Raw genomic sequence first — 57671 nt, forward strand, 5'->3', positions numbered from 1 at the left:
CAGCGCAGCGACGGCACCATGGTGCCACCCGGGGAGTTTATCCCCATCGCCGAAGAGACCAGCCTGATCCTCGAGATCGGCTACTGGGTGATGAAGACCGCCTGTGCCCAATACAGCTTCTGGCTCAACCGTGGCCTGCAGATCCCCCATCTGTCGGTCAACGTCAGCGCTCGCCAGTTCCACACCCAGGGCTTCGTACAACAGGTGGAGTACATCTTGCGCGACACCGGTGTGCCCCCCTCCCGCCTGCTGCTGGAGGTGACCGAATCGGTAGTATTGGAGAATCGGCAGGAGAGTATTGCCAGAATGCGCCAGCTCAAGGAGCTCGGCATCCTCATCTCCATCGATGACTTCGGTACCGGCTACTCGTCGCTGGCCTATCTGCGGGATCTGCCCGCCGATGAGGTGAAGCTGGACAGAAGCTTCATTCAGACCCTGGTACACAGCGAACAGGACAGAGCCATCGTCAAGGCGATACTCGATCTGGCCCAGGTCTTTCGTTTTACCGTCACCGCCGAAGGGGTGGAAGAGGAGGCGCAGCTGGCCATCCTCAAAGCACTGGGATGCCAGCATTATCAAGGGTTTCTCACCAGTCGGCCGCTCACCGTCAAGGGGCTGGAGCAGCTGCTTGGCAGCCGAGCGCCGGACTAAAGGTGTAGGATCAATAGGGGTTTATGTAATAAAATAACGGCCTGCTCGAATCGTTGGAGTTGTTTATGTCTGTCATTAATCGGATCCCTGCCGTTGAAATCAGCCAGCCAGCCGGAGCTCACGGCACCGTTGGCCGGATCCATTCCGTCGAAACCTGCGGCACTGTCGATGGCCCGGGAATACGCTTTATCGTATTCATGCAAGGCTGCCTGATGCGCTGCAAGTACTGCCACAACCGCGATACCTGGGATACCGAAGGTGGCCGCGAAGTGACCGTACCGGAGTTGATGAGTGACATCACCAGCTATCGCCACTTCATGAATGCCTCCGGTGGTGGCGTGACAGCGTCCGGCGGTGAAGCCATGCTGCAACCGGCTTTCATTACCGAACTCTTTACCGCCTGCAAAGAGAAAGGGATCCACACCTGTCTCGACACCAACGGCTTCGTCCGTCATCTCGACGAACAGGTGGACAAGCTGCTCGACCAGACCGATCTGGTGCTGCTCGACATCAAACAGATCAATGACGAGAAACACATTCCGCTGACCCACGTCAGCAACAGATACACCCTGGAGTTTGCCCGCTATCTGGCAGCCAAAGGCAAGACCATGTGGATCCGCTACGTGGTGGTACCGACCTGGAGCGACGACGACGAGAGCGCCGAAGGGCTGGGCCAGTTTATCGCCGAGCTGGGCGATAGCGTGGAGAAGGTGGAGCTGCTCCCCTACCATGAGCTCGGCAAACACAAGTGGGACGTACTGGGCGACCCGTACGAGCTGAGCGGGATCAAGCCCCCCAGCAAGGAGACCATGGAACGGGTCAAGGGCATCCTCGGCAAGTACCACAACAACGTCAAATATTGATGGTAAAAGCAGGCTGATTCGTCAGCCTGCTCTGCTATGGGGCGGTCGGGAAGGCCGCCCGGACTCTACTGCATGAATGGACGACAAGATGAGTGAAGGACAACTCGCCGCCCTCCTGATCTGGCTGGTACTGCTGGCCTTCAGCCTGCGCCGCTCTCTGTGGCAAACCCTCCATGACAACCCCCTCTATCAGCACCTGTTGCTGGGTAGTGCCATCGCGCTGGTGCCGCTCTGGTATCTAAGGGCCGGTCTGCATGAGGGGCTGGAGGTCCATTTTCTCGGGCTCACCTCCCTCACCCTGCTGCTCGGCTGGCGGCTGGCGTTGCTCGCCCCCTGCCTGACCCTGCTGGTGCTCGGTTACTTCGGCGTCACCAATCTGGCCGATTTTGGCTGGCAAGCGCTGGTTGGCATCGCCCTGCCGGTGGCCACCAGCTGGCTGCTGTTTCTGGCCAGCTGGGCCTGGCTGCCGCGCCATCTCTTTGTCTATATCTTCGTGGCCGCCTTTCTCGGCGGCGCCATCACCATCTCGGTCAAGGTGGCCGCCAGCGCATTGCTGATGGGGCTGAGCGACAGCTACCCCTGGCACACCATCACGGCGGATTACCTCTCCATCTGGCCACTGCTGCTGTTTCCCGAAGCCCTGCTCAACGGCATGGCGATGACGGTGCTGGCCATCTACCGCCCCCACTGGGTCAATACCTTCTTCGACCGCACCTATCTGGGCAAGTAACGCTCTCTTTCCTGATCTGCGCCCATAAAAAAGGAGAGGCCATCGCCTCTCCTTTTGGTATTCAACATGTTGCCAAATCCCGGCTTAGTGCAGCTTCAGGGTCGGGCGCAGTACCCGGTTGATGCGACCCACCAGCATGATGAGGCCGGTCTTGACGTAGCCGTGCAGGGCGATCTGGTGCATCCGGTAGAGGGAGATGTAGACCAGACGGGCAATGTAGCCCTCCACCATCATGGAGCCGCGCATCAGGTTGCCCATCAGGCTACCCACGGTGGAGAAGCGGCTGAGGGAGACCAGCGAACCGTGGTCGTGGTAGAGGTAGGGCTTCATCTCGCCGCCGTTCATCTTGGCCAGGATGTTCTTGAACGCCTGGCTGGCCATCTGGTGGGCAGACTGGGCGCGCGGCGGCACGAACTTGCCATCCGGCTGCGGGCAGGCGGCGCAGTCACCGATGACGAAGATGTTCTCGTCACGGGTAGTCTGCAGGGTCTCTTTCACCACCAGCTGGTTGATGCGGTTGGTCTCAAGACCGGCGATATCCTTCATGAAGTCAGGTGCCTTGATACCGGCCGCCCACACCATCAGATCCGCTTCAATCAGCTCGCCATCCTTGGTGTGCAGACCGTCGCTGGTCGCTTCGGTGATCATGGTGGCGGTACGCACGTCCACACCCAGCTTGACCAGCTCCTGATGGGCGGCGCCACTGATGCGCTCCGGCAGAGCCGGCAGAATGCGCGGGCCCGCTTCCACCAGGGTCACCTTCAGGCTGTCGGTGGTGAGGTTCTTGAAGCCGTAGGCGTAGAGCTGCTCGACCGCGTTGTAGAGCTCGGCAGAGAGCTCGACGCCGGTGGCGCCGCCGCCGACGATGGCAATCTTCACCTTATCGCCCGGCTTATATTCGGTGGCGAACTGCAGGAAGCGGTTCATCATGCTGTTGTGGAAACGGTGCGCCTGGGAGGGGCTATCGAGGAAAATACAGTTATCCTTGATGCCCTTGGTGTTGAAGTCGTTGGAGACAGAACCGATGGCCATCACCAGATAGTCGTAGGGCAGCTCGCGCTCGTTGACCACGATGTCGCCATTGTCGTCGTGGATCGGGGCCAGCACGATGCGTTTATCGTCACGCTTGATGTCGGTCAGGGTGCCGAGCTGGAAGTCGAAACCGTGGTTCTTGGCGTGAGATTGGTAGCTCAGGGCATCGATGCCCGCATCCATGGAGCCGGTGGCTACTTCGTGCAGCAGGGGTTTCCACAGGTGGGTGCGGTTGCGATCGACCAGAGTGATCTTGGCCTTGTTCTTCTTGCCAAGCTTGCGACCCAGACTGGTGGCCAGCTCCAGGCCACCGGCGCCGCCGCCTACAACGACAATATTCATCATGATGATTTTCCTCGGTTCCTCAAAACGAAAGGGAGCCATTGGCTCCCTAAAACGAAATCGGTCGACGTGATGGATCAGGCTTCTTTGAAGGCCTTCATCCGCTGCAGATGATGCGAGATATTTTTGAACTTATGAGTCTCGCGCTCATCCCACACGATGTCGTAATAGTTCTTCAATTCACGTTCAGTGTCCCGATTATCGCGCACTTCATCCTGAACGGAAAGGATACACAGGCAGTTTCCTGAATTTTTCTTACGAAATTCAGTTACACACTTGGTACCGATATCGTCATATTCTTCCGGCCGGTCGATCTTGCCCTGCATGTTCTCTTCCGGATGGAGGTTGGGGTTGAAGATCACTTGGCGAATGCCGCACAGAAAGCCGATCCGCTCGCTCCAATAGCCACCAAGACCCACGCCGCAGATCAGCGGTTTGGGATCGGTACTCATATCGAGCTGTTTTTTCACTTCCTTGAGCAGATGGCTCATATCATGACGGGGGTGAACCGTGCTGTAGTGCACGAAACGCACATCATCATCAATAAACTGCAACTGCAGCACTTTCTCGTGATTGCCTGGGCTGGTGGCATCAAAGCCATGCAGATAGATGATCATGGATAAGACCTCAGGATCTGTGTCGGTTTTATCGAAACTACCCCAGCGGCGGCCCCGTGCGCCACCAAAACATCCAACTTTCTTGCTTTGGATCACGCCCCCGCCCCCGATTGCGCCCTGCAGCCCGCGAGCGCCGTCACATGCAGAGGGGCGCATTGCGAGCAACGTTATGGTGCCCGGCTATCAAAGTGAGATCGCAAGACCAATAATGATAAACCCCTTACCAATCTGAGATGCCCTCACCTCCTTCCCCTGCCAGCAGCCGGACACTTATCTGGCCGGTATGTGACTCATCCCGCAAAAACAAGGCGTTATCACCAAACGTTTTCTCTCGTGAGCGGCGTTGTGCATGTTTTGTGCACTGACCCGTGCTGCACCGGATCCCTCTCACTACTGCCGAGGGATCTGGCACCTCTGTCAATACACGAGATCAATGACCGGGAAAGCTGCGGCTTTCACTATCTTGCCTGTAGCAGTTGCGCGGGCTTCAAGGAGTGATCTGTTCATGAACGAGACCAATCCCCCCTCCCCCCGACCGGGTGCGCGCAAGCGCCCGGTGGATGAAGTGGAGCGCATGCTCCCCATGGGCCAACTCTTTACCCTGGGCCTGCAACATGTGCTGGTGATGTACGCCGGCGCCGTGGCGGTGCCACTGGTGATTGGCGGCAGTCTGGGGCTGCCCAAGGATCAAATCTCCTACCTTATCAGTTCGGATCTCTTCTGCTGCGGCATCGTCACCCTGCTGCAATGTGTCGGGATTGGCCGTTTTGCCGGGATCCGGCTGCCGGTCATCATGTCGGTCACCTTTGCCGCCGTGATGCCCATGCTGGCCATCGGAGCCAACCCGGATCTGGGGCTGACGGGCATCTTCGGCGCCACCATCGCCGCCGGTATCATCTCGACCCTGCTGGTGCCGCTGATAGGTCGGCTGATGCCACTCTTCCCCACCGTCGTCACCGGGGTGGTTATCACCTCCATCGGGATCAGCATCATGCAGGTGGGGATCGACTGGATGGCGGGGGGCAAGGGCAATCCGGAATATGGCAGCCTGCGCTATATCGGCACCAGCTTTCTGGTGCTCGTCTTTATCCTGCTGGTGACCCGCTTCACCAAGGGCTTTTTCAGCAATATCTCGGTGCTGCTCGGGATCATCTTCGGTTTCGTGGTGGCCATCGCCATGGGCGAAGTGAGCCTCGATGGCCTCGGCGAGGCAGCCTGGTTTGCCCCCATAGTGCCCTTCGCCTTCGGCTGGCCCACCTTCGATCCCATCTCCATCGCCACTCTGACGGTGATCATGCTCATCACCTTTATCGAATCCATGGGGATGTTTCTGGCCCTTGGCGACATCGTCGGCCATCCGGCCAGGCGCGGTGATATCGTGCGCGGGCTGCGGGTGGATGGCATCGGCACCATTATTGGTGGGATATTCAACAGCTTCCCCCACACCTCCTTCTCCCAGAATATCGGTCTGGTGAGCGTGACCGGGGTATCGAGTCGCTGGGTCTGCGTGATGTCGGGGGGGATCCTGCTCGCCTTTGGCCTCATCCCCAAGATGTCGGTGCTGGTCGCCTCCATACCGCCCTTCGTGCTGGGGGGCGCCGGTATCGTGATGTTCGGTATGGTGCTGGCCACCGGCATTCGCATCCTGGCGCGCACCGATTACAACAGCAACCGTCACAACCTCTATATCGTCGCCATCAGTCTCGGAATTGGCATGATCCCGACGGTCTCCGGGAATTTTTTCCAACAGCTTCCGGCGCAGCTACAACCGCTTTTTCATAGCGGTATTCTGTTGGCCACCATCAGTTCGGTACTGCTCAACCTCTTCTTCAACGGCTATCAGCCTGACCTGACTCACCAGACCCGTCCTCTATTCGTTGGTCCCATCAAACCGCAACAAAAGCAGGCATAACAAACAGGCCCCCGGACAGCGAGACTGTCCGGGGGCCTGTTGTTCATATCACCGCTGACCCAATCAGGCAGGCAACTGCGCGAAGCGCTCTACCGCCCGCGCTACTTGTGTCAGACTCCCCTGCCAGAAGGCGGCCTCACGGATATCTTGCCCCAGATGCTTGGCTACCAGCTCTTCGGCGCTCATGCGGCCGGTATCGCGCAGCAAGGCGCGATACGCCTCGGCAATGCCCTCTTCCCCCGCCGCCTTGCGGCTCATCAACTGCTGATAGACCCCGAGGCTGAACAGATAACCAAACAGATAGGGATAGTTGTAAAAACCCAGCCCCGCGATGGAGAAGTGCGCCTTGGCCGCCCAGAACATGGGGTGATAGCGGGTCAGGCTCCCCTCATACCAGCGTCCCCACGCTTCGTCAGTCAGTACCTTGAGCCGCTCTGCCGACACATAACCCTGCGCTCGCTCGGCCACCAAGGCCTGCTCGAAATCGAAGCGAGCCGGGATATTGACCAGGAAGGTGGCCACGCCGTCGGCCTCGGCCCAGGCGATGGCCAGCTGCTCTTCCGGGCTTTGCGCCTGCTCGAACAGGGCGCTGCGCACCAGGGTTTCGGCGAAGATGGAGGCGGTCTCCGCCAGCGTCATGGGGTAGCTGCGCTGGCTCATCGGCAGATCCCGGATCACCCAGTTGTGCCAGGCGTGGCCCAGCTCATGGGCCAGAGTGATGACGTTGTCCATGGTGCCGGCATAGGTGACGAAGACCCGCGGTTCGACCGGTTCGGCAAACTTGGTGCAGTAGGCGCCGGTGCGGCGATTTGGCGTGGGCGCCGCATCAATCCACCCCTTCTCGGCCATCATGCGGGCAAACGCCCCCATCTCGTGATCGAAACGGCTAAAAGCATCGGCAATCAACTCGATCGCCTCCTCGAACGGGATCTCGCGGCTGCTGACGGCCGGAGGCGGCGCAAAGAGATCCTCCGGCCCCAGATCGTCGAGACCAAGGCGCTCGGCCATCAGCTCCAGCGCCCGCTGGCCCAACCCACGGGCTCGCCAGGTTTCGCTCATCAGGGCATCGAGGGTGGCGCGTTCGATATGACTTTGATGGCAGGAGAGATCCAGCGCATCGAGCACACGGGTTTTGCCGCGCTGACGGGCCAGCTCCAGCCGCCAGCCGTTGAGGGCATTGAGTATGGCGGCAACCGTCTCCTGCTCCCCTTCCCAACCGGCGCTGATGGCATCAAAGGCTTCTAAACGCAGCGCACGTATCGGGCTGGAGAGCAGATTGCTCGCCTCGGCCAGCCCCATCTCGCGGCCATCAATGGTTAACCGGATCTTGCCCACCAGATCGTTATAGAGGTTGCCCCAGGCGTGCAGACCATCGGTGCCCAGGCCAATCACCAGCTGCTCCGCCGCCACCGGCAAGCGCTGATCCTGCAAACGACGCTCGTGGCGCAGGCGGTACGCCTCCTCGCCGAGCAGCGGATCACTCATCAACGCGGCAAATTCATCTTCCGGCAGCGCCAGCATCAGATCTTCCACCGGCGCCAGCGTCTTGAACAGATCGGCATTGAGGGCGCGGGCACGGGACGCCAGCTGTTTGGCCTGCGGATCCCGCGCATCCTGACTGCCGCAGCACGCGGCCAGAATGGCGACGTTCCAGCCGATATGGCGAATATCACGGGCGCGCAGCCGCACTTCCCGCAAGAAATCCTGTAGCGCAGCGTCATCGCTACGCACCCCGTCCAGACCTGCCATATAGCTGGCCAGCTCCTCCAGCGCGTGGCGGGCTGCGCGCATGTCCGCTTCCAGCTCTGGGCTGTCGAGGCCCGGGTAGATATGGTCGTTATTCCACTGTTGTTGATACATAGCTTCTCGCAAAGGCCTTTATCGGGAGGCGCAACAGACCTGCGGGCAGCAAGTCAGAGACCGGGCAACCCGAAGGCCAAAAAATGAAGAGAGGAAAAAAGAGACAATGGCCCGCAAGCTCGCTTACCCCTTGGCCGGGGCAAGGCGGCTCACCAGCGTCATCACCGCAACCAGCAACAGGCCCGCCACCACACCGGCCACGGCGTTGAGCAGGGTCGGTGTCACCGCCGCCAGTACGGCCCCCACGGTGGGCAGGGTGGCAACAACGGCAGCAGCGCCTTCAATCAGGTGATGGGCAAAGGGCCAGCCGTGCACCAGAATGCCGCCGCCCACCATAAACATGGCGATGGTACCGACCAGTGCCAGCAGGTGCATCAAACGGGGGGCCGTCACCAGCAGCCCCTGTCCCACCGCGCGGCGCAGGGCGCTGCCATCAGGCTTTTGCAGCAGATGCAGACCGATGTCATCGAGTTTGACGATCAACCCCACCAGCCCGTAGACCCCTACCGTCATCAGCACGGCAATACCCGCCACCACCGAGAGCTGCAGGGCGAGGCTTGCCCCCTGCACCGTGCCAAGGGCGATGACGATGATCTCGGCAGAAAGAATGAAATCGGTGCGGATCGCCCCCTTCACCTTCTGCTGTTCAAACGCGACCAGATCATCGGGGATAGGAGCTGTGTGTGCCTCACCCTCACTCGCCTCATGGGGCAGGAATTTGTGCGCCAGCTTCTCGGCCCCCTCAAAGCAGAGGTAGGCGCCACCCAGCATCAAGAGCGGCGTGATAAGCCAGGGCACCAGCGCACTGATGGCGATGGCGGCAGGCACCAGAATAAGCTTGTTGCGAAATGAGCCCTTGGCCACCGCCCACACCACCGGCAACTCCCGCTCGGCCCGTACCCCAGAGACCTGCTCCGCGTTGAGGGCGAGATCATCCCCCAGCACCCCGGCGGTCTTCTTGGCCGCCATCTTGGTCATCAGCGCCACGTCATCAAGCACGCTCGCGATATCATCGAGCAGGGCCAACAAACTGGTTCCGGCCATATCAAAGATCCCTTATATCAGTGAGAAACGTCTTCCCGAAAAATGTCTCGCGCTTGTTCACCACGACCTTGGTCATCAGCGCCACGTCATCAAGCACGCTGGCGATATCGTCGAGCAGGGCCAACAAACTGGTTCCGGCCATATCAAAGATTCCTTATATCAGTGAGAACAACCCCGGGAGAGAGGTGTACGTCCCGATAACCACCAAGGTCAACAGGACCACCTCATGGCGATCGCAGGCCATCATCGGCCGAGCCAAAAATCCGGCGATCGCCATAGGGGGGTTACGTCTTGCGGGCAAAAGATGGCACAGTGTAACGAGAAGCCGCCGTTTCGGCAGCTCCCCTGAGCCATTTGTTCCTGGTTCCCTCTGAATCACCTCAAGGAGTTCCCATGCAACCCTGGCAACCTCTGCTCGCTCTCTGGTTTGGCGACGAAGCCGATGACGTCCTGCGGGCCACACGGCAAGCCCCGCTCTGGTGGGGGAAAAGCAGCGAAACGGATGCCCTGCTGGCCAGCCGCTTTGGCAAGCTGGCAGAGGCGGCAGCCAACGGGGAGCTGGCCGACTGGGCCGATCTGCACCACGGCAGGCTGGCGCTGATCCTGCTGCTCGACCAGCTGCCCCGCAATATCCATCGCGGCACGCCTGCGGCCTTTGCCCAGGATCCGCTGGCAAGGGATCTCTGCCTGAAAGGGCTGTCCATCGGGGCTGACAAATCCCTCTCGCCACTGGAGCGGGTCTTCTTCTATCTGCCGCTGGAGCATGCCGAATCCCGCGAACAACAGGCCAGAAGTGTGGCGCTGTTCGAGGCACTGGCTGCCGAGCAGGCTGGCACACCGGCGCAGGCGATCTTTGCCGGATTTGCCGACTTTGCCCGCCGTCATCAGGTGATCATCGAACGCTTTGGCCGCTTCCCCCACCGCAACGACATTCTGGGTCGCACCAGCACACCGGAAGAAGCGACATTTTTGCAGCAACCGGGCTCAGGCTTCTAAGCAAGCCATATAAAAAATCCCCGCCAGCTGGCGGGGATAGCAGATGGATAACAACTGTCGGCGTTACTGAATGCGATAGCGGGATATCTGCTGGTGGATGCTCTCGGTGGTGACATTAAGCTCCTCGGCGGCGGCTGAGGTCTCTTCCGCTGTGCTGCTGGTTTGCTGCACGACCTGAGCAATCTGCTCTACCTGATGAGCGATCGACTCGGCGGCCGAACTCTGCTCGCGGATGGCATTGGTGATCTCGCCCACCTGATCCATCACCCGGTGCGACGCACTGCGGATCTCGGCAATAATGGCACCACTCTCTGTCGCCATGGTGACCCCCTGGCTCACCTTCTCCTCCACCAGATGCATGCGGGAGACCGTATTGTTCGACTCCTGCTGGATCGCCTCTACCGTGGCGGAGATCTCCTGGGTGGATTGGGCTGTGCGCTCAGCCAGTTTGCGCACTTCATCTGCCACCACCGCAAAGCCACGGCCGGACTCTCCGGCCCTCGCCGCCTCAATGGCCGCGTTCAAGGCCAGCAAGTTGGTCTGCCCCGCCACATCACGGATCACGTTGACCACACCGCCAATGCGCGAAATGCCCTCACCCAGCGCAATGACCTCGGCCGAGGCCTGCCGAATGGAGTCGGCGATCTCGTTGATGGCATGAACGGTGCGCTCGATGGTCCGGCCCCCCTCGGTCGCCAGTTGCCCCGACTCGTTGGTGATGCGGCTCGTCTCCTGAGTGCGCTGGGAGATATCTGTGATGCTGACCGTCATCTCTTCCACACCGGCGGCTATCAGACTGGTGGCATCATTGGCCTGATTAGCCGAGCTGGCCAGGTGTTGCGCTGCCTGAGAGAGGGATTCGGCAGTGCTCTTGATCTGCAAGCTGCCGACGGAAAATTCGGTAAATGTCTGTTGCAGCGTATCTAGCAGCCGGTTGACCGCATTGAGGGTCAGGCCAATCTCATCCTGCTGTTTCACGTCTGCTCTCAGGGTAAAGTTGAGGTCACGCTGGATCCGGGTCAGGGTATCCATGGCGGTGCGAAGGGGATTGGCCACCTGATTGAACAACCAGACAAACAGCCCCATCGTCAGCACGGTGGCACCACCGGCGATCAACAACAGGGTTTGCAGGCTGTTGTCGTAGTTCTCCTGACCCTGCTTCTTGAGCGCCAGTCCCAAATCCATATTGAAGTTGACGTGAAGCTCGATTGCCTTGGCAAATTGCTTGAACAGTCCGTATGCCTCTCCCGCCAGCATGTCTCTGGCTTCATCATTCTTGTTTTGGCTGGAGAGCTGCAGAACCTTGTCTATCTCCTGATAATATTGCGCGACTATGCGTTGATCATCGTCAGTCAGGCGCCGATCTTCATCATTGGAGAGCATCTCTGCCTTATATTTGTCGAGCAGCGAATTGATCTGTCCCCGTATCTCGGTGATACCCGTTTCAATCTGCTGCATCTTGCTTGAGTCGGTATTGAGCACATGTGTTTGCACCAGCGAGTGCAATTCATAGAAATCGGCCTGTACTTCCTTAATCAGCGAAATACTGGGCACCGTATTGTCCGTCACATAGCTCAAATCACGGTTGCCTGCCCCAAGGCGATTGATACTGAACCAACTGAGAAAAATGAGCGTCAGCATCACCAGCAGCGCTATCAGTTGCAGTCGACGAGCAATATTCATAACCGTACACTCCAGATGGAAACTATCTAGCAGTGTAGACGAGCCATAAACAATAACGGCCCGCATTGGCGGGCCGTTGTTGTTTATTTTTCATGGCTTTGTGATCAGGCTTTGGCTGGCTCACTCTCGCCCAGCGCGACGGTTTCACCCAGACTGTCTTCGGTCTTGGCGACCACGCTGGCGGCGATGGCGTTGCCCAGCACGTTGGTGGCTGAACGGCCCATGTCGAGGAAGTGGTCGATCCCCAGCAGCAGCAAGATGCCCGCTTCCGGAATATGGAACTGGTTCAGGGTAGCGGCAATCACCACCAGAGAGGCGCGCGGTACCCCGGCCATCCCCTTGGAGGTGACCATCAGCAGCAGCAGCATGGTGATCTGCTGGGCCATGGAGAGCTCGATACCATACGCCTGGGCGATGAACATCACCGCGAAGGTGCAGTACATCATGGAGCCATCGAGGTTGAAGGAGTAACCCATCGGCAGCACGAAGCTGGCGATGCGCTTGTCACAACCGAACTTCTCCAGACGATCCAGAGTCTTCGGATAGGCGGCTTCGGAGCTGGCGGTCGAGAAGGCGAGCAGGATGGGTTCGCGGATCATCGCCAGCAGCTTGATGACGCGACCACGCAGGAAGACGCTGCCCATGGCGATCAGCAGCAGCCAGAGGCAGGCCAGTGCGATATAGAACTGGGCCATAAAGCTGCCGTAAGTGACCAGAATACCCAGCCCCTCTTTGGCCACCATGGCGGCGATGGCGCCAAACACCGCGAACGGCGCAAAGTTCATCACATAACCGGTCACTTTCAGCATGATCTCGGCAGCGCTGGCCATCAGCACCACCACCGGCTTGGCCAGATCGCCGAGCGCGGCGGCAGCCAGACCAAAGAAGAGGGAGAAGACCACGATCTGCAGGATCTCGTTGGTGGCCATCGCCTCGACCACGCTCTTGGGGATGGCGTGGGTCACGAAATCTTTCAGGGTAATGGCACCGGCAGCAATGCCCGAGCTGGCGGTGTCATTGGGCAGGGAGAGCGAGAGACCCACACCCGGCTGCATCAGGGTCACCATCACCAGACCCAGGCTCAGGGACATCAGGGAGGCCAGCATGAACCAGCCGAGGGTCTTGGCACCAATACGCCCGACGGTGCGGGTGTCGCCCATCTTGGCGATACCGACCACCAGGGTGGTGAAGACCAGGGGAGCGATGATCATCTTGATCAGGCGCAGGAAGATATCGGTCAGGATCGTGATGTTATTGGCGAAATCCGCAGCCTGATCGGCAGCAAACAGGCGATAGCCCTGGCCGGTAAGGATGCCAAGCAACATCGAAATGAGGATGGCGACCGTCAGTTTATTCATTTTCATGGGGGAGTCCCGGTTTTGATTGGTGCAAGCCGTAAACAGTGGCGTGGGAGCCACTACAGTCCGTTTTTGTGATCCGAGCCGTTGATTCCTGGCGGCTGGTATGCTGGGAGAATGCCTAAAAGCAGGGGGTAAATCTAGAGGCTTTATCCAGAATTTTATCCTGCCATTAGGTGTATGTGATATGGATCTTGCAAACCACCAATATTAATCACTGTTTATTTTGATTTCGGCGAGATATTTCGCATTAAGAGTTCGCTCATCGAGTGCCCGTGGCAACAGGCGAAAAGTGAGCAGCGCCGAGATGGTATGCTGCACCTGCATCTGGGCCATAAAGAGATCCGGCTCATCCTCGTCAAAGCCGAAGATCGGCCGTGATGGGGTCACCCTGACGGCATCGCGGTTAATGGTCAGCTCATCGACCTTGAGCCAGGAGTAACCCTCTGCCAGTGCCAGCTCCCCTGCCCGCTTGAGCACATATTTGCGGGCGGTCTCCCTGTCCACCAGATCGTTGCCGACAAACTCCAGCTGCCACTTGTCAGGGCCAAGCCGGGTCTGGGAGAAACCGGTCTGGCCGTTCCAGAATGACTTTTCACTCTCGTAAGGGGTGGCGCAGCCCACCAGCAGCAGGGTGAGCATCAGCAGACAACAGGGTTTAGATACGGATGCAGACACGAGAGGCCTCGCCAGGCAAATGAGCAACAGAGTCGTTACTACACCATAAAGCGCGGTGGCTGCACAATCGACTCACGCCAGCAGCGACCGGCACGCATCACCACTGCACGCCTGTGCGGCAAATCGCAGGCAAAAGAAAAGGCCTTGTCGTTTGACAAGGCCTTTACCGGGGAATTTGGTCGGTGTGAGAGGATTCGAACCTCCGACCCTCTACACCCCATGCAGATGCGCTACCTGGCTGCGCTACACACCGACGGAGTCAGCTCGGCTGACGGGGGCAGAGTTTATGGAGATGACCCTGCCCTGTCAACAGGGAAACGCCGCCAATTCCTAAGCCACGGTGCGTTCGCCTGCTTTGCGAACAATCAGCGGTTAAAGGTCAGCCGCTTGCCCAGGATCTGGTCAGTCACCTGCCCGTTTTGCCAGGCGATCTGGCCGTTCACCAGCGTCATCTCCACCGTGCTGTGGAAGCGGTAGCCGTTGAAAGGCGACCAGCCACAGTGGTAGAGGATGTTGTCATCGTTGACCACATAGGGCTTGCCCAGATCCAGCAGCACCAGATCGGCGAAATACCCCTCGCGGATATAACCGCGATCCTGCACCTGGAAGCGCTCGGCCACCGCATGGGAGGTCTTCTTGACGATAGTCTCCAGGGTAAACACGCCGTTGTGGTAGAGCTCCAGCAGCGCCTGCAAAGAGTGCTGCACTAGCGGCACACCGGACGGCGCCTTGAAGTAGCTGTTCTGCTTCTCTTCCCAGGTGTGGGGCGCGTGGTCGGTGGCGATGATGTCGAGCACGTCGTTGCGTACCGCATCCAGCAGCGCCTGTTGGTCGGCGGCACTCTTCACCGCAGGGTTGCACTTGATCAGGCTGCCCTGGGTCTCGTAATCGGCATCATTGAAGAAGAGGTGGTGCACACACACCTCGGCGGTGATGTTCTTGTCCTTCAGCTCGCTCAGGTCATGGCTGGCGGTAAAGAGCGACAGCTCCTTGGCCGAGGTCAGATGCAGCACATGCAGCTTGGCACCGTATTTTTTCGCCAACGCCACCGCCATGCTGGAGGATTTGTAGCACGCCTCGTCACTGCGAATGCGGCCGTGCTCGCCCATCGGCACATTCTCGCCCCACTTGGCCCGCGCCGCCTCTTCCGCCTTGGCGATGGTCGGAGTGTCTTCGCAGTGGGTCACGATCATCACCGGACTTTCGCGGAAGATGGCCGCCAGGGTCTCCTGATTGTCCACCAGCATGTTGCCGGTCGAGGAGCCCATAAACACCTTGACCCCGCAGGACTGCTTGGGATCGAGACGCTTGATCTCTTCAAGGTTGTCGTTGGTGGCGCCGAGATAGAAGCTGTAGTTGGCGACGGAGGAGTTGGCGGCGATCTGGTATTTGGCTTCGAGGGCGTCGAGGGTGGTGGTCTGGGGATTGACGTTGGGCATTTCCATGAAACTGGTGGTGCCACCGGCGACGGCGGCGCGGGATTCGCTGGCGATAGTCCCCTTGTGGGTCAATCCCGGCTCCCGGAAGTGGACCTGATCATCGATCATTCCGGGGATGAGATGGCGACCTGCAGCATCGATAACCAGCGCATCGGGCGCCTCGATATCCGGGGCGATGCGGGCAATCCGTTCCCCCTCGATCAACACATCGGAGGCATAGATACGGCCTTCGTTGACCAGGGTGGCATTCTTGATAAGCAGTTTGTTCATGGGGGGTTCCAGTTCCTTTGCCGATAATCGCGGGTCATAATAGCGCAAAACTGCCCTTTCTCTGTAGCAAGGCCTGACTGATGAAGTTATTTGTAAGAGATTTGACCGTGATCGACTCCAGCTACCTGTGCGAACGCCGCGGCATGGTGGGCGAGAGCTGGCTGGTAGATATCGAAATGAGCGGTGAGCTCAACGAAATGAGCATGCTGCTGGACTTTGGCCGGGTAAAGAAGCTGATCAAGTCGATCATCGATGAAGAGGTGGACCACAAGCTGCTGGTGCCGACCGAGTGCCCGCTGATCCACATCGAGACACTGGATGGTGACGAAAGCACAGTGGATCTGCTGCGCCCGGGTCGCTCCATCCATCTGCGCTGCCCATCCCAGGGCTTTGCCTTTATCCCGGCCCCGCAAGTTGATAAAGAGTCGGTGACCCGCTACCTGCTGGCGGTACTGGCCAAACGGCTGCCGGGCAATATCAAGGATCTCTCCCTGACCCTGCGTCAGGAGGCGATCACCGGCGCCTTCTACCACTACAGCCATGGCCTGAAAAAGCACGATGGCAACTGCCAGCGTATCGCCCACGGCCACCGCTCTCCCATCGAGATCCACGTCGATGGTGAGCGCGACCAGGAGCTTGAGCTCAACTGGGCCGAACGCTGGGGCGATATCTACCTCGGCACCGAGGAGGACAAGGTGGCGCTGACCGAGCTCGCTTTGAGCCCTCGCGCCAATGCCCAGCTTGGCGAGCATCACTGCGGCTTCAAATATGTGGCGCCGCAAGGGCTGTTCCAGCTGGCCATCCCCAGCGCCGAGGTGGAGATGATCGACACTGACACCACGGTTGAGCTGCTGGCCTGCTACATCGCCCGCGAAGTGAAGAAGATGGTGGGCGACAAGTTCGTCAAGATTGTCGCCTATGAAGGGGTCGGCAAGGGCGCGATTGCCTACGCCTGATCCCCTTGTCACGGCCGCAATAAAGAGAAGGCCCCGCATCTGCGGGGCCTTGTTGTTTCAACTCTCGACCATCAGGCGCTGAGGCGGAAGCGCTTGACCAGGCTCTCCTGCTGCTCGGCAAGGGAGTCCAGCTGCTGGCTGGTCTCGGCCACCCGCTCGATCCCCTGATAGTTGAGATCCGAGATATCGGAGATGCGGTTGAGGTTGGTGGCGATATCGGCGCTGGTGGCCTGTTGCTGCTCGGCGGCAGAAGCGATCTGGCTCGACATGTCGCTGATCAGCACCACAATCCCCTGCACCTCCTCCATGGCGTTGTTGGCGTGAGAGCTCTGATCCACGCAGCTGTCCATCTCGCGAGAGCACTCCTGCATTACGATCACCGCCTTGGCAACCCCCTGCTGCAGGTTCTCGATCATGGTCTGGATCTCGCTGGTGGACTGGGCGGTACGGCCCGCCAGACTGCGCACCTCATCCGCCACCACCGCAAATCCGCGCCCCTGCTCGCCGGCCCGCGCCGCTTCGATGGCGGCGTTGAGGGCCAGCAGATTGGTCTGCTCGGCGATGCCTCGAATGACATCGAGGATGTTGCCGATCTGGCTGCTCATGGCGCTCACATCGCCAATCACCTTGCCGGTCTGTTGCAATTTGCCTGCAAGTTGATGAGTGGTGGTGATATTGCCCGCCATCACCTTGCGCCCCATCTCGGAGGCCTTCTCCACATCCTGCACCCGCTCCAGGGTCTGGTTGGCGGCCTGCGCCACTTCCCGCACCGAGGCCTCCATCTGGGTCATGGCGGCGGCGACCGAGGCGGTCTCCTGCCGCTGTTTCTCCAGATCCGCCCGCACTGATTCGGTGGTGTGGCGGTTGCCGTGGGCGGCATCGTTAAGCTGGGCAGACGCTTGTGAAAGCTGTGCCAGCACCTCCCCCATCTGGGCAATCAGCAGGTTGATCTGGCTGCCCAGCTGGCCGAATTCGTTCTTGCTCTGAAAACCGATGCGCTGGGTCATGTCGCCCTGGGTCACTTCGGTCAGCACCCGCAGCAACTCCCTGAGCGGACGGCGAATGGCCTTGCCCAGGGTATAAGCCACCAGCATGGCGATCAGGATGGCGACGACGATGCTGGTTCCCTGGGTCAGAGTGCTCTGGCTCTGAGTGGCTTTGGCGTGCGCAATGCTTTGACTCATCAGCTGCTGACTCTGGCCGGTGATCCGCTCAAGCCGGTTCTGGATCTCGACGATGAGAGCGCTAGCCTGCTTGCTCTTCTCCCGCATCTGCTCCTGCTGCTTCATCAGCGCCAGATACTGGGAGAGCACGCCTTCGCTTGCGGTGGTGTCGCGCACAAAGCCGTGAACATAGTGGCCCATGTCGTTCTCGAAATTCTTGAGCTCCCCCTGCAGATCCTTGATGGTGCTGTTGAACCCCTCGATCTGCATCTTGTTGCGCTTGAGCGCCCCTTCGATGGGGGTCGGAATGGTCTGATTGAGGGCGTCCATGGTGGAGAGTTCGATGGCGGAAAGCTTGGTGGTCAGGGTCTCGGAGAGCATCTTGATAAAGCTGTCGTCGATGGTGACCATCATGTCACCCAGACTCTTCTTGAACTGGGGCAGACTGACCTGAAACTGCCCCTTGGCCAGATTGACCTTGTGCAGTCGGGTGAGCAGCGCCTCGTGTTCGCCTGGCAGGGTATCGGTCAGTTGCAGGTAGCTGTCGACCTGTTGGCTAAGGCTGCTCATCTCCCCTTGCAGTTCGGGGTGGTGGGCGACCTGCTGGCGCAAGACGTCGAGGCTCTTGCCCACCGCAGCCTTGGCCTGTTTCAGTTCGGCCACTTCGGCCGGCAGCTGTTTGGGGTCCTGCTCGGTGAGCACATCCCCCAGCCACTTGTTGGCGCTGAGCAGGGTGATCTGGGTCTGGCTGCTGGCAATCACCAGCGGCATCGACTGCTGGGTCACCTGCTCCAGTGCGTTCCCCAGGGTCTCCTGACTACGAAATGTGAGCAGTGAACTGGCCACCATCACGGCCACCAGGATCGCGAAGCCAAGGTAGACTCGCTGCAAGATGGAGAGATCCGACATTGTTTGTTTCATTATTGTCCCGCTGTATATGCAAAAGTCCCTTGCCTGAGTACCCCGTCCTTTTGATACCCTGCAGACCACCCTGAACAGGCGCTGCAGATGACGTCCCTCTGGCTATCGGTATTTTTAACAATAACTGAAGGGAATGGGACATCAGCTGTGTCAAATGTCGGCTTGTGTCACACTTGGCGTGCTGCTCGCCCCCCTTTCGGGAGCCGCTTGGGGTTCTAGTTCAATTTTCTGTTTCATATAAGGGAGTTAGCCATGGCGCAAGAAACCATTTTCAGCAAAATCATCCGTAAAGAGATCCCCGCCGACATCCTTTATCAAGACGATCTGGTCACCGCATTCCGGGATATCCAGCCCAAGGCCAAGACCCATATTCTGATCATCCCCAATGTACTGATCCCCACCGTCAATGACGTGGAAGCCGAACATGAACTGGCCCTTGGCCGGATGTTCACCGTGGCCCGCAAACTGGCCGCTGAGGCTGGCATCGCCGAAGATGGCTACCGCCTCATCATGAACTGCAACCGCCACGGCGGGCAGGAGGTCTACCACATCCACATGCATCTGGTCGGTGGCCAGCCGCTGGGACCGCTGCTCAGCCTGTAATGAATCGCAACGCCTCAACCTGCCGCAGCGCCCTGTTGCTCTGCGGCGCCCTGCTGTTGCTGGGAGGCTGCGCCTCCCGCTGGCAGGATATGTTCGTCTCCTACTCCGATCAGATGGTGCCCCTGCGCAACCAGCTGCTGCTGGGCCATGCCGCCGAGGCGCTGCCCGAGGTGCGCGACTCCACCCTTGGGGATGACACCTTTGTGCTGGATCGGCTCGAACAGGGGCGTATCGCCTGGCTCGCCGGTAAGGATGCGGGCAGCAAGCAGGCGTTCACCGCCGCCGACAGCCGCCTTCAGTGGGAAGACAATCAGGCCGAATACCGGCTGAGCCACGGTCTGGATCAGGTGGGCAGTCTGCTCACTAACGATCAGTCGATGGCCTATCGTACTCCCGATTACGAACGCACCATGCTGCATCACTATCTGGCACTCAACTATCTGCAACGGGGAGATACCGATGGTGCCCTGGTGGAGGTGCGCCGGGCCAATCAGGTGCAGGAGCAGGCCCTGAAACGGCGAGCCGATGAGGTGCGCAAGGCGAAGGATGAGAGCGAAGAGGCCGAAGCAGAAGGCGAGATGCGCCAGCTGATGTCGCGCGGCGCACCGGATCTCGACCGGTTGATCGGCAAGGTCAAAAACGGTTTTCAGAACGCCTACACCTTCTATTTTTCCGCCATGCTCTATGAGGCGGCCGGGGATCTCAACGATGCCTGGGTCGACTATCAGCGCGGCTACCAGATAGCGCCGGACAACCGCAGCCTGCAAGATGCCTTGCTGCGTCTGGCGCAGCTGCGTGGCTCACCGGACGAGATCCGCGAGACCGAGAAAAAGATAGGCCGCAAAGCACCGCCACTTGAAAAAGATCAAGGCCAACTGGTGGTACTGTTTGAAGATGGTTTGATCCCGGCACGGCGCGAACTGTTCCTGCCGCTGCCCATCTCCACCTCCCGCGGCGATTTTCGCACCTTTACCGTCGCCATCCCCTATTACGATAATCGGGCCAGCGACACCGGCCCGCTGACGGTGGAAGTCGGCAAGCGGGCCTGGCAGACCAGCGAGCTGGTCAGGCTGGAAGCGCTGGCCGCCAAAGATCTGCAGGAGCGGCTGCCCGGCATGCTGACCCGCCAGGCGCTGCGACTGGTGGCCAAGGAGCAGATGCGCCGCACCGCCGCCAAAGAGGGAGGCGATGTGGGCAATATTCTGGTGGGGATCTTCAACACCCTCTCGGAGCGGGCCGATACCCGCAGCTGGCTGACGCTGCCAGCTCAGGCATCGAGCTGGCAGGGGATGGTGCCGGCAGGTGACATCAATCTCACCCTGGGCGCAGGGACGGCGCAGCGGCAATTGCCGCTCACCATCCACAAGGGACGCACCACCCTGGTCTGGGTACAGCGCCTCGGCGCCGGTCTGACCACCCGGGTGATGCCGCTCTGAGCAGATGGCGAAGAGAGATGAGCAAGACAATTAACCGGGCAGGCTCACACGCGGCCCCACTCACCCCGATGAAGGAGAGCAAGATGAAAGCATACGGGTTGGCCCTCGGGCTCGCGCTGCTGCTGACCGGCTGTGCCACCAACACCTCCGGCGTGGCGCTCTATGGCCCGGCGGGCGGTGCACCCACGCTGGAGCAGCATCAAAACGTCAACGTCACCCTGACCGAGCTGAGCCGCCGCCAGCAAAATGGCCTGCTGCAGGTCAATGTGGCCGCCGCTAGCACCCAGCGCGGCGATAACAAGCTGCAATATATCTTCTATTGGTATGATGAGGCCGGTCAGGAGGTCGCCAGCGATGGCCGCGGCTGGACCCCCATCAAGCTGCATGGCTATCAGACCCGCACCCTCTCGGCCCTGGCGCCCAGCCCGGCGGCGCAGGGTTACCGGATTTACGTACGCGAAGTGATTGAGGAATCCTACTGATGAAAATGAATCATGCCCTGCTGATATTGACCTCTGCATTGCTCTTGGGCGGCTGCTCCAGCACAACCGTCAGCTATGGTGATCCGACCGAAACTGAAACCGTCACCGTCGATTACGGCTCAAGCGATCTGCAGGCCATCGCCGACAAGATGGCGGACTCCATGCTGGCCTCCCCCGCCACCAGCGAGATCACCGCTGGCGGTCGTCCGGTGATGTTTATGGACTCTATCCGCAACAAGACCTCCGAGCACATCGATACCGAAGCCATCACCGATACTATCCGCACCAAGTTGCTGCGGGCCGGCAAGTTCCGCTTCGTCGACATGAGCAAGGTGGCCGCCGTCAAGCAGCAGCTCGAATACCAGCAGAGCAGCGGCATGGTGGATCCTGCCTCCATGGTACGTCTGGGCAAGCAGACCGGTGCCCGCTACATGGTCTATGGCAACCTCGCCAGCATCGTCAAAGACAATGGCAAGGTGAAGGATGTCTACTACCAGATGACCATGAACCTGATGGATCTGCAAAACGGCGAACTGCTGTGGGCCGATCAGAAAGAGATCCGCAAACAGGCGAAGAAATCCACCTTTGGCTGGTAACCGGCTCCCACTGACGGGCAACTGTGATCCGCTGCTGGCCAGCCTGCCAGCCCCCTGGCGGGAGGGGCAGCTGGAACCACTCGGGTTAGGCCTGACCAACTGCAACTATCGACTGCGCCTCCCCTCGGGGCGCAGTTACTTTTTGCGTCAGGGCCACTCCGACCCACTGCGCTTGGGCATCGACCGTCCCACCGAGTGGCAGCTTTATCAGGGGGCGATGGCAGAAGGGTTGGCGCTGCCCTGCCACTATGGCGATCCCGCCAGCGGCCTGATGTTGCTGGAGTGGTGCGATGAGCCAAACTGGGTGCACGCGGCGCCACCGGAAGCCGATCAGCCCCGTCTGCTGGCTGAGGTGCTGCGCAAGCTCCATCGCCTGCCGCTGCCTGCGGTGGTGATGGCGGTCCGAGCCCACGCCGCAGGCTATCGCGCCCGACTGGCCCGAATTCCCTCCTGGCTGCCCGCCCTGGAGCGGAGCTTGCTCGCCAGCAGTGAGCCAAATGATTGCTGGCGCCCTTGCCACCATGATCTCAATCCGGCTAACTTGTTGGGAAGCAAACCCTGGGTCATCGACTGGGAGTATGGCGCGGCAGGTCACCCCGGCTTTGAGCTCGCCAGCATCCAGCGCACCCATGAGTGGCCCGCCGAGCGGCGCGACGAGCTGGAAGTGCACTATCTGCAGGCCGTGCCGCGCCACCAGTGGCCCGATTTTCAGAGCGAGGCATTTTTACCCTGGGTCGACTATATCGGCCTGCTCTGGGCCCTGCTGATGGCAGAGCAACAGCCCTCACTCGACTATGACACCCTGATCGCCATCAACCGGCAACGACTGGAGTAACAGATGATAAACAAGGTGCGCTGGCACAAGCCGAAAACCTGGGGTCTGCTGCTGATCGGCCTGCTGCTGACCGGCTGCTCCACCCGGGTGATCTACTACTGGCTCGATACCGCCATCATCTGGCAGCTGGATGACTACTTTGCCCTCTCCTATTCGCAGAAGGATCTGCTCAGCCGCGAAGTGAAGGGGCTGATGGCCTGGCACCGCCAGCACGAGCTGCCGCGCTACGCCAAGGATCTCGACGCGCTGGCTAAGGCAGTGGCCAGCCCCATGACGCCGGAGCAGATCTCGACCAATCTCGATGCGGTGCAGCAGAGCCTGACCCGCACACTGGAAAACACCATCCCCCGTGCGGTCAGGCTGGCGCGCACCCTGACCGACGAGCAGGTGGCCCGCTTTATGACCGATCGGGTCAAGCGGCAACAGGAGCGGCAAAAGGACTTTGCCACTGAGCCCAAAGAGCAGATGCTGGCGGAGTTTCGCGACAAGATGAACAAGCGACTCGAGTTCTGGATTGGCGAGGTGAAACCGGCTCAGGCGCCACTGGTGGCCCAGTGGGCCGAATGGCAGTACGAGCTGATGCCCCCCTGGCTCGAGTTTCAGGAGTCCTGGACCCAGGAGCTGGACAGGCTGATGAAGCAGCGCCAGAGTCCCGACTTTACCCGCGAGCTGACTGACCTGCTGGCCGAGGGAGATGGGCTGATGGATGGCCGCTTTACCGGCTATACCGAGCAGTCACGCCAGCGTACCGTCAACTGGCTGAGCGCCATGAGCCAGTCGCTGGATATCTCCCAGCGGGCCCATCTCTATTCCCTACTCAAGGGTTATGCCCGCGACTTCAAGCAGATGAGCGGCAGCTGACGAGCGGCATCGAATGGTGCCATGCGCCCGGGGCAACCTTGTTCAAACCGGGCGCTTATGGTAGTTTGCCCTTTCTATTTATCGGGAATTAACTTTTTGCGCCTTATCGACAAAGTAAAACTGGTGCTGGTAACTCTGGTTATCGCCCTCACCCTGCTTTGTTCCATCGCCCGAATGGAAGGCCCGCTGCTACCCGCATCTCCCCAGAGTGAACAGCAGCAGACTCAGGTGTTCAATCAGCTTAGCGACAGCGATGATGGCATCATCAAGTTTGTCGGCAGCCATCAGAATCACCTGCTGCGTCTCGAACAATCCCTGCGCAGTGACAACCAGCCCAAGAGTGTGGTCTACGAGCTGATCCAGAGCTGGTCGGCCCAGGCCATCCTGCTGTTGCTGCTCGGCTGGCTAATGCTGGCACCCGAGCTCTATCACAAACAGAGTTTTCGCGATCGCTTTGGCGCGATCCACCGACGCCATCTACAGCGCCAACATCTGCAATACCGCTTCACCCAGAGCTATCTGAGCGCCTGACCCCGGAGGGGCTGGCACATCCACTGTTTGCTCATCTCCTCTTCCTGACGGATCCGGCGGCTGCCTGATCCGCATCTGATGCATCCCATTTTTTGCGCCTTGCCGAGCCTTGTTGCTATCGGCCCGGGCACCATTCTCCTGACAGAGGCTTGTTTGCCATGAGAAAGAGCAATCGCACCGTTCTCAACCGCATGAGCAAGTGGCAGTACGCACTACTGCTGTTGATGCTGTTGACCTTTACCTTTTACTCCCTGCCCACCTTTTTCGGTGAGCAGCCCTCCCTCGGCCTGCACGGACAGCAGCGCCTGACCGCTCAACAACAGATGCTGCTGAGTGACAAACACCTGACCCCGCTCAAGGTCCTTGAGCAACCTGAGCGGGTCGAGCTGGTCTTTGCCAGTCAGGGCGATCAGCAGCGCGCCAAGCAGTTGCTGGAGCTGCAAGGGGTCGACAGTGCCGCCCTGACCCTGGAGTTTCACTCCAACGCGCCGGCCTGGATCACTCGCCTCGGCGCCGATCCCATCAAGCTGGGGCTCGACCTGCGTGGCGGCTCCCAGCTGCTTATCGGGGTGGACGTGGACTTTGTCATCGACAATCAGACCAAGAATCTGGTCGACACCCTGCGCACCCGTTTCCGTGAAGCCAATCTGCGCGGCGCCAGCGTCACGCGCAGCGCACAGGGCGCCGTAGCCGTCACCCTGCCGGAGGTGGCCGAACAGGAGAGCTGGCTCTCTATCATCAAAGAGAGTGCCGGTACCCGTCAGGATCAGTGGAAGCTGACCCGCTCCGGCAATGATCTGAAACTGGTGCTGAGCGAGGCGGAGCGTACCCTGCTGGTCAACAACGCCGTGACCCAGAACCTGTCGATCCTGAAAAAACGGATCAACGAGCTCGGCATTGTCGAGGCCTCGGTGGTGCGTCAGGGGCAGGATGGCATCCGTATCGAACTGCCCGGGGTACACAACCCCAAACAGGCGAAAGAGGTGATCGGCGCCACCGCCTCGCTGGCCTTCTACGAGGCCAAAGCCGACAGCCACGTCTATATCGCCGATCGCAACGGTCAGGCCGTCGGCATGGCACGCAAGCCGGTGCTGACCGGCGAGCACATCGTCGATGCCCGCGCCAACATGGGCGAAATGGGTCAACCCCAGGTCAATATCGTGCTCGACACCCTGGGTGGCAGCAAGATGAACCAGTTCAGCCGCCAGCATGTGGGCAAGCCGATGGCGACCGTTTTCACCGAGTACAAGACCAACGCTCAGGGCAAACTGCGCGCCCAGAGCGAGGTGATCAACGTCGCCACCATCCAGACCGCCCTTGGCAACCAGTTCCGCATCACCGGCATTGGCAGTCTGCCGGAGGCGCAAGAGCTGGCCATGCTGCTGCGTGCCGGCGCCCTCACCGCCCCTCTCAAGATCCTGGAAGAACGCAGTATTGGCCCGACGCTGGGGATGCAGAATATCGAGGCAGGCTTCACCGCGCTGGCCTTCGGCATGGCGGGCATGATGCTGTTCATGATGGCCTGGTACCGCAAATTCGGCTGGGTTGCCATCACGGCGCTGGTCGCCAACCTGTTGATGCAGGTCGGCATGCTGGCGGTGCTGCCGGGCGCCGTGCTGACCCTGCCGGGGATCGCCGGTCTGGTGCTGACGGTGGGCATGGCGGTGGATACCCATGTGCTGATCTTCGAGCGGATCAGGGACCGTCTGCGAGAAGGAGGTTCACTGGCCAACGCCATCGACTTTGGCTATCGCTCGGCCTTCCACACCATTTTCGATGCCAATATCACTACGCTCATCTGCGCTGTGGTGCTCTACTCCATCGGCTCCGGGCCGCTGCAAGGCTTCTCCATCACCCTCATTCTGGGTCTGCTCTCCAGCATGATCACCGGGATCTGGGGGACGCGCGCCATCATCAACCCCCTCTGGGGACGCAGCAGCGAGCGCACGCTGAAGGTGTAACGGGACAGCAGTCCCTCTGATGAGCGGCTTTGACTGCGCCATCGGCCATGGATATGGCCGGAGCGGCCAAAGCAGAACACTATTTTCCCGGCGTGTCGCGACACGTCGTGATGGGCCAACAGCCTGATGCTGGCTGGCCAAGGAGAGAATTATGTTGAGAATGATCGTTGCCATGGGGCTGACCCGTTGGCGCTATATCGGCCTGTGGGCTTCCATCCTGCTGACCGTGGCCAGCGTCGCCATCTTGCTGGTGAACGGCCTGACATTGGGGCTCGATTTTACCGGCGGGATCCTGCTGGAGTTTCATATCCAGACCCTGAAAGAGGCCCATGAGCTCAATGCCATGCTGGTTTCCCCGCTGGCGGGAGCCGTTGAGCTGAGCTCGGCCGGAATTCCCGGCGAGTGGCTGATCAAGCTGCCCCCCCACGAACTGCCCTGGCCCGCGGCGGATCTCGCCACCATGCTGACCCAGCAGTTGGGGATGCCGGTCGAGTTGCTGCGCACCACCATCGTCGGTCCTCAGGTGGGTGCCGAGCTGTTCCAGCAGGGGATGCTGGCGGTGCTGGTGGCTTCGCTGGCGATGTCGGCCTATCTGGCGTTTCGCTTCGAGTGGCGTCAGGCCGTCGGCATCCTGCTCTCGGTGGTCCATGACGCCATCGTGGCGCTGGGGCTGCTGTCACTCTTTCAGATCGAATTCGATCTGAACATCATCGCCGGTTTGATGGCGGTGATCGGCTACTCCCTCAACGACAGCATCGTCATCTCGGACAGGTTGCGGGATCTGCTGAGCTCGCGTACCCAGATGGGGATCCACGAGTGCTCCGATGTGGCCATCAAGGCAACCTTCAGTCGCACCATGATCACCTCGGGCACCACCCTGTTTACCGTGGGCGCCCTGCTGCTGTTTGGTGGTGACGCCCTCTACGGCTTCTCCTTCACCCTGTTTGCCGGGATCCTGGTGGGCACCGTCTCTTCCATCACCGTCGCCTCGACCGTGCAGGAGCTGCTGGGCCTCACCCCGCAGGCCTACCAGAAGAAGAGCGAGGAGCCACTGGCCAACGCAGCCTGAACCTTGTTAATCAGGCCCGGCTCACCGGGTCTCAACGAACCGGGCCCCTGCCAACCATTGGCAGGGGCTTTTTCCATCCCTCCTCTCTCGCCGCCCATTTTGTCGTTCGGCTCGCCTCAATTGACAACTGACCATATTGAAAGCAATAACGGATCAACCCGTCATTTTTAATAACAAAAAGGTCATTTTATTACGTCGTAAACCATAAAATGTGACTGAAAGCACTTTCTTGAGGGCTCAAAGGAGGCAACATTGTAGTGATTTATCTACAAAGGGATATGAGATGTTGTTACAACCTGCCAATACAGCAAAATCCAGACAGTTGCTGAACGAGACCATGGCTTTGGTACTCGCAGGAGGGCGGGGTAGTCGCCTCAAACAGTTAACCGACAACCGTGCAAAACCTGCCGTTCATTTCGGCGGCAAATTCCGCATCATCGATTTCGTGCTCTCCAACTGCATCAACTCCGGCATTCGTCGGGTCGGTGTCGTGACCCAGTACAAATCCCACAGCCTGTTGCGCCATCTCCAATCGGGCTGGTCTTTCCTGCGCTACCAGATGAACGAGTTTATCGATCTGCTCCCTGCCCAGCAGCGGGTGGATGAGGTGAACTGGTATCGGGGTACCGCCGATGCGGTCTACCAGAATCTGGATATCATCCGCGATCACGCCCCCAAATATGTGGTGGTGCTGGCAGGCGATCACATCTACAAGATGGATTACGCCGCCATGCTGCTCGACCACGTCAATATGGGCGCCAAGGTGACCGTTGCCTGCATCGAGGTGCCACGCAGTGAAGCAAGCGCCTTCGGGGTAATGGCGGTGGATGATGATCGCAAGATCAATGCCTTCGTCGAAAAGCCTGCTAACCCGCCCGCCATGCCGGGCAAGGCCGACACCGCGCTGGCCTCCATGGGCGTCTATATCTTCGATGCGGAGTATCTCTATCAGCTGCTGGAAGAGGACATTGCCAACGAGCAGTCCCATCACGATTTCGGCATGGACGTGATCCCCCGCGTGGTGAAAGAGGGCACCGCATTCGCTCACCCGTTTGGCATGTCCTGTGTCGGCTGCTGTCCGGATCGCCGCCCCTACTGGCGCGATGTGGGCACCGTGGACTCCTTCTGGGAAGCCAACATGGATCTCGCCTCAGTCACGCCGGAGCTGGATATCTACGATCAGGACTGGCCCATCTGGACCAGCCAGAACATGACTCCTCCCGCCAAGTTCGTGCAGGACAGAAATGGCCAGCACGGCATGACCATCAACTCCATGTTTGCCGGGGGCACCATCGTCAGTGGCTCTTTCATCCTGAGTTCGGTGCTCTTTACCAATGTGCGGGTCGACTCCTTCTGCACTCTGGATCAGGCCGTTATCTTCCCGGGTGTGGAGATTGGTGCCGGTTGCCGACTGCGCCGGGTGGTGATCGACAAGGGGTGCAAACTGCCGGAAGGCACGGTGATCGGTGAAAACGCCGATGAAGATGCACGTCGCTTCCACCGCTCCGAGCAGGGCATAGTGCTGGTCACCCAGGGGATGCTCACTCGCCTGAACAAAGAGCTGCAGGGAAAACAGAAGCGCTGATCCGCAGCCAGACGGGATCCCCCTTCCTACCGCAAAGGGAGCCATTATGGCTCCCTCTTTCTATGGCTGACCAGATAAGCCACCCCACACCATCATTGCCATCGCGTTGCAGTCTCCCAGAGATACCATTTACTGTGGGTGAGCAACTGGGCAACGCAGCCTTCACCTCTCAAGGTGTAAATATCAAGTTACACAAAAACCATTAACCCTCCGAAAAACCCTCTGTATTATTCCTGTTCGCGCTATATAGCAGCTCCTTTATCTGACTTTTTAGCGGTAAATCCGCTAGTTTCACTTGATTGTTTGTTTTTCCTTGGTAAGGTGAGGGCGGTTGCGTAACAAAGCAGGTACCAACGTAAACATATCGGTACAATCGCTTTTGGCTTAATACAGTAGAGAGAATGAAATCATGCAAAGAGACCCCCTGAACAACATCCATATCCAGTCCGAACAAGTGATGATCACGCCTGCCCAGCTCAAGGAGAAGTTACCCATCTCCGACAAGGCGCTGGCATTCGTGCAAGGGGCCCGTAATACCATCGCCGATATCATTCACCGCCGCGATCACCGCCTGCTGGTGATCTGTGGTCCCTGCTCCATCCACGACATGGACGCCGCCAAAGAGTACGCAACCAGACTCAAAGCGCTGCATGATGCCTATCAGGACTCTCTCTACATTGTCATGCGGGTCTACTTTGAGAAGCCGCGCACCACGGTCGGCTGGAAAGGCTTTATCAACGACCCCAATCTGGATGGCACCTTCGATGTGGAGCTGGGGCTGCACCGTGCCCGCGAGCTACTCTGCTGGCTGGCGGAGCTGGAGTTGCCGCTGGCCACCGAAGCGCTCGACCCCATCAGCCCGCAATACCTGGCGGAGCTCTTCTCCTGGTCAGCCATCGGCGCCCGCACCACCGAATCCCAGACCCACAGGGAGATGGCGTCAGGTCTCTCCATGCCGGTCGGCTTCAAGAACGGCACCGACGGCAACTTGGGGACTGCCATTAATGCGTTGCAGGCGGCCTCCTCCCCTCACGCCTTTATGGGGATCAACCAGCAGGGCCAGGTTGCGCTGCTGCAGACCCAGGGCAACCCGGATGGCCACGTGATCCTGCGCGGCGGCAAACATCCCAACTATGACTCGGTCAACGTGTCGCTGGCGGAAGAGGCGCTGGAGAAAGCGGGCCTGCTGCCGAGCCTTGTGGTGGATTGCAGCCACGGCAACTCCAGCAAGGATCACCGTTTGCAGCCCAAGGTGGCCTACAACGTCATCCACCAGATCCAGGAGGGCAACCGCTCCATCATCGGGGTGATGCTCGAATCCAACCTGTTCGAGGGAAACCAGTCCAGCGAGCAGCCCAAGGAGCAGATGCGCTACGGGGTCTCCATCACCGATGCCTGCATCGACTGGGACACCACCGCCACCCTGCTGGCCCGCTGCCACAACCAGCTGGCTGACCCCCTCAAGGGCAGAACTGCACGGTAAGCCGTGGTATCTTGTCGTAACCTATTGAACAATCGAGGTATCACTAGTGGTGGCATCAAACCGCTCATGCCGTGATACCTTGTTGCATCTTGATTTTCAGGGCGCCGCTGCGGCGCCAGCAGGGACTGGATATGGCTGAAGAGTTGAATGTACTCAGGGACAAGATAGATGCGGTGGACAAGCAGCTGATCGATCTGCTGGCCGCCCGTCTGGCCCTGGTGGGAGAAGTGGGTGAGGTAAAGAGCCGCCACGGCCTGCCCATCTATGCACCGGATCGGGAGGCGAGCATGCTGGCCCGCCGCCGCGCCGAGGCCGAGCAGTTGGGAGTGCCCGGCGATCTCATCGAAGATGTGCTGCGCCGGGTGATGCGTGAATCTTATGCCAGCGAGAAAGATACCGGCTTCAAATGCATAAAGCCGGATCTTGGCAAGGTGGTCATCATCGGCGGTCAGGGCCAGCTTGGTCGGCTGTTCGGTCATATGTTCAGCCTCTCAGGCTACCGGGTCGAGACGCTGGAACAAGCCGACTGGCCACGCGCTGACGAGATCCTTGCCGGAGCCGGTCTGGTGATGGTGGCGGTGCCAATCGATATCACCTGCCAGATCATCGATCGCCTCGGTAACCTGCCCGCACACTGCCTGCTGGTTGATGTCACCAGCGTGAAGGCGGCGCCGCTCGAACATATGCTGACGGTGCACCAAGGGCCAGTACTGGGACTGCACCCCATGTTCGGGCCGGATGTGGCGAGTCTCGCCAAGCAGGTGATCGTCTGCTGCCAGGGTCGTGACCCCGCCGCCAGCCAATGGCTGCTGGATCAGATGACCATCTGGGGCGCCCGCTTGCAACAGGTGGAGGCCAAGGCTCACGATGAGGCGATGACCCTCATTCAGGCTCTGCGTCACTTCGCCACCTTTGCCTATGGCTGGCACCTCTCCCGGGAGCAGGCCAATCTGGATCGCCTGCTGAGTTTGAGCTCCCCCATCTACCGGCTGGAGCTCGCCATGGTGGGGCGGCTGTTCGCTCAGGATCCCCACCTCTATGCCGACATCATTTTGTCGTCACCGCAGAATCTGGCGATGATCCGTCGCTACTACCAAAACTTCGGCGAAGCGCTGGGGCTGCTGGAGCGGGGGGACAGGGACGGTTTCATCGATGCCTTCTCGCAAGTCTCCGGTTTCTTCGGCGAATATGCCGACCAGTTCCTGCGTGAAAGCCGCATGTTGCTGGCCCAGGCCAACGATCGCCGCCAACACGGCTGATCCTGCAAAAGCAGTCACCGCTCATATCACCAAAAAGGGAAGATACTCAGGCATCTTCCCTTTTTGTTTATTACCGATTTCAACGCTAACTCAGTCGCGAGCGGCGACGCATCAAGTACCTACCTAGATTTGGCATCACAATCCCCTCTCCCTGCGCTGCATCACATCCACCAAGCATGCCCCCTAAATATCCGCACAAGCCGCGCAAATAGCGCCGCCCCTTACAAGGGCAGCCAGATTCTCACAGTCAAACCAAGCTGCTACGAGCAAGGTTGTACGACGCAAAGTAGAACAAGCGCCTCTCATCAAAGAGATAAGCAAGAAGCAGGAAGCAGGAAGCAGGAAGCAGGAAGCAGGAAGTAGGAAGTAGGAAGCAGGAGAGATTAATCGAGACTGATGGTTTGCCAAATATCACTTAACACAGCAATCCGGCGATACATCATGCACCAATACGCTGTCGCCAAAAAGAAAATGGCCGAGATATCGTCTCGGCCATTCGTAGCTTGGTCAAAGACTCAAGCCAGGATATTACTCATGTGCAACTTATTAGAAGTTGTACTGCAGAGCAACAGTCCACTGGTCGTCAGCGTTATCGATACCTTCGATACGGTATTCGGTATAGGCTTTCAGCTTGGAAGTGAAATCATACTGAACACCCAGCAGAGTCGCATCAATCGAATCTTTGTAAGAAGCGCCCGGAGCACGTGTCTCTTCTTTGTTGTAACCAGCCAGGAAGGTCCAAGCATCTACGTTATAGGTAGCAGCCAGTTCGTAGCCTTTACCTTCATGCTTGTTGCCAGTTGCCTTGTTTTTCAGGTCACTTTCGTTGTACATGGCTGCAAAGTAGAAGCCATTGATACCGTAGTTGGAAGAGATAGCCCAGTCAGACTTCTCAAACTTGCCGCCCTTGGTGAACACACCGGCGCGGTCAGCCGTTGCTTCCAGGTCAGAACGGTTGTAACCGGCATCAAAGCCCAGACCGAAGTCAAACTTGTAACCAGCGGCAGCACCGTAGCCTTGGTTCAGTTTGACATCTTGAATAGTTTTGCTGATGGTGCTTGATCCAACGTCTTTAACAGAAGTCACTGCATCATCATTGGTTTGGTAAGACAGTTTACCGTGGAAGCCACCGAAGCTGTTGGAGTAGATGATCTGGCCTTCTTGACGACCATCGTACAGGTTACCTTCGCTACCCCACTCGTTGAAGATATCGGTCACGGCAATGGCATCGTAGTAAGCGGTATCGGTTTGACCGAAAATGATCTTACCGTATTGGGTACCATCGAAACCTACATAGATGTGACGTGCTTCAAACTTACCACCAGTCTTCTCACCTTTAGCCTGAGATTTGGTGTCTTTGTTGATGTTATCGCTGTTTTCAGAAGCGACTTGCCATTCGGTCTTGGCAATACCAGACCAGGTGTTGTTCAGCGCGATCTTGCCGGACCAACCCAGACGGGAAGCACCAACCAGTTCAGCGTCAGAAGAGTCGTGCTCACCGTAGTAGTTAGCTTGTACACGGCCGTATACGTCGAAAGTGGTACCGTCTTTGTCATAGATCACTGCGGCGTTAGCGGCGGATGCAAACAGAGCCGGAATAGCAATAGCCAGAATTGTCTTTTTCATAGTTTCCAATGCCTACTGTAATTAAACACTAAGTTGTTGTTATTCCCTGTGTTAGCGATGTTCTTTGCATCACTATGCCGCCGAGACTAGCACCGGATTTTTTGAACCGCAATGAAAAAACTTGGAACTTTTTACGGAAACCATAGTCATGGAGGCAAAAATGTGAGCCAAGTCTCACCTAACGGAAAGGCAAAAGGAAAACGTTTACAATGAATCCTGCTGATTATTTGGACTCAAATAGTCTATTTTGCATGCAAATAACGCTAACTACCTGATAAACAACCAGAGTGGTCTGATCAGCGTAAAACAGCCGTGATAATTGCAGTTGCCTCGACCTCACCAAGGGGTTGCGGGTATCCTTGTCCTTCGATTAACCCCTAACTGGCCTTCTCTTCATGCTCTCTACTCGCCTTAAAGCCACCATTCGTCAAACCTATCGCCAGATTTCGGATGGATTACCCGGTTTTGTGCCGCGCAAAGAGCAGAACTTTCTGGTGGCCGAGATAGCAAAAACCCTGACCGGCGAGTACGACAAACAGCGCCGTATTCTGGTGGCCGAAGCGGGCACCGGTATCGGCAAATCCCTCTCCTATGCGCAAGGAGCCATCCCGGTGGCGCGGCTCACCCAGAAGAAGCTGGTGATCTCTACCGCTACCGTGGCCCTGCAAGAGCAGCTGATCCACAAAGACCTTCCTTTTTACCACCGCCACAGCGAGCTGCCGTTTCGCTTTATGCTGGTCAAGGGGCGTCAGCGCTACTGCTGCGAGCATCTGCTGGAGCAGGCAGCCAGTGGCGCCGAGATGGCCAACTTCGAGCTCGACTTTGGCAGTCTGAGCAAGTCCAAGCCATCTGACAGCGACAAAGATCGCTACCAGGCCCTGTGGCAGGCCTACACCAATGGTAAATGGGACGGGGATCGGGACAACTGGCCGGAGCCCATTCCCGACACGTGCTGGGATCGCATCGCCGCCGACCGCCACACCTGCAACAAGGCGCTGAGCCATCACCAGCACTGCCCATTTCATCGCGCCCGCAACGACATGGAGAGCGCCGATGTGCTGGTCGTCAACCATGCACTGCTGCTCTCCGATCTGACCATGGGCGGCGGCATCATTCTGCCGCCCCCCGATGAGTGCATCTATGTGCTGGATGAGGCCCATCACCTGCCCACTATCGCCCGGGATCACGGCGCGGCGTCGGCCAGCGTCAAAGGCTCGCGTCGCTGGCTGGAGAAGCTGGTACAAAGTGCAGGCAAGCTGGCGCGGACTCTTAATAAAGAGAGCCTGCTCGACCCCCAACTCAAACTTCAGGATGCACTGGCCTCCATCCAGCCCGACCTGAAGGCGGTCGAGCAGTGGCTCAGCGCCAACGATCGGCTTTTTGGCAGTGAACCCCACTACCGCTTCGCCGAAGGGGTATTGCCGGATCCCCTGCCCATGCTGGCGGAGAATCTCAAGGAGTCGAGCAAGAAGGCGCTGCGGGCGCTGGATCGGATGCAAGGAGCCATCGGTGAAGCGCTGAAAGATGGCGAGATCCGCCGCAAGGAGGCCGAACCTCTGCTGGCAGAGAGCGGTTTTCATCTGCAACGGCTGGAGAGTTTCTGCGCCCTCTGGGAGATGCTGGGGCGCCATGTGCCGACCGGTAAAACCCCGCTCGCCCGCTGGATGGCCAAGAGCGATGACGGCGATATCTGGCTGCACGCCTCACCGATTGAGGTAGGCTATTTGCTGGAGGAGTGGCTCTGGTCGAAATGTCTGGGAGCCGTACTGGTCTCCGCGACCCTCACAGCACTCTCTTCCTTTAGTTATTTTCGCCATCAGGTGGGGCTCAAGGAGCACGACGGTACCCGCTATCTGCGCCTGCGCTCACCCTTTGACTATCAGAAAGCCGAGCTCTATCTGCCCAAAATGGAGCACGAACCCAACTCGCCGGCCTTTACCAACGAGCTCATCAGCGTACTGCCACGTATTCTGGCGGGCAAGGAGGCGAGTCTGGTGCTCTTCTCCTCCTACCGCCAGATGAATGAGGTGGCCATTGGCTTGCGAGCCAAGGGGCTGTCACTGCTGGTGCAGGGGGAAGCCTCCCGCAATGCCCTGCTCACCCTGCACAAACAAAAATGCGATGGCGGTCAGGCCAGCATCCTGTTTGGTACCGGCAGCTTCTCGGAGGGGCTGGATCTGCCGGGTCACTACCTTACCAATCTGGTCATCACCAAGCTCCCCTTTGCGGTGCCCAACTCGCCGGTCGAGGAGGCTACTGCCGAGTGGGTGGAGCAACGAGGCGGCAACCCCTTCCTGCAACTGACGGTCCCGGAGGCATCGCGCAAGCTTATCCAGGCCTGTGGCCGCCTCATCCGCAAAGAGGCCGATCGGGGGCGAGTCACCATTCTGGACCGCCGCCTGCTGACCAAACGTTATGGCAAGGGGTTGCTCGACGCCCTCCCCCCGTTTACACGGCGGATCGAATAAATAAGTCGGTCGCTATTGATAAACAAACTGACAGCAGCGCGAACATCGACCACCAGAAAGAGCCATTGCCGCAGTAGGCCAAACCTGTAAAAATGAGCCCCTGTTTTCAGTGGGCAATCGCCTGACTGTTCAAGGAGATGAAATGAAACTGACTGTTCTGGTACCGGCGCTGGCTGGTCTGTTGTGGGCCGGTAGCGCCCTTGCTGATGCCCAATTGGAAGTGACCACCCCGTATGTCGTCCAGCTGATCGATGGTCAATCCATCAACCCCAAGCTGCTCGACAAAACCAGCACCTTCCCCCTCTCTGCCGGCAAACACCAGTTGGTCGTCGCCTTTGAAGGCAACTACTCCAGCCGTAACGAAATCAAGCTGGTGACCGCCGAGCCGTTGGTGCTGAACTTCACTGCTGCCGACAACCAAAAGCTGGTGCTGGACTATAAAAAGCCCCGCAACGAAGCCGAAGCCAAGCAGTTTGTCAAAGAGCAGAAAGTGGCGCTGAAAGACAAGGTCAGTGGTCAGCAAGTGAGCAGCGAACAGTTCGTGATGCCGAAAGTAGAGGGCTTCCAGCTGACCCGTGACTATCAGCAAGAGCTGATCAACATGGGGAAAGCCTTCAACCAGCCCAAAGCAGTGGCCGTCTCTTCTGCTGCCGTGATGGCTGCCGCCAGCGCACCGGTTCAGGTTGCCCCCAGCAAGGCTCAAAGCAATCCGGAAGCGCTGACCCAGTTGCAAAACTGGTACAACAAGGCAGATGCGGAAACCCGCAAAGCCTTCCAGATCTGGGTTATCCAGCAGCAATAAGCCGGGCTGAGAGATTGACTGAAAGGGGAGCCAAGCTCCCCTTTTCCATATCCTGCGGTCTCACTCACGACGCGTCTTGATTTATGCGCTGCCACTTCCCCTTTATATAGGGAGTGTATATATGGATTCATCTGCTGATTTCATATATAGAAAGCGCCACCTTGCCAGGGAGAATGGCACCATGTCGTTGCGCATTTTCTATCACCCCCTCTACTCCTCCCTGACGCTACCCGAGCGCCATCGCTTCCCGCTGGCCAAGTATCAGGGGCTGTTTGAGCAGTTGCAGGCGCAGGGTTACCCCCTGGGCGAAGCGCCAGCGGCCACCCGGGAGCAAATCTGTCGCATTCACGATGCCGATTATGTCGCGGCGGCCCTGAGCGGCCAGCTTGAAGCTCGCGCCATCCGCAAGATCGGTTTTCCCTGGTCACCCATGCTGATAGAGCGCACCTTGCGCTCGGTGGGTGCCACTATTGCCGCCAGCCGCCATGCTCTTGAGCAGGGATGCGGCTTGCAGATCTCCGGTGGCTACCACCACGCCCATCGGGATCACGGCAGCGGTTTTTGTCTGTTCAACGATCTGGTGATTGCCGCCCAGGCTTGCCTCGACGAGGGGCGCTGTGAACAGGTGCTGATCGTCGATCTCGATGTACATCAGGGAGATGGCAGTGCGACCCTGTGCGCCGGAAGGCGCGATATCATCACCCTCTCCTTCCATGGGGAGCACAACTTTCCCCATCACAAAGCCGCCTCTCACCTCGACTTTCCGCTGCCAAGCGGCATGACGGACGATGCCTATCTCACCACACTGCAACAGGCACTCTCGCTGGCACTGCGGCTCTATTCGCCGGATCTCATCCTCTATCAGGCGGGCGTCGATGTGCATCATGCCGACGAGCTTGGTTATCTCTCCTTGAGCGATGCAGGGGTTCGCCTGCGCGATGCCATGGTATTTGACTGTGCAATCAAGCATGGGTTGCCCATCGCGGCGGTGCCCGGTGGCGGCTATCGCCGCGACTGGCAGCAGCTGATCCCGCTTCATATGTCGCTGTTTGAGACGGCATGCCACCGTTTTGGCTGATGGCATGGCTTTATAGCGCGGACACCCCATCAGAAGTGGGCGGGCACTTCACCAGATAAAACAGAAGAGGCGACCCCTGGGGTCGCCTCTTCGTGTTTCGTCATCTGGGTCACACAAGCTCGCTCGTTGCCAGGCAAGCTCGGGACGCCTGAGTATAACTATTTCTGACGCTTGCGGGCGTACTTGCGACGGGCGCGGGCCTGACGCTCCTCTTCCCGCTCGGCCTTCTCTTTGGCTTTTTGCTCGGCTTCTGCGGCGGCTTCGACAATCTCGACGCTCACCATCTCCGGCGTCTCCAGCGAGATGCGGCCAAGCAAGCCGGAGCGGAACTCGTTGATCAGGATCTCGGACGCCTTGTGCAGGTCGGCCAGCCCCCCTTTGCGCATAAACGCCCGCTGGCGGGCGATCATCTCCAGCAGTTCGATCTCGGTCTCGGGCAGCTCGTCAATCTGGTAGCGCGCCTTGATCCGCTCCGGATAGGCCTTGATGAAGTAGTCAGCGGCGAACATGGCGATATCGGCATAGTCGAACACTGTGTCCTTGATGGCCGCTGTGATGGCCAGACGATAACCGCAGGAGGGCGGATTGAGCTTGGGCCAGAGGAAACCCGGGGTATCGGTCAGGATAACGTTGTTATCCAGCTTGATCCGCTGCTGGGACTTGGTCACCCCCGCCTCGTTGCCGGTGCGAGCGATGATGCGCCCCGCCAGGGTATTGATCAGAGTGGACTTGCCCACGTTGGGGATCCCCATGATCATCGCCCGCACGCCGCGTAGCTCAAAATTGCGCTCCGGCAGCATCTCGTGGCAGAGAGTCAGCAGTTGCTTGATCTTCTCCGGCTCTTGTTGCGTCAGCGGCAGCGCCTTGATCCCCTTCTCTTTTTCCATGTGTGCCACCCACAGATCGGTGATCGCCGGATCGGCCAGGTCCGCCTTGTTCAGCACCTTGATCACCGGGGTATCACCACGCAGCTCGGGCACCAGCGGGTTTTCGCTGGAGAAGGGGATGCGGGCATCGAGCATCTCGATGATCACATCGACCTGGGGCATGACCTCGGCAATCTCTTTGCGGGCCTTGTGCATGTGACCGGGGAACCAGTTGATGGACATATCCGTTACTCTCTGTGGGGGCTGCGGGCGCGCGCATGGAACAACAGGCGCTCTGCCGCGGGCATCGAACGAAGGGGGCGCATTTTACCTGCTGCGGGCCTCTTTTGACAGGTCATTCTAACCATCACCTCATCAAATCAGCAAACCGCCGAGGCGGAGCAACCTTGCCGGAAGCGACCGGACCAACTGGCTCAATTGATAGATAACACATTGATATAGTGTAACATTTTCATCACTTTTTCACACAACCGTCACCGATAGTCAGTAAAAGTGTCATCTACCCCCTCTAGGCTGCGCTCAGGTTTTACAAGGAGCGAACCCCAATGAGAAAAATGGCAGGACTTGCAGTGATGATCGGCGCCGCCCTGGCTGCCGGCTGCAAATCAGACAATGACACGGTGGCGACCAAGCCCGCAGCCCAACCCACCAACGTCATCTTCTTCCTCGGTGACGGCATGGGCCTCAACACCCTGACGGCGGCCCGCATCTACGGTGTCGGCGAAGAGGGTGATCTCACCATCGATACCCTGCCAGAGACGGCCTTTATCAAGACCTTCTCCCACGATGCCCAGGTCACTGACTCGGCCCCCTCCATGGCGGCCTACATGACCGGGGTCAAGAGCAACAACGGTGTCATCAGCATGGACGGCGACGCCACCTATGAGAGCGACTGCAGCAAGAGCGCCGGCAAGCCGGTGACCACCCTGCTGGAGCTGGCCAAAGCCGATGGCCGCGGTACCGGTGTGGTAACCAGCACCCGGGTAACCCACGCCACCCCGGCGGCTACCTATGCCCATATCTGCAACCGGGATCTGGAAGCGGATATCGCCGTCCAGCTGGTACCGGGCGGCAAAGGCTACAACAGCGCCCTCAAGGAGGGGCTGGATGTGGTGCTCGGTGGCGGCAGCAGTTTCTTCCTGCCCAAAGCCGACAAGGGCAAGCGGGAGGATGGCCGCAACCTCATCAGCGAAATGCAGGCCAAGGGCTACCAGTTTGCCAGCAATCTGGATGAGCTGAACAAGGCCGATGCGGGTAAGCCGCTGCTGGGGCTGTTTGGTTCCAGCCACATGAAATATGACCTGGACCGCCCTGCCAGCGAGCCGTCACTGGCCCAGATGACCCTGGCCGCCATCAAGCAGCTCAAGGGCAAAGAGAAGGGTTACTTCCTGATGGTGGAAGGGGGCCGTATCGACCACGCCCTGCACGACACCAACGCCAAGCGGGCGCTGCAGGACACCATCGCCTTCGACAACGCCATCAAGGCCGCCATCGACGAGGTGAAAAAGAGCGACCCCGAGCTGAAAAACACCCTGATCGTGGTCACCGCCGATCACGACCACACGCTCGTGCTCAACGGCTATGCCAAGCGCACCGGCAAGACCACCGCCGACAACCCCGGCGTACTCGGGCTGGTGAAGAACTACGAGACTGGCGAGCCAAGCAAGGATAGCGAGGGCATGCCCTACACCATCATAGGTTTTGGCAACGGCTACAACCGGGTAGATGGCCCGCGCAGCAGCGTTGCCCCGCTCGACGATGCCACCGTCTCCGCCAATGACTACCACCAGGAAGTGGTGGTCAAGGTAGGCGAAATCGGCAACGAGACCCACGGCGGCACCGATGTCTTCCTCGGCGCCATCGGCAAGGGGGCTGACAGCTTCCATGGCTCACTCGATAACACCGCCGTGTTCGGCAAGATCAAGGCTGCGGCCAAGCTGTAAGGAGCACTTTCATGAGCAAACAGATGAACACATCCATCAAGCACACGCTGGTCTGCGCCGCCCTGTTCAGTGCGCTGGGCGCAACCTCCCAGGCACAGGCCGGTGATGCCAAAAACGTCATTCTCTTTATCGGTGATGGCATGGGCCCCACCGTGCTCACCGCCACCCGCCTGTTCAAGGTGGGGGAAGAGGGCAATCTGGAGATGATGAAACTGCCGCGCAGTGCCCGCATCAAGACCTTCTCCAACGATGCCCAGACCACCGACTCGGCCCCCTCCATGGCGGCTTACACCACCGGGGTCAAGATGAACAACGAGGTGATCGCCATGAGCAGCGACACCAAAGCCGTCGCCCCCGGCAAAGACGTCAATGGCAACAAAACCGTCAACAATTGCAGCAGCGATAACGGCAAGCCGGTGCCCACCATCCTGGAGCTGGCCAAGGCGGCAGGCAAATCGGTCGGGGCCGTCACCACTACCGAGCTGACCCACGCTACCCCGGCGGCTACCTACGCCCACATCTGCCATCGGGATGCCGCTTATGACATCGCTGCACAAGCTGTTCCGGGAGGAACTGGTTTCAACCAGGCGCTTGGGGATGGGGTCGATGTGCTGATGGGCGGTGGTGCCAACCACTGGACCCCCTACAGCGCCAGCAACAAGGGCGGTCGCAATGACAACCGCGACCTGACCGCCGAGATGAAGGCACTGGGATACAGCTATGTCACCACCCAAAGTGAACTGGCCAAGGTCACCAGCGGTAAGGTGCTCGGTCTGTTCAGCAGCAAATCCCACCTCGACTACGAGCTGGATCGGGTCGCCAAGGGGGCTGCCAATACCCAGCCGTCTCTCTCCGAAATGACCGCCAAGGCGATCGACCTGCTGAGCAAGAACAGTCAGGGTTATTTCCTGATGGTAGAAGGTGGCCGTATCGATCACGCCCTGCACGGCACCAATGCCAAGCGCTCGCTCACCGACGCGGTGGCACTGGATGAGGCGGTCAAGACGGCGCTGGGTAAAGTGGATCTCAACAATACCCTGATCGTGGTCACCGCCGACCATGACCACACCATGACCATTAACGGCTACTCCGCCAAGGGCAATCCGGTGCTGGATCTGGTGAAAAATGGCGATGGCTCGACCCAGAACGACGTGGATGGCAAGCCCTTCACCACCCTGGTGTTCGGTAACGGCCCCAATCGTGCGGCCGTGCGCCCGGTCCTCACCAGCGATCAGGTGATGGCCAATGACTATCTGCAGGAGACCGGCGTCAAGCTGACATCGGAAACCCATGGCGGCGGCGATGTTATGCTGTTTGCCGATGGCGCCGGCAGCAACCGCTTCAAAGGCACGCTGGATAACACCAAGGTGTTTGGCAAACTGCGGGAGGCGCTCGGCCTGTAAGCAGCAGGGGCCCGGGTGCATCTGAGCAATTGACTCAGCGGCCCGGGCCCCGGCTCTTTCGAGCGACAGATGATGATGCGACTTTTGCTTTCGTTATGGCTGCTTGGCAGCACCCTCGCCTTCCCCCTGCATGCTGACGACACGCCCCCGGATCTCGCCGCCCGGATCAGCTATCACGACCGGAACACCGGCAGCGATGGCATCGCCAGAGAGAGTGTCTGGCAAGAGAAGTGGCTGCGCGTGGGCAATCAGGTGTGGAGCCAGCGGCTCATTCCCCTCCCCCTTGCCCGTGCCTATCATGCCACTCACGACGCCACCCCCGGCCACAAGCACTTTACCCACCAGATGGCGGCCCGCTGGGTCAGCCGCAGTGATGTGGGTGAACTTCAGCTGCACTATGCCGACAGCTGGCACAACCAGCTGGTTGAAGTGCCGGTGGAAGAGTATGGCCAGGTGGCCTTCAAGCCCGACTGGCTGCGGATCCGCCATCTCGTCAACCCGGGGCTGATCGAGGGGATGACCCCGCTGGATGAGGCCGCCCCCGAGCAGGCCCGCTGGTATGAAAAACGCGAAGGGCAGCAACGAACCCGCATTCTCTGGTCGAGTCAGTGGCAGATCCCGCTGGTGGTCGAATCGGCCAGTCTCGACGGCTATCGCAGCTACCGGATGGAGGTAACCCTGCGCAAGCTGCCTGCTCAGCTCCCCTGGCAGCAACTCGCTGATTACGAAGTGCGCGATCTGCGGGATTTCTTCGACTGAGATCCCAACCCCTCAGCGGGCACAACGACAACGCAGGCAGGAATGTTACACTCTGCTCATTCGACTCTGACTCACGACCTTGATGCGCGCTCTCTGCCTGCCCTTTTTGACCCTGCTGTTATTGCTGGTGAACACCAGTGCCCAGGCTATTGTGCTGGTGGCGGCCGAGCTGCCCCCTTACGTCATTCAGTCCTCCCATGGTAAACCCAGCGGGGTGGGTATCGAGATCATGGAGGAAGCAGCCCGCCGTCTAGGCGAGCCGCTTACCATCGAGCTGATGCCACTTCCACGTGCACTGACCCAGACAATTCATCGCCCCGATGTATTGATGATACCGCCCGTGCGAAGCAGTCAGCGAGAGCACCTCTATCAGTGGGTAACGCCCATCCTCGATGAGCAGTTTTTGATCGTCAGCGATCGCCGGTTTCACCCAAAAGCACTAAAAAGCAGCGATTTGAAAAACCTTGATGTGGGCGTGCTGCGCTACTCGTTTGGTCAACACCTACTCAAACAACGCATCGGGATCCGGGGAGAGACAGTGGCAGATGAGCAACTAAACGCTCATAAACTCCATCGCGGTCGCATTGATGCCTGGGTCGCAGCATGGAATGTCATCCTGTATGCCCAACAACAAGACAAACGCTCATCACAACAGCTGGTTCGCGGGGAAGTGTTGATGAACACCCAACTGTTCCTCGCCGCTCACAAGGATTTCCCCTTCAAACAGGCGCAGCGCTGGCAAGCCGTGATAGACGAGATGCGCCATGATGGCACACTGGCGCGGATCATCCGTCAGTACAACTATCAGGCTCCTGAGTAGTCACTCAATCACGGTTGCCAAGGCCGGCCAGAATGGTTATGGTAGCCCCATGAAAATACTCGCTATTTCCTCGCATTTGCTCACACCCTGCTGAGCCCCCGCCTCGCTCCTTCGGCCGCGAGTCGCTTGGGGGCATGGCATTTTCAATCGATTGAACCTGTTGAATCCATTTTTTGTAACACTTTGCGTGATGGCCAACCTGCACCCGCCGGTATGGGCCTATCCGCTATTGATAAGGAATATCTTATGAAACAACCTCATCTGGTTATCTCTAGCCTTGATCTGGACCGTATCGAACAACTGCTCGGCAACCACCCACAGCATCTGGCCCTGCAAGAGGAGCTGGACCGCGCCGAGATCCGCGAACCGGCCGACATGCCGCCGGACGTGGTCACCATGAACAGCAAGGTACGCTTCAAGATGCAGAGCAGCGGCAACGAGTTCTGCCTCACCCTGGTCTACCCGCGCGATGCCAAGGGCGACGAGAGCAACATCTCGGTACTGGCGCCGGTGGGCAGCGCCCTGCTCGGTCTGAAAGTGGGCGACAGCATCGCCTGGCCGGGCCCGGCCGGTCGCACCATCGAGGTCGAAATTCTGGAAGTGGTCTATCAGCCGGAGCGCGCCGGCGAGCTGCACCGCTGAGTCCCACGGGCTGGTCATCCCCCTGTTGATCAGCCCGCTTGCTCGCCCTTGCCAGCTGATCCCGATCAAGCTTTACACACCTTGCCCCCCGGTTTTTAGCCCCTTTTCCTGCTGCTGCTTGAGCCTGACTCGGGGGGCAGGTATCTTGTTGGCCGCGTCATGGTTATGACGCACCGAATTTCAGGCTGACATCATGATAAAAATTGCCCTCATCGACGATCACCAGATTGTCCGATCCGGTTTTGCCCAACTGCTCAATCTGGAGCCAGACCTGCAGGTGGTCGCCGAATTCGGCTCCGCCAGCGATGCCCTTGCCGGCCTGCCCGGCAGCGGGGCGCGCGTCTGCGTCTGCGACATCTCGATGCCCGACCAATCGGGGCTGGATCTGCTCAAGCAGCTCCCCTCCGGTCTGGCGGTGGTGATGCTCTCGGTGCACGACAGCCCGGCACTCATCGAGCAGGCGCTGCAAACCGGCGCCAAGGGATTTCTCTCCAAGCGCTGCAGTCCGGACGAGCTGATCGCCGCCGTGCGTACCGCCGCCCAGGGGGGGTGTTATCTGACGCCGGACATCGCTCAGAAACTGGCCAGCAGCAGCCGGGATCCACTCACCAATCGGGAGCGGGAGATTGCCCAGTTGCTGGCACAGGGGCTGGAAGTGAAGGCCATCGCCGAGCAGCTCGGCCTCTCCCCCAAGACGGTTCACGTCCATCGCGCCAACCTGATGGACAAGCTCAAGGTCAGCAACAACGTCGAGCTGGCCCACCGCATGCTGGATAGCTGGTGATCTCCCGTTTTGCCAGCTATGTCGCCATCGCGCTGGCGGCCTGCTTCATCTTTGCCGCCGGCTGGTTTTGCCTCTGGAGCATCAGCCTGCATCTGGCGGGCGGCCCGGCGCTGGCGGTGCTGCTGTTCCCTTTCGGCCTGCGCCTCGGCTTGCTGCTGCAAAGTCCCGGCCACTACTGGCCGCCGCTGCTATTGTGCGAAGGGCTGCTGCTCTACTGGCTCAATCTCGAAGTGGGGCTGCCCCACTGGCCTTGGCTGGTCGCGGGCAGTCTGCTGACCCTGCTACCGCTGCTGATTGCCCGTCGCCAACAGGTGCGCAACGACTGGCAGCAACTGTTGCTGCTGCTCGCCACCGTCACGGCAGCGGCGCTGCTGCAAGCCCTGCTCTGGCATCTGGCGGGGGAAGATGGCCTCTCGGCCCTGCTGCTCAGCCTGACCGGCGGGCTGACGCTGACCTCCACCTGCATGCTGATCTGGCACTACCTCACTCGCGCCACCTGGGTGCCGCTGGGGCCTGCGCTGGTGGATCAGCCGGTAGAGTGGCGCTTTCGCCATCTGGTCTGGTATCTGTTGCTGTTCGTATTGAGCCTCTGGCTGCAACTGGGATTGCCCAACTCGCTGGTACGCTTTACCCCGTTTTGTCTGGCCATCCCCATCATCGCCATGGCGTGGCGCTACGGCTGGCAAGGGGCGCTGCTCGCCACCCTGATGAACACCATCGCCCTGCTGGCCAGTCAGGCCTGGCACGATCACCCGCTGGATCTGCTGCTCTCCCTGCTGGCCCAGAGCCTCACCGGCCTGCTGCTCGGCGCCGGGATCCAGCGCCAGCGCGAACTCAATCAGGCGCTGACCCGCCAGCTCGCCCATAATCGCCAACTCACCGAGCGGCTGCTGGAGACCGAGGAGAGTATCCGCAAGGAGGTGGCGCGCGAGCTGCACGACGACATCGGCCAGACCATCACAGCAATTCGAACCCAGGCAGGGATCGTGCGCCGCCTCGCCCCCGACAACGCCGGGGTGGGCCAGAGCAGCGCCCTGATCGACACACTGTCGCTCGGGATCTATGACGCGGTGCGCGGTCTGCTTGGACGGCTGCGCCCGCGCCAGCTCGACGACATGACTCTGGAACAGGCGGTACGGGCACTGCTACGGGAGCTGGAGCTGGAACGTCACGGCATCGTCACCCGTCTGGAGTGGCAGCTGGCGGATGGGGATCTCTCCGATGCCCAGCGGGTCACCCTGTTTCGGGTCTGTCAGGAGGGGCTCAACAACGTGGTCAAACATGCCAACGCCCACTCGGTCACCATTCGCGCCCGGGCCAGCGGCGATCAGTTGCAACTGGTGCTGGAAGATGATGGCCGCGGTATGCCGGAAAGCCGCCCGCAGCAGGGCTATGGCCTGCTCGGTATTCGCGAGCGGGTACAGGCCCTCGGGGGCAGTCTGCAACTCTCCTGCATCCACGGCACCCAGCTGACGGTCAACCTGCCCAGTCGCAGACGGGAGGAGAGTCATGGCTAATCACCACCAGAGGGCCTGCCTGTGCTGAGTTTTATGAGAAGCGCGCCACCCCGGCCCCTTATCCGGGATCAGGCCGAGATCGACGCCACCTATCGCCACTGGCGGCTGCACCTGCTGCTGACCATGTATCTGGGCTACGCGGTCTTCTACTTCACTCGCAAGAGTTTCAACTTCGCCATGCCGGACATGCTGGCGAGCGGCATGCTGGACAAGTCCGATATCGGCATGCTCTGGACCCTGTTCTACATCACCTACGGCTGCTCCAAGTTCTTCTCCGGCATCATCAGTGACCGCGCCAACCCGCGCTACTTTATGGGTGTCGGACTGATGGCCACCGGCGTCATCAATATCCTGTTCGGCCTCTCGTCGGCACTCTGGATGTTTGCCGCCCTCTGGGTCGCCAACGCCTTCTTCCAGGGCTGGGGCTGGCCCCCATGCTCCAAGCTGCTCACCAGCTGGTATTCGCGTACCGAGCGCGGGGTCTGGTGGTCGGCCTGGAACACCGCCCACAACGTCGGCGGGGCGCTCATCCCTCTCATCGTCAGCACCATCGCCCTGCAACATGGCTGGCGCTACGGCATGATAGTGCCCGGTCTTATCGCCATCATCGCGGGGTTGTTCCTCTGCTGGCGGCTGCGGGATACCCCGGCCGCCATGGGGTTGCCGTCGGTGGGCGAGTGGCGCAAGGATGCGATGGAGCTGGCCCAGCAGACTCAGGATGCGGGGCTCTCCCATCGCCAGATCCTGCGCAAATATGTGCTCGGCAACCCCTATATCTGGCTGCTCGCCTGCTGCTACGTGTTGGTCTATGTGGTGCGCACCGCCATCAATGACTGGGGCAACCTCTATATGACCGAGCAGCGCGGCTTCAATCTGATGAGCGCCAACTCGGCCATCTCCATGTTCGAGGTGGGGGGCTTTATCGGCGCCCTGGTGGCGGGCTGGGGATCGGACAAGCTGTTCAACGGCAACCGTGGCCCGATGAACCTCATCTTTGCGGTGGGGATCCTGCTGGCGGTGGGATCGCTCTGGCTGATGCCCTTCTTCAGCTATGTGATGCAGGCGGCCTGCTTCTTTACCATCGGCTTCTTCGTGTTTGGCCCCCAGATGCTGATCGGCATGGCGGCGGCGGAGTGTTCCCACAAAAATTCGGCGGGGGCGGCCACCGGCTTTGTCGGTCTCTTTGCCTACATGGGGGCGGCGCTGTCAGGCTATCCGCTGGCCAAGGTGATGGAGATCTGGCACTGGAACGGCTTCTTCGTGGTGATCTCGGTGGCAGCAGGCGTCTCGGCCCTGCTGCTGCTCCCCTTCCTCAAGGCGCAGGCACCGCGCCCCCAGCCTGCCGAGATAACGTAATACTGGACTGAACAGGAGTTACACCTCCCGACCAGCCTGACAGACCCGGTTCTTGCCTTGCCGCTTGGCGCTGTAGAGCGCATGGTCGGCCTGAGTGAACAGAGGGTCAAAGTGCCACTCCCCTTGCCAGTGGGAGAGTCCCATGCTGACCGTGATGGAGAGGCCGCCCATGTTGCGGTTCGCGACCTCCTCCAGCAATCCCTCGCAGCGCTGCAGGGCCAGCACGCCGGGCTGCGAGAAGAGCAGCACAAACTCCTCGCCACCGAAACGACTGCACACCAGATCGGGCTGACTACCCAGATAGGCACCGAGCTCGGCCAGCACCCGATCACCCACCTCATGGCCATGCTGGTCATTGATCTGCTTGAAATCATCGATGTCGAGCACGGCCAGCGCGCCACTGTCACCCCACTTTTGCTGCTTCAGCTGCTCCATAAAGCCACGCCGGTTGAGCAGACCGGTAAGAGGGTCATGGCTAGCCTGCTGGCGCAGCGCCAGCGCACGATACTGGGTACAGAGCAGCAGCACCCCGAAGGTGGAAAGATAGCTCCCCATCAACATGGAGAGGAAGGGCAGCACATTGACCCCGCTCTTATCCATCAGCATCTGTACGTTGTCCTGCCAGAGGAACCAGAGCCGCATCAGGTAGAAGGCGTAGAGCAGCACGTTGACCAGGGTAAAGACCATCACCGCCGGCAGATAGTGGGGGTAACCGTGGCGCCAGACCAGATAGACGATCACCGCACCCAGCATCATGTAACTCAGGCAAGCCAGCAACACCCGGGACGCCATCCCCCCCTCCACAATGCACCAGCTCAGAAGCAGCAGATAGACCAGCATGAAGAGCCCCCCAGCACGCCAGTTCGGGGGCTGTCCGAAAAAGCGCTGCAGCGCCGGCGGCATCAACACAATGCAGAGCGTGATCAGGGTATTGGCCAGCCAGATGCCGGAGGAGCTGGGGAAAAATGCCTGTAACGAGAAAAGTATCTGGGCCACCAGCGCACAGAGACTGGACCACCACCATAACCCGATGCCCGGGATCTCCCGGTGGGTCGACCAGATAATGGAGAGCGTGATAAACCCGAGGCTATATCCCCCCAATGCCATCACCATCAGGGTAAATACATCCAGCTTCAGCAACAACGAGACATCCATATCAAAACCAGGCAGAGGGAGGTAAGTGAGTATATGAGAACCGTTTGCCAAGACCCAGAGACCCTGACTGTTTTCACAATAAAAACATATTGTTCGTCTGTTTTTCACACCACCAGATAACTCACACCATTCCGCTATAGCAGGTTTGAGATATGCAAGAAAGATAAGCCCAACCAGAATAGAGCCACATACGAGCCCCTCTCTATGTAACAAAATGTCTTGGGGATAATTTGGGCTTGAACCCACCCCATTAGATAGATATGTTGTTTTCGTGTGATTTTATGAATGAAGCCATGAGCAATAAATGTCTCTAACCTGTTGAGTCTTCTGACACAATCTGTTTTTGGTACATTTTTCACTCAACCACTATTCATAGCATCTCATATGGGGCTTTTGTCCCGCTCAAGACATTCATCCTGTCTTGCCTGTTGCCGGATGCAGCAGTCTCTTGTGCCACGGAGTCGCACGGGATCAGGTTCAAGGCCGAACACACCACCGACAGAGACGTCACTTATGATCAAAAAACTGATTCTTTCTACCCTGCTGTTTTGCGGGATCGCCACGGCGGCCCCGACCCCTGCCCCCACCTCCACCCTGGATGCCGTGCTCGAACGCGGCGTGCTGCGAGTCGGCTTCGATGCAGGCTATCAACCCTTCGAGATGACCAACAAGCAGGGCCAATACATCGGCTTTGACGTGGATCTCGCCAAGATGGTCGCCAAAGAGATGGGCGTGAAGGTCGAGTTCGTCAACACCGCCTGGGATGGCATCATTCCGGCGCTGCTGACCAACAAGTTCGACGTCATCATGGGCGGCATGACCGTCACTCCCCAGCGCAACCTGCGAGTCAACTTCGCCGATCCTTACATCGTAGTCGGCCAGACCATAGTCCTGCGCAAAGAGAAGGCGGGCGAAATCAAATCCTTCACCGACCTCAACGACCCGAAATACAAGATCGCGGTCAAGCTCGGCACCACCGGCGAACAGGCAGTCAAGCGCCTGATCCCCAAAGCTACCCTGCTGCAGTTTGAAACCCAGGATGACGCCAAGCTGGAAGTGATCAACGGCAAGGTCGATGCGTTCGTCTATGACCTGCCCTACAACGCTATTTTCGCCTCCCAGAATCAGGGCGCCGTGGTGCACCTCGACAAGCCGTTCACCTTCGAACCGCTGGCCTGGGCCATCCGCAAAGGAGATCAGGACACCCTCAACTGGTTCAACAACTACCTGCGCCAGATCAAGGGCGATGGCAGCTACGACCGTCTCTACAAGAAGTGGTTCGAATCCAACGCCTGGCTGAATCAGCTCAAATAACCTCCGGGGGGCGGCACATGCCGCCCCTGCACCACGCAGCTCCCCACACAATAACGAGAAGAGGTTGTGACTGTGCACACACCCAAACCGACAAGACAGATGGAAAAACAGCCCAATCAGCTACTCTGGCATGGGGTTTTCCTGCTGATGCTGCTGGTTGCCGTATTCGGCATCTACAAGGCTGTCCAGTCAGTGGATTACACCTGGCGCTGGGAACGCATTCCCCAATACATCGCCTATCAGGCGGAGCAGAAGAATCTGGCCGAATTTGACGGCACCGTGATGGCGGGCACCAGCGAGGCCGAGAAGGGCAAGCTGTTCCTGCAAGACGATCTCGACCCCAATGTGCGGCAAGCCATTGCCAGTACCGGCGTACAAGTCGCCGAAGGGGATACCGTTTTTCGTGGCGATACCCTCGACACCCAACTGAGCTGGACCGCAGGCCCCATCGCCTGGGGCGTCTGGGTCACCGTCAAGCTCTCGCTGGTGGCGGGCATCTTCGCCATTTTGCTAGGCACCCTGGCCGGGCTGGCGCGCCTCTCCCCCAATCCCGCCCTGCGCAATCTGGCGGTCACCTACGTTGAGCTCATCCGCGGCACGCCGCTGCTGGTGCAGATTTTTATCGTCTACTTCTTTATCGGCACCGTGCTGAACCTCGACCGCTTCACCGCCGGGGTCGCGGCACTGGCGGTCTTTACCGGCGCCTATGTGGCGGAGATCGTCCGCGCCGGTATCAGCTCCATCCACAAGGGGCAGATGGAGGCGGGCCGCAGCCTGGGTATGACCTCCGCCCAGACCATGCGCTATGTCATCCTGCCGCAGGCGTTCAAGCGGGTGCTGCCACCGCTGGCAGGCCAATTCATCAACCTGATCAAGGACTCCTCGCTGGTCTCGGTCATCTCCATCACCGACCTGACCAAGGCGGGGCGCGAGGTGGTGAGCTCCACCTTCAGCCCGTTCGAGGTGTGGTTTACCGTGGCCCTGCTCTATCTGGTGCTCACCGGCACCCTCTCCTTCCTGGTACGCCGTCTCGAGGTGAAATATGCGAAAAGCAACTGATCCCATCATCAAAGCGACCGGCGTTGAGAAGTTCTACGGCAGCGAAGTGCATGCCCTGAAAAATGTCAGCACCCAGGTGGCCGAAGGGGAAGTGGTCGTGATCGTCGGCCCCAGCGGCTCCGGCAAGTCCACCTTCCTGCGCACCCTCAACCAGCTGGAGACCATCAACGACGGCAATATCGTGGTCGACGGTATCTGCCTGACCGAGCCGGGCGATGTCAACAAGCTGCGGGAAGAGGTGGGCATGGTGTTCCAGTCCTTCAACCTCTTCCCCCACCTGACGGTGCTGGATAATATCTGCCTCGCTCCGCAGAAGGTGCGTGGCCTGTCGCGCCGTGAGGCCGAAGACAGAGCCAAGGCGCTGCTGCTGAAAGTGGGGCTGTCGGTGAAAGCGGCCAGCTACCCCTCCCAGCTCTCCGGCGGTCAGCAACAGCGGGTGGCCATCGCCCGCGCACTCGCCATGCAGCCGCGCATCATGCTGTTTGACGAGCCCACCAGTGCGCTGGACCCCGAAATGGTGGGGGAAGTGCTGGATGTGATGAAGGGGCTGGCTCGCGAGGGGATGACCATGGTGGTGGTGACCCACGAGATGGGCTTTGCCCGCGAAGTGGCGGATCGGGTGCTCTTTATGGAGAGTGGCGAACTGGTGGTAGATGAAAAACCGGCCGATTTCTTCGACAATCCCCCCTCCCCGCGTCTGCGCCAGTTCCTGAGTCAGGTGCTGTAGCCAACACGCTCTGCTGGATAAACGAAGAGGGACCGCAAGGCCCCTCTTCTTGTGTGTCACGCTGAGCAGGCTTAACCCAGCTGAACCCGAGTGCCCCTCTCATCGGCTCAGCGCGGGGACTTTCCCAGATAGCGCTCCACGATCACTTTCACCCCGTCACGTTTCTTGAGCTGATAGAGCTCCTTGTCAAACTGATCGATAAAGGCCTGTTTGTAGGGATACTCCCCCTTGCGGCTGTAGCCGAGAAACCCCTGCTCCTTGCTGAGCACCGGCCCCTGTTTGAGCAGGGACATATCGGCCACCGCCAGCTGATCGGCCTTTATCATGTTGAGCAACTCATAGAGCAGGGAGAGGCGATCATTGATGGTGCAATCGACCCTGCCGCGGACAATCTTGAGCAGGTTCTCCCGATTGCTTTTCACCTCCTCCACGTCGATCTGCTTCTCTTTTACCGCCTGCCAGAAGGCATCGCCGCCGACGGCAAAACCGGCGTTCATGCCAAAGCGCAAACCGTGATAGTCGAGCGGAAACCTGGCCTGCGGAGTATTGGCCGCCACACTGGCGCCGCACATCACCACCAGCTCTTCATCCAGCATCGGCTGGGAGTAGGGCCACATATAAGGGCGGGTATCGGGCATGTAGTAAGGTGGAAAAATAGCGAAGGCGGCCCCCTGCTCCACCATGCTCAGACCGCGCCGCCACGGCATGGGCTTGAGCACCACCTCATAGTCAGGCATGGCAGAGGTCACCTCGCGGATGATGTCGGCATAGATCCCCCTGACTTCTTCCCCCTCCTGCCAGGAGTAGGGGGGATAGGCGGCATCCGCCAGGATCTCGACCCGGGTCTTGGCGTGCGCCATCATGCACAACCCCAGCAACAAGCAACACCAGACGCGCATAAGCCAGCACCTCCTGAAAAAGCCTGCATCAAGCATAGCCATCCAGCGCGCCTTCCTCTGCTGCCGCGCCATATTTCATGCCATCTCTTCGTTGGCTGGAAAATGTTAATGAAATATTAAAACCATCCTTTATGCTGGAGAGCAATTGCTCTGAATGGATGGCCGAATATGGATGTACAACTGCTTCTGCTCTACCTCTCCCCGATTTTTCTGGCCTTTATCGGCTGGGAGATGCTCTACCTGCGCAAACATGGCGCGGCCTTTCCCACTGCCACCTACCAGTGGCGGGATCTGTTCGCCAACGCCGCGCTGGCCCTGATGCACCAAGGGGGCGATGCGCTGGCGGCCATCGCCATTGCTTATCTGTATGACACCCTCTGGGGCTGGCGACTGTTCGATATCGAGCTGAATCTCTGGAGTGTGCTACTGCTGTTCCTGTTGCAGGATCTCTGTTACTGGCTGTTCCACTTCACCAGCCACCATGTTCGCTGGCTGTGGGCCTCCCATGTGGTGCACCACAGCTCGGAGCGGCTCAACCTCTCCACCGCTTTTCGCCAGAGCCTGATGTATCCCATCTCCGGCATGTGGCTGTTCTGGATCCCGATGATTGTCATCGGCTTCCCGCCCGAGGCGGTGGTCGCCACCGTGCTGCTGAGTCTGGGCTTCCAGTTCTTCGTCCACACCCAGGTAGTGGGCAAACTCGGCTGGCTTGAGTGGATCTTCAACACCCCCTCCCACCACAGGGTGCATCACGCCAGCAACGCCAAGTACATAGACCGCAACTTTGCCGGGGTGCTGATCATCTGGGATCGGCTGTTCGGCACCTTTGTGGAAGAAGACCCGGCCGAGCCTTGCCGCTTCGGCATCACCAAGCCGATCCACAGCTTTAACCCCCTCACCCTCACCTTCCACGAGTGGCGCGACATGCTGCATGACGCCCGTGGCCTGCCGTGGCGACAAAAACTCGCGGTGCTGTTTGGCAAACCGGCCGGGCCTGCCAGTCGCTGAGCCCTCGCATCGAATAGCAAGCCCCTGATACCCAGTCCCTGATAACAAGAGAGCGCCACGGCGGCGCTCTCTTTTATGGTAAATCACATCTTCGATATCAGAGATGGGCAAACGACCAGACGGCAGGGATCAGGCTCAGCAAGGTCACTCCGGCCAACAGCCGCTCGCGGCCACTCAGGCAAAGATCTGTGCCCAGCTGACGGCGGCTGTAGAGAAACAGCAGCAGACCAGGCCCGTAGAGCAACAACGACAGCAGCAGATACTTCACCCCGGCAGCATAGAGCAGCCAGAAGCCGTAACCGCTCGACACCAGCGCTACCGCCCGCATCAGACCGCGGCCCTGCCCGCGCTCCCCCTTCTTGCTGAACGAGAGCTTGAGCAAGAACAGGCCGATCAGCAGATAGGGCACCAAAATCATCGAGGTAGAGATAAGCAGCAGGCTGGTGTAGCCCTTGCCGAGCAGCCACACCAGCAGCAGGCAAGTCTGCACCGTCAAGCTGGTGAGCCAGAGCGATGCGATAGGCGTCCCATTGCGGTTCTGGCGCCGGAAGATGGCGGGAAACGCACCGTGTCGGGCCGCGCTGAACGGTACCTCCGCCGAGAAGAGGGTCCAGCTCACGTAGGAGGCGAGCACCGAGACGATAAGGCCGATGCTGATGAGCAGCTTGCCCCAGGAGCCGGTCATCTGGGCCATCAGCCCTGCCATGGAGGGGTTGGGCAGCGCCGCCAGCTCGGGTCGGCTCAATATTCCGAGCGCCAGCACCGAGATAAGCACATAGAGCAGCAGCGCCAATAGCACCCCAAGCACGGTGGCGGTACCCACATCCCGCTTGTTTCTCGCCCTGGCCGACAGCACCGCTGCCCCCTCGATACCGGTGAAGACCCAGAGAGTGATCAGCATGGTGTTGCGCACCTGCTCGGAAACCGGCACCGCCAGGCTACTGCCCTGCTGATCCGCCGCGAAGGTGACCGGATCGAACCAGTAGCAGGCAAACAGGATAAACAGCAGCAGCGGCAGGCTCTTGGCCAGGGTCGCCACCAGATTGAACAGCGCCGCCTGCTGCACGCCACGGGCCACCAGCAGGTGCACCGCCCAGAGGATGCAGGACTCGCCGACAAACGCCGCCAGGGTATTGCCGTCACCAAACCAGATCTGCTCGGGGGTGTCGACAAAGCTGCCCAGCGCGGCAAAGGCGATCACCAGATAGCCCACCACGCCGATGGTGGCGCAGAGCCAATAACCCCAGGCGGAGAAGAATCCCACCAGCTCGCCAAAACCGGCGCGGGCGTAGCTGTAGATACCGCCGTCAAGATCTGGCCTTAACCGCGACAGATAGAGAAAACTCATGGCGAGCGCCAGGATGCCCACCCCCGTCACGCCCCAGCCGATCAGCACGGCGCGGGCGCCTGCCACCTCGGCCATGTTCTGGGGCAGGCTGAAAATCCCCGCCCCCACCATGGAGCTGAACACCAGCGCGGTGAGAGACCAGAGCCCAATCTTGTTCTCTTTCATGGAAGCTCCTTAGCGCAACCGGCGGCTCAGCGCCTGAATATGCTCGGGGCCGATACCGCAGCAACCGCCGATCAAATTCGCCCCGCCTGCGCGCCAGCGCTCGGCCCAGCCGAGATAATCCAGCGGCCCCAGATCGGCGCGGATCTCATCCAGTCCGTCGTTGGCGGTGGCCTCTTTGGGCTGCGGCGGGAAGGCGTTGGCATAGGCACCGAGCCGAATATCGGTGCGGCCCTGCTCTTGCAAAGCGTCACCGGCCACCTTGAGCGCCCCCTCAATCACCTCGGGCTGACAGCAGTTGAACAGAATGGCATCGACTCCTGCTACCACCAGCATGGTCACAGCATCGGCCACCCGTTCGCCGGAGCGCAGTCGCGGCTCGTTGCCCGGCGCCTCATCTTCCAGCGTGAAGGAGACCCAGAACGGCTTGCCATCGTCAGGCAACAGCGCTTTCAGGGCCAGTGGCTCGGCAATCAGGCTCATGGTCTCGGCCAACCAGATATCCACATAAGGGGATAGCGCCCGGATAAGCGGTGTCGCCAGCTCGCTCACCCGGTCCGCCTTGAACAGGTCGGCACGGTAGGAGCCAAAGAGCGGTGGCAGAGAACCCGCCACCTGCACGGCGCCCTTCTGCTCGTCAGCCACCTCACGGGCCAGTTGACCAGCCAGCGCTGCCAGCCCCTCCCCGTCGGCAAAGAAACGCTCATCGCCGATATGAAACGGCACCAGCGCATAGCTGTTGGTAGTAATGACCCTGGCCCCGCTCGCTACATAGGCCTGATGCACGTCACGCACCGTCTCTGGCGCCTCCATCAAGGCCAGCGCCGACCACTCGGGTTGACGAAACGGTGCCCCCCGCCGTGCCAACTCGCGCCCCATGCCCCCATCCAGCACCCACAATTCCCTGGTTTTCATCTGTCGTGTCTCTTTGTTATGTGCGTTGTTTATTTGCGTATTTATCTGTTTGTTTTGTTGATCTGCGGTTTCGCATCGAATCGCTGCAGATCGTCCCGCTTCATCCTGGGAAGCCCTTTTATTACACAGCCATAAAAACATATAGATGTTTAGATGGCCAAAACAAGATAAAGCAAAGCGCCACGGGCGGCAATCAGTATCAGCAGAAATCAGCGTGCAAACGGCGAAGCAAACGCAGAAATGCAAGAGGCCACCCGAAGGTGGCCTCATCACTATCTTGATCCGCTGGTAACTTAACGCCCGGCCAGCACTCGCTTGATCTGTTTGACCCAGTCGGAGACCCGACCCTGCTGCGGCAAACCGCGCCAGATCTGCTCCCACTGGGCAGGGCTGAGCGGACGACCGAGGCGACGCTGCACACCCGCATAGAGGTAGTCATGGGCCGTGGTGGCCGCATGCTCGGAGGTGAGGAACTTGGAGACCGGATCGGTCAACCGCACATCCCGCATGCCGAGTAGCGGATAGTCATTGTGCACCGCCGCCAGCATGGTCTCGCGCATGGCGGACTCGATGTAACCACGGGCAAACAGGGCGGTCACCGACTCCAGCGAGCCCTGATCCGGGCCGTGGTACTGCTCGTCAAAGACCGGGCTCGGCTCGGCCATGCCACTTTGCACCACTGCATCGGGATCCGACTGCGGCACGACCACGGCAGGCTTGGGGGTTACCGGCTTGGCTGCCACTGTGGCTTTGCGCGGCGCACTCTGACTACAGGCACCCAGTGCCAGGGCGAGCGCGACACAGGCCAGCGCACGGGAATGAGACTGCATCTTCATGACTCTTATGTCGCTCCTTTTACGATTCCTGAGCTGGCTTCTCGGCAACAGCCGGTTCGACCCGGGTAACCAGCAGCTGATCAATCTTGTAACTGTCGATATCCACCACTTCGAACTTGTAACCGGCGTATTTGACCGAGTCAGTGCGCTTGGGGATCTTGCGCAGCATATACATGATAAAGCCGGCGATGGTCTCGTAGTTCTGGTTCTCGGGGAACTCTTCGATATCGAAGGCGCGCATCACGTCGGAGATGGGGGTGACCCCGTCCACCAGCCAGGAGTTCTCGTCGCGCTGGACGATCTGCTCTTCCACCACGTGAGTCGCCCACTCGCCCATGACGGTACTCATCAGGTCATTCATGGTGACAATCCCCACCACCAGCGCGTACTCGTTCATCACCACGGCAAAGTCGCCACGATGATTCTTGAAGTACTCCATCGCCTCATAGAGGTTCAGGGTATCGGGGATGATGATGACGTTCTGCACCAGGTTGCCACCGATCAGGTCGATGCTCTGGCCGCCGATAACGCGGATCAGCAACTCTTTGGCATCGACAAAGCCCTTGATGCTGTCGAGGTTGTGGTCACAGACCAGAAACTTGTTGTGGGGATGTTCGGCGATCTTCGCCTTGATGCTCTCTTCACTCTCTTGCAGGGTGAAGTAGATGAGGCTCTCGCGGGCCGTCATGGCAGAGGTGACACCAAGGGACTGCAACTCGAACACGTTCTCGATGAGCTGATGCTCCTCGCGCTGGATAACCCCCGCCTCGGCACCGGCATCCATCACCGCATAGATATCGTCGGAGGTGATCTCGTCGTTACGCACCGTGGAGACGCGCATCAGACGGAACAGGGTGTTCGCCAATCCGTTGAAGACCCACACCAGCGGCATCAACACGGTGACGAAGAAGAGCATGGGGCGCACCACCACCACGGCAATCTGCTCG

At 59.5% G+C, this 57671-nt stretch carries 51 protein-coding genes and 1 tRNA gene (1 of these 52 cut by a window edge); 33 read left to right on the plus strand and 19 right to left on the minus strand.

Features of this window, described 5'->3' with window-relative positions; translation table 11 throughout:
• From AB5Y82_RS14995 to AB5Y82_RS15005, 3 genes are all read left to right on the plus strand, one after another.
• A partial coding sequence (locus AB5Y82_RS14995) for a putative bifunctional diguanylate cyclase/phosphodiesterase (RefSeq protein WP_368174169.1) occupies window positions 1–651 on the plus strand: 651 nt, incomplete at its 5' end.
• A gap of 65 nt (window positions 652–716) precedes the next feature.
• A complete protein-coding gene (gene pflA, locus AB5Y82_RS15000) occupies window positions 717–1514 on the plus strand; it encodes a pyruvate formate lyase 1-activating protein (RefSeq protein ID WP_080768686.1) in 798 nt (265 codons plus the stop codon).
• 88 nt (window positions 1515–1602) lie between these two features.
• Window positions 1603–2244 (plus strand): energy-coupling factor ABC transporter permease, encoded by a 642-nt coding sequence (locus tag AB5Y82_RS15005; RefSeq protein ID WP_005361550.1) that lies wholly within the window; start codon window positions 1603–1605, stop codon window positions 2242–2244.
• A gap of 84 nt (window positions 2245–2328) precedes the next feature.
• Here the strand turns inward: AB5Y82_RS15005 and AB5Y82_RS15010 are convergent, their stop codons facing one another.
• Together AB5Y82_RS15010 and ycfP are read right to left on the minus strand one after the other, a co-directional pair.
• A complete protein-coding gene (locus AB5Y82_RS15010) occupies window positions 2329–3621 on the minus strand; it encodes an NAD(P)/FAD-dependent oxidoreductase (protein ID WP_005333998.1) in 1293 nt (430 codons plus the stop codon).
• Between the two features lie 74 nt (window positions 3622–3695).
• Window positions 3696–4235, minus strand: coding sequence for an alpha/beta hydrolase YcfP (gene ycfP / locus AB5Y82_RS15015; protein WP_005334000.1), 540 nt, complete (start codon window positions 4233–4235; stop codon window positions 3696–3698).
• 505 nt (window positions 4236–4740) lie between these two features.
• On the opposite strand from ycfP, the gene AB5Y82_RS15020 reads away from it, so the two are divergent.
• A complete protein-coding gene (locus tag AB5Y82_RS15020) occupies window positions 4741–6147 on the plus strand; it encodes a nucleobase:cation symporter-2 family protein (protein WP_069527695.1) in 1407 nt (468 codons plus the stop codon).
• 63 nt (window positions 6148–6210) lie between these two features.
• Here AB5Y82_RS15020 and AB5Y82_RS15025 read toward each other — a convergent pair whose 3' ends face one another.
• The 3 genes from AB5Y82_RS15025 to AB5Y82_RS15035 form a co-directional block, all read right to left on the minus strand.
• Entirely contained in the window at window positions 6211–8007 is a 1797-nt protein-coding gene (locus AB5Y82_RS15025) for a M3 family oligoendopeptidase (protein WP_368174170.1), read from the minus strand.
• 123 nt (window positions 8008–8130) lie between these two features.
• Window positions 8131–9051, minus strand: coding sequence for a DUF808 domain-containing protein (locus AB5Y82_RS15030; protein ID WP_058053833.1), 921 nt, complete (start codon window positions 9049–9051; stop codon window positions 8131–8133).
• 1 nt (window position 9052) lies between these two features.
• Entirely contained in the window at window positions 9053–9193 is a 141-nt protein-coding gene (locus AB5Y82_RS15035) for a hypothetical protein (protein ID WP_021231002.1), read from the minus strand.
• A 251-nt stretch (window positions 9194–9444) separates the two neighbouring features.
• Here AB5Y82_RS15035 and AB5Y82_RS15040 point away from each other — a divergent pair, with 251 nt between their 5' ends.
• Complete coding sequence (locus AB5Y82_RS15040) at window positions 9445–10047, plus strand: DUF924 family protein (protein ID WP_368174171.1); 603 nt, start codon at window positions 9445–9447, stop codon at window positions 10045–10047.
• A gap of 63 nt (window positions 10048–10110) precedes the next feature.
• Here the strand turns inward: AB5Y82_RS15040 and AB5Y82_RS15045 are convergent, their stop codons facing one another.
• The 5 genes from AB5Y82_RS15045 to AB5Y82_RS15065 all read right to left on the minus strand — a co-directional run bounded on the left by AB5Y82_RS15045 (window position 10111) and on the right by AB5Y82_RS15065 (window position 15475).
• Window positions 10111–11730: a methyl-accepting chemotaxis protein gene (locus AB5Y82_RS15045; RefSeq protein ID WP_368174172.1), complete on the minus strand. Its 1620-nt coding sequence runs from the start codon at window positions 11728–11730 to the stop codon at window positions 10111–10113.
• Between the two features lie 104 nt (window positions 11731–11834).
• Complete coding sequence (locus AB5Y82_RS15050; RefSeq protein ID WP_151287223.1) at window positions 11835–13094, minus strand: dicarboxylate/amino acid:cation symporter; 1260 nt, start codon at window positions 13092–13094, stop codon at window positions 11835–11837.
• 204 nt (window positions 13095–13298) lie between these two features.
• Window positions 13299–13730, minus strand: a complete 432-nt coding sequence (locus AB5Y82_RS15055) for a hypothetical protein (RefSeq protein ID WP_041235087.1) — start codon at window positions 13728–13730, stop codon at window positions 13299–13301.
• Between the two features lie 212 nt (window positions 13731–13942).
• A tRNA-Pro gene (locus AB5Y82_RS15060) sits at window positions 13943–14019 on the minus strand.
• A 112-nt stretch (window positions 14020–14131) separates the two neighbouring features.
• Entirely contained in the window at window positions 14132–15475 is a 1344-nt protein-coding gene (locus tag AB5Y82_RS15065) for a dihydroorotase (RefSeq protein WP_042053202.1), read from the minus strand.
• A gap of 80 nt (window positions 15476–15555) precedes the next feature.
• On the opposite strand from AB5Y82_RS15065, the gene AB5Y82_RS15070 reads away from it, so the two are divergent.
• Window positions 15556–16431, plus strand: coding sequence for a 6-pyruvoyl tetrahydropterin synthase family protein (locus tag AB5Y82_RS15070; protein WP_368174173.1), 876 nt, complete (start codon window positions 15556–15558; stop codon window positions 16429–16431).
• A gap of 71 nt (window positions 16432–16502) precedes the next feature.
• On the opposite strand, the gene AB5Y82_RS15075 is transcribed toward AB5Y82_RS15070, so the two are convergent.
• Entirely contained in the window at window positions 16503–18515 is a 2013-nt protein-coding gene (locus tag AB5Y82_RS15075; RefSeq protein WP_368174174.1) for a methyl-accepting chemotaxis protein, read from the minus strand.
• A gap of 252 nt (window positions 18516–18767) precedes the next feature.
• On the opposite strand from AB5Y82_RS15075, the gene hinT reads away from it, so the two are divergent.
• The 12 genes from hinT (at window position 18768) to tyrA (ending at window position 31216) form a co-directional block, all read left to right on the plus strand.
• Complete coding sequence (gene hinT / locus AB5Y82_RS15080; RefSeq protein WP_005334033.1) at window positions 18768–19118, plus strand: purine nucleoside phosphoramidase; 351 nt, start codon at window positions 18768–18770, stop codon at window positions 19116–19118.
• Window positions 19118–20554 (plus strand): COG3014 family protein, encoded by a 1437-nt coding sequence (locus tag AB5Y82_RS15085; RefSeq protein ID WP_236354170.1) that lies wholly within the window; start codon window positions 19118–19120, stop codon window positions 20552–20554. The genes hinT and AB5Y82_RS15085 overlap by 1 nt, the downstream gene beginning before the upstream one ends.
• Before the next feature lie 83 nt (window positions 20555–20637).
• Window positions 20638–21036, plus strand: coding sequence for a YcfL family protein (locus AB5Y82_RS15090; protein WP_005334038.1), 399 nt, complete (start codon window positions 20638–20640; stop codon window positions 21034–21036).
• Window positions 21036–21632 (plus strand): penicillin-binding protein activator LpoB, encoded by a 597-nt coding sequence (gene lpoB, locus AB5Y82_RS15095; protein ID WP_005334041.1) that lies wholly within the window; start codon window positions 21036–21038, stop codon window positions 21630–21632. The genes AB5Y82_RS15090 and lpoB overlap by 1 nt, the downstream gene beginning before the upstream one ends.
• Window positions 21622–22467 carry a choline/ethanolamine kinase family protein gene (locus tag AB5Y82_RS15100; protein ID WP_201901949.1) on the plus strand — a complete coding sequence of 282 codons (846 nt, stop codon included), beginning with the start codon at window positions 21622–21624 and terminating at the stop codon, window positions 22465–22467. Before lpoB ends, AB5Y82_RS15100 begins: the two co-directional genes overlap by 11 nt.
• A gap of 3 nt (window positions 22468–22470) precedes the next feature.
• A complete protein-coding gene (locus AB5Y82_RS15105; RefSeq protein WP_005353080.1) occupies window positions 22471–23328 on the plus strand; it encodes a DUF6279 family lipoprotein in 858 nt (285 codons plus the stop codon).
• Window positions 23329–23424: 96 nt separating this feature from the next.
• On the plus strand, window positions 23425–23859 hold the full coding sequence (locus AB5Y82_RS15110; RefSeq protein WP_005334044.1) for a hypothetical protein: 435 nt from the start codon (window positions 23425–23427) through the stop codon (window positions 23857–23859).
• A gap of 158 nt (window positions 23860–24017) precedes the next feature.
• Window positions 24018–25820 carry a protein translocase subunit SecD gene (gene secD / locus AB5Y82_RS15115; RefSeq protein WP_111899721.1) on the plus strand — a complete coding sequence of 601 codons (1803 nt, stop codon included), beginning with the start codon at window positions 24018–24020 and terminating at the stop codon, window positions 25818–25820.
• A gap of 151 nt (window positions 25821–25971) precedes the next feature.
• Window positions 25972–26889 (plus strand): protein translocase subunit SecF, encoded by a 918-nt coding sequence (gene secF / locus AB5Y82_RS15120; RefSeq protein ID WP_174218973.1) that lies wholly within the window; start codon window positions 25972–25974, stop codon window positions 26887–26889.
• 283 nt (window positions 26890–27172) lie between these two features.
• Window positions 27173–28474, plus strand: a complete 1302-nt coding sequence (gene glgC, locus AB5Y82_RS15125; protein ID WP_005334047.1) for a glucose-1-phosphate adenylyltransferase — start codon at window positions 27173–27175, stop codon at window positions 28472–28474.
• A 409-nt stretch (window positions 28475–28883) separates the two neighbouring features.
• Window positions 28884–29957 (plus strand): 3-deoxy-7-phosphoheptulonate synthase, encoded by a 1074-nt coding sequence (locus tag AB5Y82_RS15130; RefSeq protein ID WP_111899719.1) that lies wholly within the window; start codon window positions 28884–28886, stop codon window positions 29955–29957.
• 131 nt (window positions 29958–30088) lie between these two features.
• Complete coding sequence (tyrA, locus tag AB5Y82_RS15135; RefSeq protein ID WP_111899718.1) at window positions 30089–31216, plus strand: bifunctional chorismate mutase/prephenate dehydrogenase; 1128 nt, start codon at window positions 30089–30091, stop codon at window positions 31214–31216.
• A gap of 546 nt (window positions 31217–31762) precedes the next feature.
• On the opposite strand, the gene AB5Y82_RS15140 is transcribed toward tyrA, so the two are convergent.
• Window positions 31763–32842 carry a porin gene (locus tag AB5Y82_RS15140; RefSeq protein ID WP_111899716.1) on the minus strand — a complete coding sequence of 360 codons (1080 nt, stop codon included), beginning with the start codon at window positions 32840–32842 and terminating at the stop codon, window positions 31763–31765.
• Between the two features lie 395 nt (window positions 32843–33237).
• Between AB5Y82_RS15140 and dinG the strand changes: the two genes are divergently transcribed.
• The 3 genes from dinG to AB5Y82_RS15155 all read left to right on the plus strand — a co-directional run bounded on the left by dinG (window position 33238) and on the right by AB5Y82_RS15155 (window position 37190).
• The gene (gene dinG, locus AB5Y82_RS15145; RefSeq protein ID WP_201912583.1) at window positions 33238–35310 is read left to right on the plus strand and encodes an ATP-dependent DNA helicase DinG; all 2073 of its coding nucleotides are present in this window, start codon (window positions 33238–33240) and stop codon (window positions 35308–35310) included.
• 142 nt (window positions 35311–35452) lie between these two features.
• Window positions 35453–36112: a DUF2057 domain-containing protein gene (locus AB5Y82_RS15150; RefSeq protein WP_042080161.1), complete on the plus strand. Its 660-nt coding sequence runs from the start codon at window positions 35453–35455 to the stop codon at window positions 36110–36112.
• A gap of 181 nt (window positions 36113–36293) precedes the next feature.
• Window positions 36294–37190: a histone deacetylase gene (locus AB5Y82_RS15155; protein WP_368174175.1), complete on the plus strand. Its 897-nt coding sequence runs from the start codon at window positions 36294–36296 to the stop codon at window positions 37188–37190.
• 158 nt (window positions 37191–37348) lie between these two features.
• Here AB5Y82_RS15155 and ylqF read toward each other — a convergent pair whose 3' ends face one another.
• A complete protein-coding gene (gene ylqF, locus AB5Y82_RS15160; RefSeq protein ID WP_005334061.1) occupies window positions 37349–38299 on the minus strand; it encodes a ribosome biogenesis GTPase YlqF in 951 nt (316 codons plus the stop codon).
• Window positions 38300–38622: 323 nt separating this feature from the next.
• Between ylqF and AB5Y82_RS15165 the strand changes: the two genes are divergently transcribed.
• The 8 genes from AB5Y82_RS15165 (at window position 38623) to AB5Y82_RS15200 (ending at window position 47301) form a co-directional block, all read left to right on the plus strand.
• A complete protein-coding gene (locus AB5Y82_RS15165; protein ID WP_005334065.1) occupies window positions 38623–40020 on the plus strand; it encodes an alkaline phosphatase in 1398 nt (465 codons plus the stop codon).
• An 11-nt stretch (window positions 40021–40031) separates the two neighbouring features.
• Window positions 40032–41423: an alkaline phosphatase gene (locus tag AB5Y82_RS15170; RefSeq protein ID WP_159143486.1), complete on the plus strand. Its 1392-nt coding sequence runs from the start codon at window positions 40032–40034 to the stop codon at window positions 41421–41423.
• Window positions 41424–41495: 72 nt separating this feature from the next.
• The gene (locus AB5Y82_RS15175) at window positions 41496–42182 is read left to right on the plus strand and encodes a hypothetical protein (RefSeq protein ID WP_159144561.1); all 687 of its coding nucleotides are present in this window, start codon (window positions 41496–41498) and stop codon (window positions 42180–42182) included.
• An 82-nt stretch (window positions 42183–42264) separates the two neighbouring features.
• Window positions 42265–43002 carry an ABC transporter substrate-binding protein gene (locus tag AB5Y82_RS15180; protein ID WP_159143485.1) on the plus strand — a complete coding sequence of 246 codons (738 nt, stop codon included), beginning with the start codon at window positions 42265–42267 and terminating at the stop codon, window positions 43000–43002.
• 246 nt (window positions 43003–43248) lie between these two features.
• Window positions 43249–43644 (plus strand): nucleoside diphosphate kinase regulator, encoded by a 396-nt coding sequence (gene rnk / locus AB5Y82_RS15185; protein ID WP_005334070.1) that lies wholly within the window; start codon window positions 43249–43251, stop codon window positions 43642–43644.
• A 193-nt stretch (window positions 43645–43837) separates the two neighbouring features.
• Window positions 43838–44428: a transcriptional regulator UhpA gene (gene uhpA / locus AB5Y82_RS15190; protein WP_005334071.1), complete on the plus strand. Its 591-nt coding sequence runs from the start codon at window positions 43838–43840 to the stop codon at window positions 44426–44428.
• Window positions 44425–45945, plus strand: a complete 1521-nt coding sequence (uhpB, locus tag AB5Y82_RS15195) for a signal transduction histidine-protein kinase/phosphatase UhpB (protein WP_368174176.1) — start codon at window positions 44425–44427, stop codon at window positions 45943–45945. The genes uhpA and uhpB overlap by 4 nt, the downstream gene beginning before the upstream one ends.
• 21 nt (window positions 45946–45966) lie before the next feature.
• The gene (locus AB5Y82_RS15200) at window positions 45967–47301 is read left to right on the plus strand and encodes an MFS transporter (RefSeq protein ID WP_021231028.1); all 1335 of its coding nucleotides are present in this window, start codon (window positions 45967–45969) and stop codon (window positions 47299–47301) included.
• Window positions 47302–47319: 18 nt separating this feature from the next.
• Here AB5Y82_RS15200 and AB5Y82_RS15205 read toward each other — a convergent pair whose 3' ends face one another.
• Window positions 47320–48456 (minus strand): GGDEF domain-containing protein, encoded by a 1137-nt coding sequence (locus AB5Y82_RS15205; protein ID WP_101529763.1) that lies wholly within the window; start codon window positions 48454–48456, stop codon window positions 47320–47322.
• A 513-nt stretch (window positions 48457–48969) separates the two neighbouring features.
• On the opposite strand from AB5Y82_RS15205, the gene AB5Y82_RS15210 reads away from it, so the two are divergent.
• From AB5Y82_RS15210 to AB5Y82_RS15220, 3 genes are all read left to right on the plus strand, one after another.
• On the plus strand, window positions 48970–49770 hold the full coding sequence (locus AB5Y82_RS15210) for a transporter substrate-binding domain-containing protein (protein WP_005334079.1): 801 nt from the start codon (window positions 48970–48972) through the stop codon (window positions 49768–49770).
• A gap of 99 nt (window positions 49771–49869) precedes the next feature.
• Complete coding sequence (locus AB5Y82_RS15215) at window positions 49870–50829, plus strand: amino acid ABC transporter permease (RefSeq protein WP_100646278.1); 960 nt, start codon at window positions 49870–49872, stop codon at window positions 50827–50829.
• Entirely contained in the window at window positions 50813–51556 is a 744-nt protein-coding gene (locus tag AB5Y82_RS15220) for an amino acid ABC transporter ATP-binding protein (RefSeq protein WP_368174177.1), read from the plus strand. Before AB5Y82_RS15215 ends, AB5Y82_RS15220 begins: the two co-directional genes overlap by 17 nt.
• A 107-nt stretch (window positions 51557–51663) precedes the next feature.
• Here AB5Y82_RS15220 and AB5Y82_RS15225 read toward each other — a convergent pair whose 3' ends face one another.
• Complete coding sequence (locus AB5Y82_RS15225) at window positions 51664–52455, minus strand: ABC transporter substrate-binding protein (RefSeq protein ID WP_005350714.1); 792 nt, start codon at window positions 52453–52455, stop codon at window positions 51664–51666.
• Window positions 52456–52623: 168 nt separating this feature from the next.
• On the opposite strand from AB5Y82_RS15225, the gene AB5Y82_RS15230 reads away from it, so the two are divergent.
• The gene (locus AB5Y82_RS15230; RefSeq protein WP_323969070.1) at window positions 52624–53463 is read left to right on the plus strand and encodes a sterol desaturase family protein; all 840 of its coding nucleotides are present in this window, start codon (window positions 52624–52626) and stop codon (window positions 53461–53463) included.
• 97 nt (window positions 53464–53560) lie between these two features.
• Here the strand turns inward: AB5Y82_RS15230 and AB5Y82_RS15235 are convergent, their stop codons facing one another.
• The 4 genes from AB5Y82_RS15235 to AB5Y82_RS15250 all read right to left on the minus strand — a co-directional run.
• A complete protein-coding gene (locus AB5Y82_RS15235) occupies window positions 53561–54976 on the minus strand; it encodes a basic amino acid/polyamine antiporter (RefSeq protein ID WP_368174178.1) in 1416 nt (471 codons plus the stop codon).
• A gap of 9 nt (window positions 54977–54985) precedes the next feature.
• Complete coding sequence (locus AB5Y82_RS15240; protein ID WP_368174179.1) at window positions 54986–55888, minus strand: homocysteine S-methyltransferase family protein; 903 nt, start codon at window positions 55886–55888, stop codon at window positions 54986–54988.
• 293 nt (window positions 55889–56181) lie between these two features.
• Entirely contained in the window at window positions 56182–56724 is a 543-nt protein-coding gene (locus tag AB5Y82_RS15245; RefSeq protein WP_368174180.1) for a hypothetical protein, read from the minus strand.
• A gap of 19 nt (window positions 56725–56743) precedes the next feature.
• Window positions 56744–57671 carry the 3' portion of a hemolysin family protein gene (locus tag AB5Y82_RS15250; RefSeq protein ID WP_088869414.1) on the minus strand. 392 nt of this gene lie beyond the right edge of the window, so only the last 928 of its 1320 coding nucleotides appear in the window; the start codon falls outside the window, past its right edge; it ends in the stop codon at window positions 56744–56746.

The sequence above is a fragment of the Aeromonas sp. s13 genome (genome assembly GCF_040907905.1).
GTDB classification, from domain to species: Bacteria; Pseudomonadota; Gammaproteobacteria; order Enterobacterales; family Aeromonadaceae; genus Aeromonas; species Aeromonas veronii.

Excerpts from the sequence above, each read along its gene's own strand:
- pflA (WP_080768686.1), top strand. The coding sequence starts at position 717 with ATGTCTGTCATTAATCGGATCCCTGCCGTTGAAATCAGCCAGCCAGCC.
- AB5Y82_RS15005 (WP_005361550.1), top strand. The coding sequence starts at position 1,603 with ATGAGTGAAGGACAACTCGCCGCCCTCCTGATCTGGCTGGTACTGCTG.
- AB5Y82_RS15010 (WP_005333998.1), bottom strand. The coding sequence starts at position 3,621 with ATGATGAATATTGTCGTTGTAGGCGGCGGCGCCGGTGGCCTGGAGCTG.
- ycfP (WP_005334000.1), bottom strand. The coding sequence starts at position 4,235 with ATGATCATCTATCTGCATGGCTTTGATGCCACCAGCCCAGGCAATCAC.
- AB5Y82_RS15020 (WP_069527695.1), top strand. The coding sequence starts at position 4,741 with ATGAACGAGACCAATCCCCCCTCCCCCCGACCGGGTGCGCGCAAGCGC.
- AB5Y82_RS15025 (WP_368174170.1), bottom strand. The coding sequence starts at position 8,007 with ATGTATCAACAACAGTGGAATAACGACCATATCTACCCGGGCCTCGAC.
- AB5Y82_RS15030 (WP_058053833.1), bottom strand. The coding sequence starts at position 9,051 with ATGGCCGGAACCAGTTTGTTGGCCCTGCTCGATGATATCGCGAGCGTG.
- AB5Y82_RS15035 (WP_021231002.1), bottom strand. The coding sequence starts at position 9,193 with ATGGCCGGAACCAGTTTGTTGGCCCTGCTCGACGATATCGCCAGCGTG.
- AB5Y82_RS15040 (WP_368174171.1), top strand. The coding sequence starts at position 9,445 with ATGCAACCCTGGCAACCTCTGCTCGCTCTCTGGTTTGGCGACGAAGCC.
- AB5Y82_RS15045 (WP_368174172.1), bottom strand. The coding sequence starts at position 11,730 with ATGAATATTGCTCGTCGACTGCAACTGATAGCGCTGCTGGTGATGCTG.
- AB5Y82_RS15050 (WP_151287223.1), bottom strand. The coding sequence starts at position 13,094 with ATGAAAATGAATAAACTGACGGTCGCCATCCTCATTTCGATGTTGCTT.
- AB5Y82_RS15055 (WP_041235087.1), bottom strand. The coding sequence starts at position 13,730 with ATGCTCACCCTGCTGCTGGTGGGCTGCGCCACCCCTTACGAGAGTGAA.
- AB5Y82_RS15065 (WP_042053202.1), bottom strand. The coding sequence starts at position 15,475 with ATGAACAAACTGCTTATCAAGAATGCCACCCTGGTCAACGAAGGCCGT.
- AB5Y82_RS15070 (WP_368174173.1), top strand. The coding sequence starts at position 15,556 with ATGAAGTTATTTGTAAGAGATTTGACCGTGATCGACTCCAGCTACCTG.
- AB5Y82_RS15075 (WP_368174174.1), bottom strand. The coding sequence starts at position 18,515 with ATGAAACAAACAATGTCGGATCTCTCCATCTTGCAGCGAGTCTACCTT.
- hinT (WP_005334033.1), top strand. The coding sequence starts at position 18,768 with ATGGCGCAAGAAACCATTTTCAGCAAAATCATCCGTAAAGAGATCCCC.
- AB5Y82_RS15085 (WP_236354170.1), top strand. The coding sequence starts at position 19,118 with ATGAATCGCAACGCCTCAACCTGCCGCAGCGCCCTGTTGCTCTGCGGC.
- AB5Y82_RS15090 (WP_005334038.1), top strand. The coding sequence starts at position 20,638 with ATGAAAGCATACGGGTTGGCCCTCGGGCTCGCGCTGCTGCTGACCGGC.
- lpoB (WP_005334041.1), top strand. The coding sequence starts at position 21,036 with ATGAAAATGAATCATGCCCTGCTGATATTGACCTCTGCATTGCTCTTG.
- AB5Y82_RS15105 (WP_005353080.1), top strand. The coding sequence starts at position 22,471 with ATGATAAACAAGGTGCGCTGGCACAAGCCGAAAACCTGGGGTCTGCTG.
- secD (WP_111899721.1), top strand. The coding sequence starts at position 24,018 with ATGAGAAAGAGCAATCGCACCGTTCTCAACCGCATGAGCAAGTGGCAG.
- secF (WP_174218973.1), top strand. The coding sequence starts at position 25,972 with ATGTTGAGAATGATCGTTGCCATGGGGCTGACCCGTTGGCGCTATATC.
- glgC (WP_005334047.1), top strand. The coding sequence starts at position 27,173 with ATGTTGTTACAACCTGCCAATACAGCAAAATCCAGACAGTTGCTGAAC.
- AB5Y82_RS15130 (WP_111899719.1), top strand. The coding sequence starts at position 28,884 with ATGCAAAGAGACCCCCTGAACAACATCCATATCCAGTCCGAACAAGTG.
- tyrA (WP_111899718.1), top strand. The coding sequence starts at position 30,089 with ATGGCTGAAGAGTTGAATGTACTCAGGGACAAGATAGATGCGGTGGAC.
- AB5Y82_RS15140 (WP_111899716.1), bottom strand. The coding sequence starts at position 32,842 with ATGAAAAAGACAATTCTGGCTATTGCTATTCCGGCTCTGTTTGCATCC.
- dinG (WP_201912583.1), top strand. The coding sequence starts at position 33,238 with ATGCTCTCTACTCGCCTTAAAGCCACCATTCGTCAAACCTATCGCCAG.
- AB5Y82_RS15150 (WP_042080161.1), top strand. The coding sequence starts at position 35,453 with ATGAAACTGACTGTTCTGGTACCGGCGCTGGCTGGTCTGTTGTGGGCC.
- AB5Y82_RS15155 (WP_368174175.1), top strand. The coding sequence starts at position 36,294 with ATGTCGTTGCGCATTTTCTATCACCCCCTCTACTCCTCCCTGACGCTA.
- ylqF (WP_005334061.1), bottom strand. The coding sequence starts at position 38,299 with ATGTCCATCAACTGGTTCCCCGGTCACATGCACAAGGCCCGCAAAGAG.
- AB5Y82_RS15165 (WP_005334065.1), top strand. The coding sequence starts at position 38,623 with ATGAGAAAAATGGCAGGACTTGCAGTGATGATCGGCGCCGCCCTGGCT.
- AB5Y82_RS15170 (WP_159143486.1), top strand. The coding sequence starts at position 40,032 with ATGAGCAAACAGATGAACACATCCATCAAGCACACGCTGGTCTGCGCC.
- AB5Y82_RS15175 (WP_159144561.1), top strand. The coding sequence starts at position 41,496 with ATGATGCGACTTTTGCTTTCGTTATGGCTGCTTGGCAGCACCCTCGCC.
- AB5Y82_RS15180 (WP_159143485.1), top strand. The coding sequence starts at position 42,265 with ATGCGCGCTCTCTGCCTGCCCTTTTTGACCCTGCTGTTATTGCTGGTG.
- rnk (WP_005334070.1), top strand. The coding sequence starts at position 43,249 with ATGAAACAACCTCATCTGGTTATCTCTAGCCTTGATCTGGACCGTATC.
- uhpA (WP_005334071.1), top strand. The coding sequence starts at position 43,838 with ATGATAAAAATTGCCCTCATCGACGATCACCAGATTGTCCGATCCGGT.
- AB5Y82_RS15205 (WP_101529763.1), bottom strand. The coding sequence starts at position 48,456 with ATGGATGTCTCGTTGTTGCTGAAGCTGGATGTATTTACCCTGATGGTG.
- AB5Y82_RS15210 (WP_005334079.1), top strand. The coding sequence starts at position 48,970 with ATGATCAAAAAACTGATTCTTTCTACCCTGCTGTTTTGCGGGATCGCC.
- AB5Y82_RS15215 (WP_100646278.1), top strand. The coding sequence starts at position 49,870 with ATGGAAAAACAGCCCAATCAGCTACTCTGGCATGGGGTTTTCCTGCTG.
- AB5Y82_RS15220 (WP_368174177.1), top strand. The coding sequence starts at position 50,813 with ATGCGAAAAGCAACTGATCCCATCATCAAAGCGACCGGCGTTGAGAAG.
- AB5Y82_RS15225 (WP_005350714.1), bottom strand. The coding sequence starts at position 52,455 with ATGCGCGTCTGGTGTTGCTTGTTGCTGGGGTTGTGCATGATGGCGCAC.
- AB5Y82_RS15230 (WP_323969070.1), top strand. The coding sequence starts at position 52,624 with ATGGATGTACAACTGCTTCTGCTCTACCTCTCCCCGATTTTTCTGGCC.
- AB5Y82_RS15235 (WP_368174178.1), bottom strand. The coding sequence starts at position 54,976 with ATGAAAGAGAACAAGATTGGGCTCTGGTCTCTCACCGCGCTGGTGTTC.
- AB5Y82_RS15240 (WP_368174179.1), bottom strand. The coding sequence starts at position 55,888 with ATGAAAACCAGGGAATTGTGGGTGCTGGATGGGGGCATGGGGCGCGAG.
- AB5Y82_RS15245 (WP_368174180.1), bottom strand. The coding sequence starts at position 56,724 with ATGAAGATGCAGTCTCATTCCCGTGCGCTGGCCTGTGTCGCGCTCGCC.